This window comes from Actinokineospora bangkokensis (genome assembly GCF_001940455.1).
GTDB classification, from domain to species: domain Bacteria; phylum Actinomycetota; class Actinomycetes; order Mycobacteriales; family Pseudonocardiaceae; genus Actinokineospora; species Actinokineospora bangkokensis.
Genome location: NZ_MKQR01000021.1, coordinates 1 through 56,970, shown reverse-complemented (window position 1 = coordinate 56,970; position 56,970 = coordinate 1). Strand labels below are relative to the sequence as shown.

Annotated in this window: 54 protein-coding genes and 2 pseudogenes (1 of these 56 only partly in view); 40 read left to right on the top strand and 16 right to left on the bottom strand. The window is 74.4% G+C overall.

Going from position 1 to position 56,970, the window contains the following annotated elements; all coding sequences use genetic code 11:
* The 17 genes and pseudogenes from BJP25_RS20525 to BJP25_RS20445 form a co-directional block, all read left to right on the top strand.
* Positions 1 to 946 carry the 3' portion of an ammonium transporter gene (locus tag BJP25_RS20525; protein ID WP_084794266.1) on the top strand. The gene continues 464 nt to the left of window position 1, outside the view, so only the last 946 of its 1,410 coding nucleotides appear in the window; its start codon lies off the left edge, out of view; the stop codon is at positions 944 to 946.
* Between the two features lie 5 nt (positions 947 to 951).
* Positions 952 to 1,290: a P-II family nitrogen regulator gene (locus tag BJP25_RS20520; protein ID WP_075976617.1), complete on the top strand. Its 339-nt coding sequence runs from the start codon at positions 952 to 954 to the stop codon at positions 1,288 to 1,290.
* A 2-nt stretch (positions 1,291 to 1,292) separates the two neighbouring features.
* Positions 1,293 to 3,680: a [protein-PII] uridylyltransferase gene (locus BJP25_RS20515; RefSeq protein WP_084794264.1), complete on the top strand. Its 2,388-nt coding sequence runs from the start codon at positions 1,293 to 1,295 to the stop codon at positions 3,678 to 3,680.
* 325 nt (positions 3,681 to 4,005) lie between these two features.
* Positions 4,006 to 5,544, top strand: a complete 1,539-nt coding sequence (ffh, locus tag BJP25_RS20510) for a signal recognition particle protein (protein ID WP_075976616.1) — start codon at positions 4,006 to 4,008, stop codon at positions 5,542 to 5,544.
* Between the two features lie 12 nt (positions 5,545 to 5,556).
* Positions 5,557 to 6,630, top strand: a complete 1,074-nt coding sequence (locus tag BJP25_RS20505) for an amidohydrolase family protein (protein WP_075976615.1) — start codon at positions 5,557 to 5,559, stop codon at positions 6,628 to 6,630.
* Positions 6,631 to 6,714: 84 nt separating this feature from the next.
* Entirely contained in the window at positions 6,715 to 7,467 is a 753-nt protein-coding gene (locus BJP25_RS20500) for a CPBP family intramembrane glutamic endopeptidase (RefSeq protein ID WP_075976614.1), read from the top strand.
* The gene (locus tag BJP25_RS20495) at positions 7,464 to 8,213 is read left to right on the top strand and encodes a LamB/YcsF family protein (RefSeq protein WP_075976613.1); all 750 of its coding nucleotides are present in this window, start codon (positions 7,464 to 7,466) and stop codon (positions 8,211 to 8,213) included. The genes BJP25_RS20500 and BJP25_RS20495 overlap by 4 nt, the downstream gene beginning before the upstream one ends.
* Before the next feature lie 178 nt (positions 8,214 to 8,391).
* Complete coding sequence (rpsP, locus tag BJP25_RS20490; RefSeq protein WP_075976612.1) at positions 8,392 to 8,826, top strand: 30S ribosomal protein S16; 435 nt, start codon at positions 8,392 to 8,394, stop codon at positions 8,824 to 8,826.
* The gene (locus BJP25_RS20485; RefSeq protein WP_035280809.1) at positions 8,823 to 9,062 is read left to right on the top strand and encodes an RNA-binding protein; all 240 of its coding nucleotides are present in this window, start codon (positions 8,823 to 8,825) and stop codon (positions 9,060 to 9,062) included. Before rpsP ends, BJP25_RS20485 begins: the two co-directional genes overlap by 4 nt.
* A gap of 28 nt (positions 9,063 to 9,090) precedes the next feature.
* Positions 9,091 to 9,627, top strand: coding sequence for a ribosome maturation factor RimM (rimM, locus tag BJP25_RS20480; RefSeq protein ID WP_075976611.1), 537 nt, complete (start codon positions 9,091 to 9,093; stop codon positions 9,625 to 9,627).
* Between the two features lie 3 nt (positions 9,628 to 9,630).
* Positions 9,631 to 10,401, top strand: a complete 771-nt coding sequence (gene trmD, locus BJP25_RS20475) for a tRNA (guanosine(37)-N1)-methyltransferase TrmD (protein ID WP_075976610.1) — start codon at positions 9,631 to 9,633, stop codon at positions 10,399 to 10,401.
* A gap of 138 nt (positions 10,402 to 10,539) precedes the next feature.
* On the top strand, positions 10,540 to 10,899 hold the full coding sequence (gene rplS / locus BJP25_RS20470; RefSeq protein ID WP_075976609.1) for a 50S ribosomal protein L19: 360 nt from the start codon (positions 10,540 to 10,542) through the stop codon (positions 10,897 to 10,899).
* 3,678 nt (positions 10,900 to 14,577) lie between these two features.
* A pseudogene (lepB, locus tag BJP25_RS35735) lies at positions 14,578 to 15,486 on the top strand (signal peptidase I); the annotation flags it as partial.
* A complete protein-coding gene (gene lepB, locus BJP25_RS20460; RefSeq protein WP_084794262.1) occupies positions 15,487 to 16,416 on the top strand; it encodes a signal peptidase I in 930 nt (309 codons plus the stop codon).
* A 6-nt stretch (positions 16,417 to 16,422) separates the two neighbouring features.
* A complete protein-coding gene (gene lepB, locus BJP25_RS20455; RefSeq protein WP_075976608.1) occupies positions 16,423 to 17,304 on the top strand; it encodes a signal peptidase I in 882 nt (293 codons plus the stop codon).
* Positions 17,301 to 18,086, top strand: a complete 786-nt coding sequence (locus BJP25_RS20450; RefSeq protein WP_075976607.1) for a ribonuclease HII — start codon at positions 17,301 to 17,303, stop codon at positions 18,084 to 18,086. Before lepB (BJP25_RS20455) ends, BJP25_RS20450 begins: the two co-directional genes overlap by 4 nt.
* Positions 18,083 to 18,406, top strand: a complete 324-nt coding sequence (locus tag BJP25_RS20445) for a DUF2469 domain-containing protein (protein ID WP_075976606.1) — start codon at positions 18,083 to 18,085, stop codon at positions 18,404 to 18,406. Before BJP25_RS20450 ends, BJP25_RS20445 begins: the two co-directional genes overlap by 4 nt.
* Here BJP25_RS20445 and dprA read toward each other — a convergent pair.
* From dprA to BJP25_RS20430, 3 genes are all read right to left on the bottom strand, one after another.
* Entirely contained in the window at positions 18,403 to 19,548 is a 1,146-nt protein-coding gene (dprA, locus tag BJP25_RS20440) for a DNA-processing protein DprA (protein ID WP_075976605.1), read from the bottom strand. The genes BJP25_RS20445 and dprA overlap by 4 nt on opposite strands.
* A 196-nt stretch (positions 19,549 to 19,744) precedes the next feature.
* Complete coding sequence (locus tag BJP25_RS20435; RefSeq protein WP_075976604.1) at positions 19,745 to 21,265, bottom strand: YifB family Mg chelatase-like AAA ATPase; 1,521 nt, start codon at positions 21,263 to 21,265, stop codon at positions 19,745 to 19,747.
* Complete coding sequence (locus BJP25_RS20430; protein ID WP_075976603.1) at positions 21,265 to 21,624, bottom strand: YraN family protein; 360 nt, start codon at positions 21,622 to 21,624, stop codon at positions 21,265 to 21,267. Before BJP25_RS20430 ends, BJP25_RS20435 begins: the two co-directional genes overlap by 1 nt.
* A 220-nt stretch (positions 21,625 to 21,844) precedes the next feature.
* Here BJP25_RS20430 and BJP25_RS20425 point away from each other — a divergent pair, with 220 nt between their 5' ends.
* Positions 21,845 to 22,903: a tyrosine recombinase XerC gene (locus BJP25_RS20425; protein WP_075976734.1), complete on the top strand. Its 1,059-nt coding sequence runs from the start codon at positions 21,845 to 21,847 to the stop codon at positions 22,901 to 22,903.
* A complete protein-coding gene (locus BJP25_RS20420) occupies positions 22,875 to 23,786 on the top strand; it encodes a FliA/WhiG family RNA polymerase sigma factor (RefSeq protein WP_408607170.1) in 912 nt (303 codons plus the stop codon). The genes BJP25_RS20425 and BJP25_RS20420 overlap by 29 nt, the downstream gene beginning before the upstream one ends.
* A gap of 57 nt (positions 23,787 to 23,843) precedes the next feature.
* Here the strand turns inward: BJP25_RS20420 and BJP25_RS20415 are convergent.
* A pseudogene (locus BJP25_RS20415) lies at positions 23,844 to 24,293 on the bottom strand (M23 family metallopeptidase); the annotation flags it as partial.
* 400 nt (positions 24,294 to 24,693) lie between these two features.
* Between BJP25_RS20415 and rpsB the strand changes: the two are divergent.
* The 5 genes from rpsB (at position 24,694) to BJP25_RS20390 (ending at position 28,728) form a co-directional block, all read left to right on the top strand.
* Positions 24,694 to 25,545 carry a 30S ribosomal protein S2 gene (rpsB, locus tag BJP25_RS20410; RefSeq protein WP_075976601.1) on the top strand — a complete coding sequence of 284 codons (852 nt, stop codon included), beginning with the start codon at positions 24,694 to 24,696 and terminating at the stop codon, positions 25,543 to 25,545.
* A 42-nt stretch (positions 25,546 to 25,587) separates the two neighbouring features.
* Positions 25,588 to 26,403, top strand: a complete 816-nt coding sequence (gene tsf, locus BJP25_RS20405) for a translation elongation factor Ts (RefSeq protein ID WP_075976600.1) — start codon at positions 25,588 to 25,590, stop codon at positions 26,401 to 26,403.
* 98 nt (positions 26,404 to 26,501) lie between these two features.
* The gene (gene pyrH, locus BJP25_RS20400; RefSeq protein WP_075976599.1) at positions 26,502 to 27,233 is read left to right on the top strand and encodes a UMP kinase; all 732 of its coding nucleotides are present in this window, start codon (positions 26,502 to 26,504) and stop codon (positions 27,231 to 27,233) included.
* Between the two features lie 16 nt (positions 27,234 to 27,249).
* Positions 27,250 to 27,807, top strand: a complete 558-nt coding sequence (gene frr, locus BJP25_RS20395; protein ID WP_075976598.1) for a ribosome recycling factor — start codon at positions 27,250 to 27,252, stop codon at positions 27,805 to 27,807.
* 75 nt (positions 27,808 to 27,882) lie between these two features.
* On the top strand, positions 27,883 to 28,728 hold the full coding sequence (locus BJP25_RS20390) for a phosphatidate cytidylyltransferase (protein WP_233158180.1): 846 nt from the start codon (positions 27,883 to 27,885) through the stop codon (positions 28,726 to 28,728).
* A gap of 9 nt (positions 28,729 to 28,737) precedes the next feature.
* On the opposite strand, the gene BJP25_RS20385 is transcribed toward BJP25_RS20390, so the two are convergent.
* Positions 28,738 to 29,658 carry a VOC family protein gene (locus BJP25_RS20385; RefSeq protein ID WP_233158179.1) on the bottom strand — a complete coding sequence of 307 codons (921 nt, stop codon included), beginning with the start codon at positions 29,656 to 29,658 and terminating at the stop codon, positions 28,738 to 28,740.
* Between the two features lie 89 nt (positions 29,659 to 29,747).
* On the opposite strand from BJP25_RS20385, the gene BJP25_RS20380 reads away from it, so the two are divergent.
* Positions 29,748 to 30,491, top strand: coding sequence for a class I SAM-dependent methyltransferase (locus BJP25_RS20380; protein WP_075976597.1), 744 nt, complete (start codon positions 29,748 to 29,750; stop codon positions 30,489 to 30,491).
* Positions 30,492 to 30,531: 40 nt separating this feature from the next.
* On the opposite strand, the gene BJP25_RS20375 is transcribed toward BJP25_RS20380, so the two are convergent.
* Positions 30,532 to 31,245 (bottom strand): PadR family transcriptional regulator, encoded by a 714-nt coding sequence (locus tag BJP25_RS20375; protein WP_233158178.1) that lies wholly within the window; start codon positions 31,243 to 31,245, stop codon positions 30,532 to 30,534.
* A 145-nt stretch (positions 31,246 to 31,390) separates the two neighbouring features.
* Here BJP25_RS20375 and BJP25_RS20370 point away from each other — a divergent pair, with 145 nt between their 5' ends.
* The 3 genes from BJP25_RS20370 to BJP25_RS20360 are packed head-to-tail and all read left to right on the top strand — an operon-like array spanning position 31,391 to position 35,271.
* Complete coding sequence (locus BJP25_RS20370) at positions 31,391 to 32,005, top strand: hypothetical protein (RefSeq protein ID WP_075976596.1); 615 nt, start codon at positions 31,391 to 31,393, stop codon at positions 32,003 to 32,005.
* Between the two features lie 35 nt (positions 32,006 to 32,040).
* Positions 32,041 to 33,144, top strand: coding sequence for a 23S rRNA (adenine(2503)-C(2))-methyltransferase RlmN (gene rlmN, locus BJP25_RS20365; RefSeq protein WP_075976595.1), 1,104 nt, complete (start codon positions 32,041 to 32,043; stop codon positions 33,142 to 33,144).
* A gap of 33 nt (positions 33,145 to 33,177) precedes the next feature.
* Entirely contained in the window at positions 33,178 to 35,271 is a 2,094-nt protein-coding gene (locus tag BJP25_RS20360; protein WP_075976594.1) for a GmrSD restriction endonuclease domain-containing protein, read from the top strand.
* A gap of 19 nt (positions 35,272 to 35,290) precedes the next feature.
* Here BJP25_RS20360 and BJP25_RS20355 read toward each other — a convergent pair whose 3' ends face one another.
* The 3 genes from BJP25_RS20355 to BJP25_RS20345 form a co-directional block, all read right to left on the bottom strand.
* Positions 35,291 to 35,779 carry a beta-class carbonic anhydrase gene (locus BJP25_RS20355; protein ID WP_075976593.1) on the bottom strand — a complete coding sequence of 163 codons (489 nt, stop codon included), beginning with the start codon at positions 35,777 to 35,779 and terminating at the stop codon, positions 35,291 to 35,293.
* A 158-nt stretch (positions 35,780 to 35,937) separates the two neighbouring features.
* Positions 35,938 to 36,210, bottom strand: a complete 273-nt coding sequence (locus BJP25_RS20350) for a DUF2631 domain-containing protein (RefSeq protein WP_075976592.1) — start codon at positions 36,208 to 36,210, stop codon at positions 35,938 to 35,940.
* A gap of 117 nt (positions 36,211 to 36,327) precedes the next feature.
* Positions 36,328 to 36,594, bottom strand: a complete 267-nt coding sequence (locus BJP25_RS20345) for a GlsB/YeaQ/YmgE family stress response membrane protein (RefSeq protein WP_075976591.1) — start codon at positions 36,592 to 36,594, stop codon at positions 36,328 to 36,330.
* Positions 36,595 to 36,794: 200 nt separating this feature from the next.
* Here BJP25_RS20345 and dxr point away from each other — a divergent pair, with 200 nt between their 5' ends.
* The 6 genes from dxr (at position 36,795) to map (ending at position 44,235) form a co-directional block, all read left to right on the top strand.
* Complete coding sequence (gene dxr, locus BJP25_RS20340; protein ID WP_075976590.1) at positions 36,795 to 38,000, top strand: 1-deoxy-D-xylulose-5-phosphate reductoisomerase; 1,206 nt, start codon at positions 36,795 to 36,797, stop codon at positions 37,998 to 38,000.
* A 2-nt stretch (positions 38,001 to 38,002) separates the two neighbouring features.
* Positions 38,003 to 39,226, top strand: a complete 1,224-nt coding sequence (locus BJP25_RS20335) for a M50 family metallopeptidase (RefSeq protein WP_075976589.1) — start codon at positions 38,003 to 38,005, stop codon at positions 39,224 to 39,226.
* A 35-nt stretch (positions 39,227 to 39,261) separates the two neighbouring features.
* Positions 39,262 to 40,422 (top strand): flavodoxin-dependent (E)-4-hydroxy-3-methylbut-2-enyl-diphosphate synthase, encoded by a 1,161-nt coding sequence (ispG, locus tag BJP25_RS20330; RefSeq protein WP_075976588.1) that lies wholly within the window; start codon positions 39,262 to 39,264, stop codon positions 40,420 to 40,422.
* Between the two features lie 131 nt (positions 40,423 to 40,553).
* On the top strand, positions 40,554 to 41,411 hold the full coding sequence (locus tag BJP25_RS20325) for a GNAT family N-acetyltransferase (protein ID WP_075976587.1): 858 nt from the start codon (positions 40,554 to 40,556) through the stop codon (positions 41,409 to 41,411).
* A 128-nt stretch (positions 41,412 to 41,539) separates the two neighbouring features.
* Complete coding sequence (locus BJP25_RS20320) at positions 41,540 to 43,342, top strand: penicillin-binding transpeptidase domain-containing protein (protein ID WP_143219221.1); 1,803 nt, start codon at positions 41,540 to 41,542, stop codon at positions 43,340 to 43,342.
* Between the two features lie 35 nt (positions 43,343 to 43,377).
* Positions 43,378 to 44,235 carry a type I methionyl aminopeptidase gene (map, locus tag BJP25_RS20315; protein WP_075976728.1) on the top strand — a complete coding sequence of 286 codons (858 nt, stop codon included), beginning with the start codon at positions 43,378 to 43,380 and terminating at the stop codon, positions 44,233 to 44,235.
* Here the strand turns inward: map and BJP25_RS20310 are convergent.
* Positions 44,222 to 44,893, bottom strand: coding sequence for a hypothetical protein (locus tag BJP25_RS20310; RefSeq protein ID WP_075976729.1), 672 nt, complete (start codon positions 44,891 to 44,893; stop codon positions 44,222 to 44,224). The genes map and BJP25_RS20310 overlap by 14 nt on opposite strands.
* Before the next feature lie 49 nt (positions 44,894 to 44,942).
* Between BJP25_RS20310 and BJP25_RS20305 the strand changes: the two genes are divergently transcribed.
* Positions 44,943 to 46,463, top strand: coding sequence for a cobyric acid synthase (locus BJP25_RS20305; RefSeq protein ID WP_075976586.1), 1,521 nt, complete (start codon positions 44,943 to 44,945; stop codon positions 46,461 to 46,463).
* Positions 46,464 to 46,494: 31 nt separating this feature from the next.
* Here the strand turns inward: BJP25_RS20305 and BJP25_RS20300 are convergent, their stop codons facing one another.
* The gene (locus BJP25_RS20300; protein WP_075976585.1) at positions 46,495 to 47,220 is read right to left on the bottom strand and encodes a FadR/GntR family transcriptional regulator; all 726 of its coding nucleotides are present in this window, start codon (positions 47,218 to 47,220) and stop codon (positions 46,495 to 46,497) included.
* A gap of 165 nt (positions 47,221 to 47,385) precedes the next feature.
* Between BJP25_RS20300 and BJP25_RS20295 the strand changes: the two genes are divergently transcribed.
* Positions 47,386 to 48,531: an MFS transporter gene (locus BJP25_RS20295; RefSeq protein ID WP_233158177.1), complete on the top strand. Its 1,146-nt coding sequence runs from the start codon at positions 47,386 to 47,388 to the stop codon at positions 48,529 to 48,531.
* 27 nt (positions 48,532 to 48,558) lie between these two features.
* Here the strand turns inward: BJP25_RS20295 and BJP25_RS20290 are convergent, their stop codons facing one another.
* Positions 48,559 to 49,941: a mycothione reductase gene (locus BJP25_RS20290; protein ID WP_233158176.1), complete on the bottom strand. Its 1,383-nt coding sequence runs from the start codon at positions 49,939 to 49,941 to the stop codon at positions 48,559 to 48,561.
* A gap of 58 nt (positions 49,942 to 49,999) precedes the next feature.
* Complete coding sequence (locus BJP25_RS20285) at positions 50,000 to 50,536, bottom strand: YbhB/YbcL family Raf kinase inhibitor-like protein (RefSeq protein ID WP_075976582.1); 537 nt, start codon at positions 50,534 to 50,536, stop codon at positions 50,000 to 50,002.
* Positions 50,537 to 50,719: 183 nt separating this feature from the next.
* Here BJP25_RS20285 and BJP25_RS20280 point away from each other — a divergent pair, with 183 nt between their 5' ends.
* A complete protein-coding gene (locus tag BJP25_RS20280) occupies positions 50,720 to 51,781 on the top strand; it encodes a M48 family metallopeptidase (RefSeq protein WP_075976581.1) in 1,062 nt (353 codons plus the stop codon).
* Between the two features lie 19 nt (positions 51,782 to 51,800).
* Here the strand turns inward: BJP25_RS20280 and BJP25_RS20275 are convergent, their stop codons facing one another.
* Entirely contained in the window at positions 51,801 to 52,700 is a 900-nt protein-coding gene (locus tag BJP25_RS20275) for a M15 family metallopeptidase (RefSeq protein WP_233158175.1), read from the bottom strand.
* 125 nt (positions 52,701 to 52,825) lie between these two features.
* On the opposite strand from BJP25_RS20275, the gene BJP25_RS20270 reads away from it, so the two are divergent.
* On the top strand, positions 52,826 to 53,617 hold the full coding sequence (locus tag BJP25_RS20270; protein ID WP_075976580.1) for a S1 family peptidase: 792 nt from the start codon (positions 52,826 to 52,828) through the stop codon (positions 53,615 to 53,617).
* 28 nt (positions 53,618 to 53,645) lie between these two features.
* Positions 53,646 to 54,083, top strand: a complete 438-nt coding sequence (locus BJP25_RS20265) for a GNAT family N-acetyltransferase (protein ID WP_075976579.1) — start codon at positions 53,646 to 53,648, stop codon at positions 54,081 to 54,083.
* Here BJP25_RS20265 and BJP25_RS20260 read toward each other — a convergent pair.
* Positions 54,073 to 54,927 carry a class I SAM-dependent methyltransferase gene (locus BJP25_RS20260; protein WP_456318648.1) on the bottom strand — a complete coding sequence of 285 codons (855 nt, stop codon included), beginning with the start codon at positions 54,925 to 54,927 and terminating at the stop codon, positions 54,073 to 54,075. The two genes, BJP25_RS20265 and BJP25_RS20260, sit on opposite strands and share 11 nt — an antisense overlap.
* Positions 54,928 to 54,975: 48 nt before the next feature.
* Entirely contained in the window at positions 54,976 to 56,136 is a 1,161-nt protein-coding gene (locus tag BJP25_RS20255) for an 8-amino-7-oxononanoate synthase (RefSeq protein ID WP_075976577.1), read from the bottom strand.
* A 63-nt stretch (positions 56,137 to 56,199) separates the two neighbouring features.
* Between BJP25_RS20255 and BJP25_RS20250 the strand changes: the two genes are divergently transcribed.
* Positions 56,200 to 56,970: cobalt-precorrin-4/precorrin-4 C(11)-methyltransferase (locus tag BJP25_RS20250; RefSeq protein ID WP_075976576.1), on the top strand; the 771-nt coding region annotated here is incomplete at its 3' end.

Genomic DNA, 56,970 nt, shown 5'->3' with positions numbered 1-56,970 from the left:
CGTCTGGGTCACCCTGGTCTACTTCCCGGTCGCGCACTGGGTGTTCAACTTCAACGGCTTCACCGGCACCGACTTCGTCGGCGGCTGGATCGCGACCAAGCTGCAGGCGCTGGACTTCGCCGGTGGCACCGCGGTGCACATCAACGCCGGTGCCGCGGGCCTGGCGCTGGCCCTGGTGCTGGGCAAGCGCAAGGGCTGGCCGCGCGAGTCGATGCGCCCGCACAACCTCCCGTTCGTCATGCTGGGCGCGGGCCTGCTGTGGTTCGGCTGGTACGGCTTCAACGCCGGGTCCGCCCTGGGCGCCGGTGACCTCGCCGGTGTCGCCTTCCTCACCACCACCGTGGCCACCGCCGCCGCCGTCATCGGCTGGCTGATCGTCGAGCAGTTCCGCGACGGCAAGCCCACCACCCTCGGCGCCGCCTCCGGCGCGGTCGCGGGCCTGGTCGCCATCACCCCGGCCGCGGGCTTCGTCAACCCGATGGGCGCGCTGGCCATCGGCTTCATCGCGGGCATCGTCTGCGCCCTGGCCGTGAGCCTGAAGTACAAGCTGGGCTTCGACGACTCGCTCGACGTCGTCGGCGTGCACCTCGTCGGCGGCATCGTCGGCACCCTGCTCATCGGGTTCTTCGCGACCACCTCGGTGAACTCCGCCGGCCAGGACGGCCTGTTCGCGGGCGGCGGCCTCGCCCTGCTGGGCAAGCAGGCCACCGCGGCGGGCGTGGTGCTGGTGTACTCGTTCGTGCTGACCTTCATCATCGGCTGGGTCATCAACAAGACCATCGGCTTCCGGGCCTCCCAGGAGGACGAGGTCGCGGGCATCGACGAGGCCGAGCACGCCGAGAGCGCCTACGAGTTCTCCACCCTGCGCAGCGGCGGCTCGTCGATCACCAGGAACGCCGACGCGCTGGCCACGAAGGTCGCCGCCGGCTCGGGCAAGGAAGGCTGAGCGCCATGAAGCTGATCACCGCGATCGTCAAGCCGTTCACCCTCGACGACGTCAAGGCCGCCCTGGAGCAGATCGGCGTGCTGGGCATGACCGTCAGCGAGGTCCAGGGCTTCGGCCGCCAGAAGGGCCACACCGAGGTCTACCGCGGTGCGGAGTACTCGGTCGACTTCGTGCCGAAGGTGCGCGTCGAGGTGCTGGTCGACGACCCGACGGCGGAGAAGGTCGTCGAGGCCATCACCGGCGCCGCGCACACCGGCAAGATCGGCGACGGCAAGATCTGGGTGACGCCGGTGGAGACCGTGGTCCGGGTCCGCACCGGGGAGCGCGGGACGGACGCGATCTAGCAGTGGCACAGGGGGAGCGCGGCGCGGCCGCGAGCACCACCCCGACGGCGGCGGACCTGGTCCTCGCCCGCGACCGGCTCCTCGGCGCGGGCGGGACCAGGTCCGCCGGTCCGTCGGGACACCGCCTCGGCCCCGCCGCCCTGCGCGAGGCCCTCGCCGACCTGCACGAGTTCTGGCTGACCGCGCACGCCGCGCAGGCCGGGGTCGGCGGCCGCGGCGGGGGCGTCGCGCTGCTGGCGGTCGGCGGGCTCGGCAGGCGGGAGCTGGTCCCGTTCTCCGACCTGGACCTGGTGCTCGCCCACGACGGCCGCAAGCCGGTGGACGCCGTGGCCGAGCGGCTGTGGTACCCGCTGTGGAACTCCGGGGTCGGCCTGGACCACTCGGTGCGCACGGTCGGGGAGGCGCTGGACGTGGCCGCCAACGACCTGCGCACCGCCCTGGGCCTGCTCGACGCCCGGCACATGGCGGGCGACGCGGAGGTCACCGTGCGGCTGGCCACCGCCGCCCGCGAGCAGTGGCGCACCGGCGTGCGCAAGCGCCTCGGTGAGCTGATCGAGTCGGTGCGCAAGCGCTGGCACCGCGCGGGCGAGGTCGCGCACTGGGTCGAGCCCGACCTCAAGCACGGCCGCGGCGGCCTGCGCGACCTGGCCATCCTCGACGCCCTGGCGCTGGCCCAGCTCATCGACCGCCCCGGGCAGGACGTGGCCGCCGCGCACACCCTGCTGCTGGACACCCGCACCGAGCTGCGCCGGGTCGCGGGCCGTGCGCGCGACGTGCTGCGCCCGCAGGACGGCGACGAGGTCGCGGGCGCGCTCGGCATGGCCGACCGCTTCGCCCTGGCCAGGGCGCTGTCCGGGGCGGGGCGCACGGTCGCCTACGCCCTCGACGTCGCCCTGCGCTCCACCGGTGCCACCGGCCCCACCCGCAAGGTGCTGGGCCTGGTGCGCCGCCAGCCCGAGCGCCGCCCGCTGGACGAGGGCGTGGTGCTGCACGGCACCGAGGTCGCCCTGGCCCGCGACGCCGACCCGGGCAAGGACCCCGGCCTGCTGCTGCGGGTGGCCGCCGCCGCGGGCCGCACCGGCCACCCCGTCGCCCCGATCGCGCTGAGCAGGCTCGGTGAGTCCGCCCCGGAGCCGCGCGCCCCCTGGCCCGCCGAGGTGCGCCAGGACCTGGTGGCGCTGCTGGGCTCCGGCGAGGGCCTGACCGACGTGGTGGAGGCGCTGGACCGCACCGGCCTGTGGGCGCGGCTGTTCCCCGAGTGGGGCGCGGTGCGCGACCTGCCCCCGCGCGACGCCGCGCACGTCTGGACCGTCGACCGGCACCTGGTGCAGACCACCGTCAACGCCTCCCGGCTGGTGACCTCCGTCTCGCGCCCGGACCTGCTGCTCATCGGCGCGCTGCTGCACGACATCGGCAAGGGCCGCGGCCAGGACCACTCCGTCGTCGGCGCCGCGCTGGCCACCCAGGTCGGCGGGCGGCTGGGCCTGCCCGCCGCGGACGTGGCCGTGCTCTCCGCGATGGTGCGCCACCACCTGCTGCTGCCGCACACCGCCACCCGCCGCGACGTGCAGGACGACGCCACCGTCGAGCGCGTGGTGCAGACCCTGGGCGGCGACCCGGTGCTGCTGGAGCTGCTGCACGCGCTCACCGAGGCCGACTCGCTGGCCACCGGCCCCGGGGTGTGGACCGACTGGAAGGCCCGGCTCACCGCCGAGCTGGTCGACCGGGCCAGGGCGGCCATGGCGGGCACCCCGCTGCCCGCCGAGGAACCCCTCGACGACGCGCAGAAGGCGCTGGCCGAGGCCGTGGCCCGCTCCGGCAGGCCGGACATCCTCGTCGACACCGTCGACCGGCTGTCGACGATCACGCTGGTGGCCAAGGACTTCCCCGGCGTGCTCTCGCGCGCGGCCGGGGTGCTGGCGCTGAACTCCCTGGAGGTGCACGCGGCCACCGCGGGCAGCCACGGCGGGGCGGCGATCAGCGCGTTCTCGGTGACGCCCCGGTTCGGCTCGCTGCCCGACCCGGCGCTGCTGCGCGAGCAGTTCGCCCGCGCGGTCGGCGGGTCGCTGGACCTGCCGGAGAAGCTGGCCGCCAAGGAGCGCGACTACGGCGGCCGCGCCGAGGACGCCCCCGAGCCCAAGGTGCTGTGGTTCGACAACGAGGCGGGCGGCCCGGAGTCCGCCGCGGTGGTGCTGGAGCTGCGCGCGGCCGACCGCATCGGCCTGCTGCACGCGGTGGCCGACGCCCTTGAGCGCAGCGGCGTCGACGTGCTCTGGGCCCGCGTCGCCACCCTGGGCGGCTCGGCGGTCGACTCGTTCAGCTTCGCCGCGGGCACCACCCCCGGCTGGCGCCGGGCCATCGAGGTCGCCGTGCTCAAGGCCGCCCGCTGACCCCACCGGGTTGAGTAGTCCTACTCAGGTACAGGTGGGTGCCTTCGCGCTGGGGTGACCCGCCCGGCGGCGGAAGACTTGCGCTCGTCCAACAGGGGCGCGGACCACTGGCCGGGGAGGGTCGGCGGGCCGCGCCGCAGGGGGACTCCGGGCGGGGCCCTCGCGAGGGGTGGGGCCCCTCCCGGGCACCTCCGCGCGGGCACGGGCTCGGCTCGGGGTCCGGTGGGACTACCCTGGGGGGACAGCCGCCGTCGACCCGCGCCCGATGTCCTCCTGACAGGCCCCTGACCGACCTGCCTCCCTGACCGACCTGGAGTGCCGCTCCGTGTTCGACACCCTCTCCGACCGCCTGACATCCGTCCTGCAGAACCTGCGGGGCAAGGGCAGGCTCACCGACGCCGACATCGACGCCACCGCGCGGGAGATCCGCATCGCGCTGCTGGAGGCCGACGTCGCGCTGCCGGTCGTGCGCACGTTCATCTCCCGGGTCAAGGACCGGGCCAAGGGCGCCGAGGTCTCCGCCGCGCTCAACCCCGCGCAGCAGGTCGTCAAGATCGTCAACGAGGAGCTCGTCGCCATCCTCGGCGGGGAGACCCGGCGGCTCAACCTGGCCAAGAACCCGCCCACGGTGATCATGCTCGCTGGTCTGCAGGGCGCCGGTAAGACCACGCTGGCAGGCAAGCTCGCCAAGTGGCTCAAGGGGCAGAACCACACCCCGCTGCTGGTGGCCTGCGACCTCCAGCGCCCCAACGCGGTCAACCAGCTCCAGGTCGTCGGCTCGCGGGCCGAGGTCGACGTGTTCGCCCCCGAGCCGGGCAACGGCGTCGGGGACCCGGTCGACGTCGCCCGCCGCGCCATCGACGAGGCCCGCCGCACCCAGCACGACATCGTCATCGTCGACACCGCGGGCCGCCTCGGCGTCGACGAGGAGCTGATGCGCCAGGCCGCGGACATCAAGGTCGCCGTCGGCGCCGACGAGGTCCTCTTCGTCGTCGACGCCATGATCGGCCAGGACGCGGTGTCCACCGCCGAGGCCTTCCGCGACGGCGTCGGCTTCACCGGCGTGGTGCTGACCAAGCTCGACGGCGACGCCCGCGGTGGTGCCGCGTTGTCGGTCCGCGAGGTCACCGGCGCGCCCATCATGTTCGCCTCCAACGGCGAGGGCCTCGGCGACTTCGACGCCTTCCACCCCGACCGGATGGCCTCGCGCATCCTCGGCATGGGCGACGTGCTCACCCTCATCGAGCAGGCCGAGCAGCACTTCGACCAGGCGCAGGCCGAGCAGGCCGCGGCCAAGATCGGCAAGGGCGAGCTGACGCTGGAGGACTTCCTCGAGCAGATGCTGGCCGTGCGCAAGATGGGCCCGATCGCCAACCTGCTGGGCATGCTGCCCGGCGCCGGGCAGATGAAGGACGCCCTGGCCCAGGTCGACGAGAAGCACATCGACCGGCTGCAGGCGATCATCCGCGGCATGACCCCGGCCGAGCGGCAGGACCCGAAGATCATCAACGCCTCCCGGCGGCTGCGCATCGCCAAGGGCTCCGGCGTCGAGGTCCGCGAGGTCAACGACCTGGTCAACCGGTTCTACGACGCCCGCAAGATGATGCAGCAGATGGCGGGCCGCTTCGGCATGCCCGGCGCGGGCGGGCGCGCGGCCAACCGCAAGGGCAAGAAGGGCAAGAAGGGCAAGGGCCGCGGCCCCACACCGCCCAAGGTGCGCGGCGGGATGCCCGGGTTCCCCGGTGGGTTCCCCGGCGGCGGCTTCCCCGCGGGCATGCCCGACATCTCCGGCATGCCGCCCGGCCTGAACGAGCTGCCCCCGGGCTTCGACCCGTCGCGGCTGAAGTTCCCCAAGGGCAAGTAGCCGGGGGACGCCATGACCGCGCTGCACCTGCGTGGCGTCGTGCTGCCCGGGCACGACGAGCAGGACCTCTGGGTCGTCAACGGCCGCGTGCGCACCGCGCCGGTGCCCGGCGCCCAGACCGTCGTCGACGGCGGGTTCCTGCTGCCCGGGCTGGTCGACGCGCACTGCCACGTCGGCATCGGCCCCGACGGCCCCGTCGACCTGGAGACCGCCGCCCGCCAGGCCGAGACCGACCGGGACGCGGGCACCCTGCTCATCCGCGACTGCGGCGCCCCGATCGACACCCGGCCGCTCCAGGAGCGCCTGGATCTGCCCCGCATCATCCGCGCGGGCAGGCACCTGGTGCGCCCCAAGCGCTACATCCGCGCCCTGGGCGTCGACGTCGAGGACCCCGCCGACCTGCCCGCCAGGGTGGCCGAGCAGGCCGAGTACGGCGACGGCTGGGTCAAGCTCGTCGGGGACTGGATCGACCGCGACACCGGCGACCTGGCCCCGCTGTGGTCCGACGACGTGCTGCGCGCCGCCATCGACGCCGCCCACGCCGCGGGCGCGAAGGTCACCGCGCACGTCTTCGGCGAGGACGCGCTGCCCGGCCTGGTCGGCGCGGGCATCGACTGCATCGAGCACGGCACCGGCCTGACCAGCGACGTCATCGCGGACATGGCCGCGCGCGGCACCGCCCTGGTGCCCACGCTGATCAACGTCGAGAACTTCCCCGACATCGCCGCGAAGGCGTCGAAGTTCCCCGCCTACGCCCGGCACATGCGCGACCTGCACGCCCGCGCGGGCGCCATGGTCGCGGAGGCCGTCGAGGCGGGTGTCACCGTCTACGCGGGCACCGACGCGGGCGGCGGCATCCGGCACGGGCGCATCGTCGACGAGATCACCGCCCTGCACGCCGCGGGCATGACCACCGAGCAGGCCCTGGCCGCCGGGTCCTGGGCCGCGCGCTCCTGGCTGGGCTTCTCCGGGCTGTCCGAGGGGTCGCCCGCCGACCTGCTGGCCTTCGACACCGACCCGCGCGCGGACCTGTCGGTGCTGCGCTCGCCCACCCGGGTCGTCCTGCGCGGGCGCGTCCTGGCCTGACCGGCGCGCTCGCCCCGGCCGCGGGGTAGGTCGCTCAGGCTAGGGTGGGTCCACCGCAGGAGCTTCGAGCCGGGGGAGGGACGGTTGGCCGCACCGCTGCCCCGCGAGCCGCAGGAGGTCCCCGAGGTCGACCCCGTGCCGCAGCACCGCTGGGGCTTCGGCGCGTTCCTCCTGGTGATGGCCGTGTTCCTGCTCTCGGCGGTGGTCATCGACGCGGTGTTCCAGTCCTCCGGCGGCACGCCCGACCCGGTGACGGTGATCCTGGTCGGCACCATCGTGCCCACCTTCCTCGCCACCCTGCTCACGCTGCTGATCACCAAGGTGCGCGGCAACGGGCCCAAGGTCGACCTGCGGTTCTCCTACAACCGCGACGACCTGCGCACGGGGCTGAAGTTCGGGCTCATCGGCCTGGTGTGCACCACCGTCGCGGCGGCCATCTGGTCCAGCGCCGTGGGCAAGGGCAACGCCACCTCCGCGCTGGGCGCCCTGGTGGACAGCCAGACCATGCCCGCCGTCGCCGCGGTCGTGCTGTTCGTCTACGTGTGGCTGGTTGGCCCGCTGTTCGAGGAGATCCTGTACCGCGGCCTGCTCTGGGGCGCCCTGGAGCGGCTGCGCTGGGGCCAGTGGGCGGTGTTCTGCCTCACCACCGTGATCTTCGCGATCAGCCACCTCGAACCGCTGCGGACCTCGCTGCTGCTGGTCATCGGCATCCCGATCGGCCTGGCCAGGCTGGTCACCGGCAGGCTCGGCGCCAGCGTGGCCGCGCACCAGATCAACAACTTCCTGCCCGCCCTGGCCACGCTGCTGATCAGCCTGGGGGTGGTCCCCGCGTCATGACCCCGCTCGACCTCAACGCCGACCTGGGGGAGGGCTTCGGCGCCTGGCGGCTGACCGACGACGAGGCCCTGCTGGAGGTCGTCACCTCCGCGAACGTGGCCTGCGGCTTCCACGCCGGGGACGCCACGACGATGCGCGCGGTGTGCGCCACGGCCGCCCGCCGGGGGGTGGTCGTCGGCGCCCAGGTCTCCTACCGCGACCTCGCGGGCTTCGGCCGCCGGTTCATTGACGTCGACCCGGCCCAGCTCGCGGACGAGGTGCTGTACCAGATCGGCGCCCTGGAGGCGTGCGCCCGCGCGGCGGGCACCCGGGTCGGCTACGTCAAACCGCACGGTGCCCTCTACAACGCCACCGCCCACCACCGGGCCCAGGCCCGCGCCGTCGTCGAGGGGGTGCGCGCCTTCGCGGACCTGCCCGTGCTCGGCCTGCCCGGCTCCGAGCTGCTGGCCGCCGCCGGGGACGCGGGCGTCGCGGAGGCCTTCGCCGACCGCGGCTACACCCCCGGGGGCACCCTCGTCCCCCGCCGCGAGCCCGGCGCCCTGCTCGCGGGCGTGGACGCCGTCGTCGCGCGGGCGCTGCGGCTGGCCGAGCGCGGCGAGATCGAGGCGGTCGACGGCACCGTGCTGCGCACCGGCGCGCGCTCGCTGTGCCTGCACGGCGACACCCCCGGCGCGGTGGACAACGCCAGGGCGGTCCGGGCCGCGCTCACCGGGGTGGGCGTGGCCATCGGCGCCTTCGCGGGCTGAGACCCCGCCCGGTTGGGACCCGCGCGGGCCGTCTGGCACAATTGGCTGCTGTCCGTCGAGGCCGGACCCTCTCACCGCGCCCCGATGCCGAATCCTTCGGCCGCCGCACCCGGATCCCCACTCGGGACGCGACGTCCACACCGTCTCCACCCGAGAGCTTTGAGGAGTACCCGCTACCGTGGCTGTCAAGATCAAGCTGCAGCGCCTGGGCAAGATCCGTGCGCCGTTCTACCGCATCATCGTGGCCGACGCGCGCACCCGCCGCGACGGCAAGGCCATCGAGACCATCGGCCGCTACAACCCCAAGCAGGAGCCCAGCCTCATCGAGGTCGACTCCGAGCGGGCCCAGCACTGGCTGGGCGTGGGCGCGCAGCCGACCGACCCGGTGCTGGCCCTGCTGAAGATCACCGGTGACTGGCAGAAGTTCAAGGGCCTGCCCGGTGCCGAGGGCACCCTGCGCGTGGCCGAGGCCAAGCCGACCAAGCAGGAGCTGTTCGAGGCCGCGCTCAAGGCCGCGGGCGAGGAGCCCTCGACCGAGGCGACGACCCCGAAGAAGAAGTCGGCGCCGAAGAAGGACGACAAGCCCGCCGAGGCCGAGGCCGCGGCCGAGTGAGTGCCCTCGCCGACGCCCTCGAGCACCTGGTGCGCGGCATCGTCGACAACCCGGACGACGTGCAGGTCGAGCTGGTGACCAACCGGCGCGGCCGCACCCTCGAGGTGCACGTCAACCCCGAGGACCTGGGCAAGGTGATCGGCCGGGGCGGGCGCACCGCCACCGCGCTGCGCACCGTGATGGCCGGGGTCGGCGGGCGCGGCATCCGCGTCGACGTCGTCGACACCGACCACTGACCGCCCAGCGACGCCCCGGGATCGACGCATGACCGAGCAGGACCTGGTCGTCATCGGCCGGGTGGCCAAGGCGCACGGCATCCGCGGCGAGCTCGCCGTGGAGCCGCGCACCGACAACCCCGAGCAGCGCTTCGCGCTCGGGCGCGTCATGACCGCCCGGCCGAGGGGCGCCCCGGCGCGCACCCTGACCCTCTCCGCCGTCCGCGAGCACACCGGCAGGCTGCTGGTGCGCTTCGAGGAGGTCCCGGACCGCACCGCCGCCGAGGAGCTGCGCGGCGCGCTGCTGCTCGCGGGCACCGGCGAGCTGGCCCCCACCGGCGACCCGGACGAGTTCTACGACCACGAGCTCGAGGGCCTGGCCGCCGAGCTGGCCGACGGCACCCGGGTCGGCACCGTCCGCGAGGTCACCCACGGCCCCGGCGGCGACCTGCTGGTGCTCGACGCCGACGGCCGCGAGCTGCTGGTGCCGTTCGTGCGCCAGATCGTGCCCACCGTCGACGTGGCGGGCGGGCGCGTCGTGCTCGACCCCCCCGAGGGCCTGCTCGACCCCGGGGCAGCGGGCTGACCCGTGCGCATCGACGTCGTCACGATCTTCCCCGAGTACCTCGAACCCCTGCGCGCGGCGCTGCTCGGCCGCGCCATCGAGCGCGGCTTGGTCCAGCTGGCCGTGCACGACCTGCGGGCCTGGACCCACGACGTGCACAAGGCCGTGGACGACAGCCCCTACGGCGGCGGCCCCGGCATGGTGATGAAGCCCCAGGTCTGGGGCGACGCGCTCGACGAGGTGTGCGCGGGCGACCCGCCCCCGCGCCTGGTGGTGCCCACCCCCGCGGGCCGCCCGTTCACCCAGGCGCTCGCCCACGAGTACGCCGCCGAGCCCCGGCTGGCCTTCGCCTGCGGCCGCTACGAGGGCATCGACCAGCGCGTCGTCGACGACGCGGCCACCCGGATGAGCGTGGACGAGGTCTCCATCGGCGACTACGTGCTCGTCGGCGGCGAGGTGGCGGTGCTCACCATCGTCGAGGCCGTGGTCCGGCTGCTGCCCGGCGTGCTCGGCAACCCCGCCTCCCACCAGCAGGACTCGTTCTCCGACGGGCTGCTGGAGGGTCCCAGCTACACCCGCCCGGAGGTGTGGCGCGGCCGCCCGGTGCCGGACGTGCTGCGCTCGGGCAACCACGCGGGCATCGCCCGCTGGCGCCGCGACCAGGCGCTCACCCGCACCGCCGAGCGCAGGCCGGACCTGCTGGCCGCCCTGCCCGACGGCGCGCTGGACAAGCGCGACCGGGCGCTGCTGGCCGAGCTCGCGGGGGCCGATTTCGCCCCCGGCGACCCGGCATGACATACTTTCGAGGTTGACGCGCCCGGCGGTGCCGGGATGCGCGCACCCAAGCCCCCTTCCAGGCTGGTTCTCCAACGGCGTCGCGCCGTCCCCGGCCGGGAGGAACGAAGACATCTCCAAGGACGAGGACGGACTCCGATGAACACCCTGGATGCCCTGGACGCCAAGTCGCTGCGTTCCGACATCCCGGCCTTTCGCCCGGGCGACACGCTGAAGGTGCACGTGCGGGTCATCGAGGGCACCCGGTCCCGCGTCCAGGTCTTCCAGGGCGTCGTCATCCGCCGCCAGGGCGGTGGCATCCGGGAGACCTTCACCGTGCGCAAGGTGTCCTTCGGCGTGGGCGTGGAGCGCACCTTCCCGGTGCACTCGCCCAACATCGCCGAGATCGAGGTCGCCAAGCGCGGCGACGTGCGCCGGGCCAAGCTGTACTACCTCCGCGAGCTGCGCGGCAAGGCCGCCAAGATCAAGGAGAAGCGCGAGCCGCTGCCCGTCTCCTGACACGGGTAGCACATCGGCTCACGTACCCTGACATGCGTGGTCGACCGTCCTCAACGCAGCGCGCACCCGGATCCCGCAACCGATCCGGTGCAGCGCCGTCCCGGGGCGGTCGACCACGAGTCGTCTCGGGGTAGTTCCCCCCGGACCACCCCCGCCGACGAGCCCCCGGCCCCTGCCAGGCACAGCTCCGGGTCCTCCCGGGCCAACGGTCACCACGACCGCGCCGGCGCCCACACCGCAGGCGGCCCGGCGAGCACCGGTCGCGCCACCAACGGCGCCTCCGGCGGCGGCAGTCACGCCGCCCACGGCACCCACTCGAACGGCTCCGGCGCACACGTCCCCAGCGCGGGCAACGGCCACGCCGCGAACCGCTCCCACTCGAACGGCTCCGGTGCGCATGGCTCAGCTACGGGCAGCGGTCACGCCGTGAACGGTTCCCCCTCGAAGGCCCCCGGTGCCGCAGGCACGGGCAGCGGCCCGGCCGCACGCTCCGACGACCCTGCCCGCCCTGCCGACCCCGCGTCGCGCGCGGCGTACGTCCCGGAGGTCCCCGACCTCCCGCAGCTGGAACCCCTCGAACCCGAGTTCTGGTTCGGCGCCCCCCTCGACGAGGACAGCACCACCCCGAACGGCGACTGGCCCTCCATCCCGGCCGACGACCGCACCCCCCTCGGCCCCGACAAGCCGATCCAGCCCTCGGAGTGGTTCCCGGCCAGCGCCGCCGAGTCCGCCGAAGCGGCCCGCCGCGCAGCCGAGGACGAGCCCGCACCCGCCGACGAGCCCCCGTCGGACGCATCCCGGCGCTCCCCGGACCTGACCGCCCCCAGCCTCGGCACCCCCCGCCCCACCCGCGCGGCCCGTCGAGCAGCCGAGGAACAGCAGTCCCGGATGCCCACCGGCCCCATCTCCCGCAGGCCGAGCCCGAACACCGCGAACGACGACGAGGCGAACCCCACCGCCACCCCCGAGTCGTCCCGCCGCACCACCTCCGACGCCCCGAGCCCCCAAGCCCCCGGCAGCGCCGACCACGCGCCCGCGGGAACCCGCTCCAGCGCAGAGCCCCAGCTGACAACCCAGCTGTCCCGCCGCGCGGCCACGGATTCACCGCGCTCCCAAGCCACCGACAGCGCGGAGCACGCTTCCCCGCGCATTCGCCCCGGCGCTGAGCCGCAGCCGACAACGGAGTTGTCCCGCCGCGCGGCCCCCGGCTCGACGGGCGCCCAGGATGCCGACAGCGCTGAGCAGGCGTCCGGCGAGGCTGGGCAGACTTCCCAGCGGGTTGGCCGTGGCGCCGATCCGCAGCTGACGACGGAGTTGTCCCGCCGCGCGGCCCCCGGCTCGACGGGTGCCCAGGGTGCCGACATCGCTGACCAGGGCAATGCAGAGCAGGGCAGTGCCGAGCAGGGCAGTGCCGAGGCGCAGCACACCACCCAGCTCTCCCGCCGCACTGGCGAGCAGGAGACCCCCGCGCCGACCACCCGCGCCGCCCGCCGCGCCGCGGAGGAAGCGGCCGCGGCCTACCGGGGTGGTTCCGCCGACCAGGCCGCGCAGCCGACCGAGGTGCGCCGGTCCACGCCGGAACCCACCACGGAGATCGCCCGCGACCCGGACGCGGGCTCCCGCTCGCGCAAGCCGCTGCCCCCGGCGTTCTTCGACTCCTCCTTCAACTCCCAGCTGCGCCCGGACGTCGCCTCCAGCCCCGGGATGCGGCCGGTCCCGCCCCCGGCCGCGGACCCGCGGGACCGCTCGGCCGTCCAGCACACCGAGCCCGTCTCCCGCCGTTCCGCCGAGCGCGGTGCCGACACCCCCGCCGAGCCGGACGAGCACTCGACCAAGGCCTCGGAGCAGCAGCGCCCGGAGGCGTCGCGGCACGCCAGCACCACGCCCGCGAACACCTCCAATCCTTCGAGCACCTCCGAGCCCGCGAACACCGCCGAGTCCTCGAACACCTCCACGAGCCGCGCCGCCACCCGTCCCAGCCCCGCCGACTCCACGCGCGCAGCCAGGACCACCGCGTCCGGCAGCCCGGACGCCGAGGCGCGTCGCACCCCGCCCAGCCACCTCGCCGGGACCGACGGCGAAGCCCGGCCCGACGCCGCAGCGAGCAGCACCTCGACTGCCCGCGCGGAGTCCACCCGGACAGGTGAGTCCGCTCAGCAGCGCGGCGAAGCGGGCCACGCGTCGTCCAGCCACTCCGCGGAGTCCACGCGGGGAGCGCGGGCGGCTTCCTCCCTCAGCCGCGCCTCCCAGTCCGCTCAGGCGAGCACGCGATCGGACGCCTCCGCCGCCGATGCGGCCGAGAACACCGCCTCCCGCAACGGTTCCGGCGAGTCCGGGTCGGCTGTCGGGACGCACCGCTCGCGGTCCACCGCCGACGCCGAGTCCACCGACCCAGCGGGGAACACCTCCTCTCACAACGGGTTCGCTGATTCCGCCGGTGCCTCGGGCACCACGCCGTCCCACAGCCGGTCGAGCGAGCCCGACCGGTCCGCGGGCCGCGCCTCCGGCACCGGCCGCCCCGGGCACGCCAGGTCCACCGCGGGCCCGGCCGAGCCCGAGCCCTCCCACAGCCGCGGCGCGGCCGACCAGGGCACCGGTGCGACGCGGGGGCGGCGCGCGGCCGCGGGAACCGAGCCGGGCAAGCCCGCCGAGAACCCCGGGACCAGGGCCGCCCACGCCGCAGGCGCCGAAGGCCGCGCCGCCGACGCGGCCCGCATCGGGGACGCGCTGCCGAAGCGGTCCCGGCGCGCGGGCCAGTCCGCCGACACCCGCCCGGGGCAGTCGACCGCGGCGGGCGCGACCGGACGGGACGGCGCCACCGCCGACCGGCGCCGCGCCCAGCAGGACGCGACCACCCCGCCCCCGCACCGCAACGAGGTCACCACGGCCGCCACCACCTCGGCCGTCACCACCAACGCGGGCACGACCAACGCCATCCCGACCATCCCGGCGGACGCCGAGTCCCTCGACGACGTGCCCATGTCGCGGCCGCGCCGGGTCACCCCGCCCAGCGGGCGGATCGAGGTCGACCCCTCCCGGCACCTGACCCAGCCGGTCCCGCGCCGCAAGCGGCCACTGCCCCCCGAGAGCGACGCCGAGAGCACGATCCTGCTGCCCAAGGTCCCCAAGGACGACGGCACCCGGCGCCCGGACGCCCGCAACGCGAGCCCCGGCACCGCGCCCGCCCGCCGCCCGGAGCGGACCCAGCCGCCCGCGCGCCGCAGCGAGCAGCCCGCCGAGGGCACGGCACCCGCCCGGCGCGAGCCGGTCCAGGACAGCACCGGTCAGGACAGCACCGGTCAGGACACCGCAGGCCGAACCGGCGGCGCGCGCGCCATCGGGCCCGCCGCGCCCCCGAACGCTGAGCGCCCCGACGCCGCGCCGCGAGCCCTCGCCCCGTCGACCGCGGAGGCCGAGCAGCCCGAGCAGGCCGATGGCGACAAGCCCGGGCGCCGCCCCGCCGCCACCGGCACGCACCGCGCGGTCAAGCCCGCCGAGGCGGGCGCGCCCACCGGCAGCCACCGGGCGGTCAAGCCCGCCGAGCGCCGCGACCGCACCACCGGCAGCCAGCGCGTCGTCCGCGACGCCGCCACCACCGAGGCGCCCGCGCGCACCCGCCCGCCCGGCGAGCGCACCGGCCGCCGCGCCCGGGGCGACCTCGACGCGCCCACCGAGCAGGTCGCCCCGGTCCGCAGGCGGCGGGCCCGCCCGCGGCCCGACCCGGAACCGGAGGAGCAGCGCCCGAACGGCAAGCGCGGCAAGCACCGCCGGGCCCCGCGCAGGCAGCCGCTGTGGCGGGAGATCCTGGTGCTGGTCGGCGTCGCGCTGCTGCTGACCTTCCTCATCCAGCACTTCATCGGCCGCGTCTACTCGATCCCCTCCGGGTCGATGGAGCAGACCCTGCACGGCTGCCCCGGCTGCACCGGCGACCGGGTGTTCGTCGACAAGGTCGTCTACAACTTCCACGACCCGCGCCCCGGCGACGTGGTGGTGTTCGAGGGCCCCAACACCTGGACCGAGAACGACGTCGAGACCGAGGAGCCGTCCAACGGCTTCGTCAAGGCGCTGCGCTGGACCGGGTCGTTCATCGGCATCGCCCCGCCCGACGAGCGCGACTTCGTCAAGCGCGTCGTCGCCGTCGGCGGGCAGACCGTGGAGTGCTGCGACAGCGAGAACCGGGTGATGGTCGACGGCAAGGCGCTCGACGAGCCCTACATCTACTGGGAGTTCGGCGGCCCCGACGAGCGCCAGAAGTTCAGCCGGGTTACCGTGCCCGAGGGCACACTGTGGGTGATGGGGGACAACCGGGGGAACTCCTCGGACTCCCGCTTCCAGGGTGGCGGCGGCGTCCGGGGGGTCGTCCCGCTCGGCAAGGTCATCGGCAAGGTGCGCTACATCGTGCTCCCGCCGTCGCGCTGGCGCGGCGTGGGCGACCACAACCCGCAGGCGGGCCCTGAGCTGTCTGCGGCCGAGTGGCAGCAGCGGCTCCCGCTGGGGATCGGGTTCGCCGCGGCGTGGCCGGTCCTGCTGCTGACCAGGCGGGCGCGCGCCGCCCTGCTGCCGCGCATAGTGAGGAAGGCTGAATAGTTGTCCGACGACAGCGGTGCCGTGCCGGGGGATCGACGCGGTGCCGGGGAGACCGGCGCCGAGCCGGGCGGGAAAGACAAGCAGGCCAAGAAGAAACGCCCGTTCTGGGTCGAACTGCCCATCCTGGTCGTCATCGCCCTCGGGCTCACCGTGGTGATCCAGTCGTTCATCGCCAGGGTCTTCGTCATCCCGTCGGAGTCGATGGAGAAGACGCTGCACGGCTGCGCGGGCTGCACCGGTGACCGGGTGCTGGTCGACCGGGTCGTGTACTACTTCCGCGACCCGCAGCCCGGGGACGTCGTGGTGTTCAAGCGCCCCGACACCTGGGACCGGACCGGCCTGGGCGAGGAGAACCCCAACCCGGTGCTGGCCTGGTTCCAGGACCTCGCCGCGCAGTTCGGGGTGGGCACGCCCAGCGAGGAGGACGTGGTCAAGCGCGTCATCGCCGTCGGCGGGCAGACCGTGGAGTGCTGCGACGAGCAGGACCGGGTGCTGGTGGACGGCAAGCCGCTCGACGAGCCCTACCGCAACCACATCTTCCCCGACGACAAGCAGGACGGCTTCCCGAAGATCACCGTGCCGCAGGGCAAGCTGTTCGTCCTGGGCGACAACCGCAACAACTCCCGGGACTCGCGCTCGCAGGGCGGCGGCGGGGAGAACGGGTTCGTCCCGGTCGACGACGTCATCGGCAAGGCGCGCGCGGTGATCCTGCCGCCGTCGCGCTGGCAGGGCGTCGGCGACCACGACCCGCAGGCGTCGGCGCTGTCGGCCCCGGCGTGGTCGGCGGCGATCCCCCTCGGCGCCGGGCTCGCCGGTGCCTGGCCGGTGCTCTGGCTCGGCCGCCGCACCCGCGACCGGCTGCGCCCGGTCCCCGGTCCGCGCCCCGACGAGCCCCGCCCCGACACCGAGCCGGGCCGCGGCACCGAGTAGGCGGGCGTGGCCGAGGAACCGCAGGGGCCACAGGGCCCGCAGGACCCGCAGGACCCTGGCGGCGCGGAGGGCGAACCGCGCCGCCCGGCCGCGCGGAAGAAGCGGTCGTTCTGGGTGGAACTGCCCATCCTGGTTGTCATCGCGCTGGTGCTGACGTTCCTGCTCCAGTCCTTCGTCGTGCGGGTGTTCGTCATCCCCTCGGAGTCGATGGAGGCGACCCTGCACGGCTGCCCCGGCTGCACCGGCGACCGCGTGCTGGTCGACCGGGTCGTCTACTACTTCCGCGACCCGGCGCCCGGTGACGTGGTGGTGTTCTCCCGCCCCGGCACCTGGAACCGCTCGGAGTTCACCGCCGACCGGTCGGCCAACCCGGTCGTGCGCGGGTTGCAGGAGGTCGGGTCGGTGTTCGGCCTGGCCACCCCCGACGAGGACGACGTGGTCAAGCGCGTCATCGCCGTCGGCGGGCAGACCGTGCGGTGCTGCGACGAGCGCAACCGGGTGACGGTGGACGGCACCCCGCTCGACGAGCCCTACGTCCACCACGAGGCCGACACCGGCACCACCCAGGAGCCGTTCGCGGACGTGCCGGTGCCGCAGGGCATGCTGTTCGTGATGGGCGACAACCGCAACAACTCCGGAGACTCCCGCACCCAGGGCGGCGGCGGGGCGAACGGCCTGGTCCCGGTCGACAACGTGATCGGCAAGGCGCGCGCGGTGATCCTGCCGCCGTCGCGCTGGCAGGGCGTCGGCGACCACGACCCGCAGGCCCTCTCGGCCCCCGCCTGGCAGGCGGGCGTCCCGGCGGGCGTCGGGCTCGCCGCCGCGTGGCCGGTGCTGTGGACCGGCAGGCGGTTGCGCGACCGGCTCGGCGCGGTGGTGCGCCGGTGACGGCCGAGCTGATCCGCCCGCCGCGCGCGGTGGTGCGCCGCGACTCGGGCACGTGGAGCCTGCAGACGGCCCTGCACCGCCGGGGGCTGGGCCCGGTGGCCGGGGTCGACGAGGCGGGCCGGGGTGCGTGCGCCGGTCCACTGGTGATCGCCTCCTGCGTGCTGCGGCCCGGCGACGCGGTGCGCCTCGACGGGCTGACGGACTCCAAGCTGATGACGGCCGCGGCTCGCGACCGGATGTACGACCTCGTGCTGGCCAGGGCGCTCGACCACGCGGTCGTCGTGGTGCCCACCGCCGAGGTCGACCTCAAGGGCGTGCACGTGGCCAACATCGAGGGCATGCGCCGGGCCGTGGCCCGGCTGGCCACCCACCCCGGGTACGTGCTGACCGACGGCTTCCGGGTGCCCGGGCTGACCGCCCCGAGCATGCCGGTGGTCAAGGGCGACCAGGCCGCGGCCTGCGTGGCGGCGGCGTCGGTGCTGGCCAAGGTCACCAGGGACCGGGTCATGGCCGGGCTGCACGAGCAGCTGCCCGAGTACCGCTTCGACGTGCACAAGGGCTACTGCACGGGCCTGCACTCGCGCGCGCTGGCCGAGCACGGGCCCAGCCACGAGCACCGCTGGTCCTACGCGAACGTCGCCGCGGCCGGGCTGCGGCACGGCCTGCGCGCGCCGCACCGGGTGGCGCTGAGTGTGGCGGCGGCCGCCGTGGTCCAGAATGGGGGCTCCCCGCCGGTCGACGGGGACCGCGGACCACGACCAGGAGGGGCGCGCAGGGGATGAGCGCGGAGGATCTCGAGAAGTACGAGACCGAGATGGAGCTGCAGCTCTACCGGGAGTACCGCGACATCGTGGGCCAGTTCGCCTACGTCGTGGAGACGGAGCGCAGGTTCTACCTGGCCAACGGCGTGGACGTGCAGGTCCGCGACGCCGACGGCGAGGTCTACTTCGAGGTCCGCATGTCGGACGCGTGGGTGTGGGACATGTACCGCCCGGCGCGCTTCGTCAAGAACGTCCGGGTGATCACGTTCAAGGACGTCAACGTCGAGGAGCTGGACAAGCCCGACCTGCGGCTGCCCGAGGACGGTCCGTTCGGCGGCTAGCACGGCGCGCCCCCGGTGGCCCTGCGCCACCCGTGCTCACCCGCGCGGGCGAGTCCGGTCAGCTCCAGTTCGGTGAGCAGCGCCCGCACCCGCTCCAGCGGCACGCCCGCGGCCGCCGCCACCTCCTGCGGGGAGCTGCCGCCGCCGCGGGGCAGCGCCTCGTGCACGCGCAGCGCCTGGTCACCGAGCCCGTCGGTGGCCCGCGCCGGGCTGTCCGGCCGCGCCGCCAGCTCACCGATGTGCCCGGTCGCCTCCAGCACCTCGCTGACGCTGGTCACCAGCTCGGCGGTGCGGCCCCGCAGCAGCTCGTGGCAGCCCTGCGACTTCGCCGAGGTGATCGGGCCGGGCACCACGCACAGCGGTTTGCCGAGCTGGGCGGTGGTGGTCGCGGTGTTGCGGGCGCCGCTGCGCACCCCCGCCTCCACCACCACCGTGCCCGCCGCCAGCCCCGCGACCAGCCGGTTGCGGACCAGGAAGCGGTGCTTGGCCGGTGGCGTACCCGGCGGGTACTCGCTGACCACCGCCCCGGACCCGGTGATGGCCTTGAGCAGCCGGGCGTGCTGGGCGGGGTAGGCGCGTTCCACGCCGCAGGCCAGCACGGCCACCGTCCGGCCGCCGCGGTTGAGCGCGCCGCGGTGCGCGGCCCCATCGATGCCGTAGGCGGCACCGGACACCACGGTCACCCCCGCGTCGCCTGCGAGCCCGTACCCGAACTCGGCGGCCACGTGCTCGCCGTAGGAGGTGGCCGACCGGGACCCCACGACCGCGACCGCCCGCTGCACCAGCTCGTCCAGCGGCAGCCCGCGCACCCACAGGGCCAGCGGCGGGGCCGCCCACCGCAAGCCCCGGCGGAAGGCGTTGGCCAGCGGCAGCAGGGCCCAGCCCGGCCACTCGTCGTCCTCGGGCACCACCAGGCGGGCGCCGATCGCGGCGCCGTCGGCCAGGTCCTGCGCGGCGAGGTCGAGCGCCCGCCGCCCGGAGGTCTCCTCGTCGACCACCCCCGCGACCTCGCCGGAGCGCACCGCCTCGGCGGCGGCGACCGGCCCGACCCGCTCGACGAGCGCGTGCAGGGCTCCGGCCGGGGGTTCCGCGACGCGCAGCAGGTACGCGCGTGCTCGTCGCACCTCGTCCCGGTCAGCCACGGCGCACCGCCGCTGACCGGGTGGGGCGTGTCGGCGGGGGTGGCGCCGTTCGTGGACAGGGTGGTCGGCGCACGGTGGCGGCGAGGGGCAGCGCCTTGGGCAGCAGGGCGGACATCGGGCGGGGCAGTGCGGTGTTCACGGGCAGTGCGGTGTTCACGGCATCTCCTCGGTCGTCGGGGCTGGGTCGTCCGGTGGGTCAGGGCAGGGGTGCGTGGTGGCCGCGGAAGTGCAGCGCGGACGCCACGTGGTCGGGGGTCGGCGCGGGGGCGCGGGCCAGGTCGGCGAGGGTCCAGGCGACCCGGGCGCACCGGTCGACGCCGCGGGCGCTGATCAGGCCCCGGGTGAGGCAGGTGTCCAGCAGCTCCATCGACTCCCGGGGCAGCGGGTGGTGGCGGTGCAGCTCCGGCCCCGGCACCTCGGCGTTGGTGTGCCAGCCGTGCCCGGCCCACCGGTGCTCGGCGCGGTCGCGCGCCTGCACGACCCGCTCGCGCACCACCGCCGTCGCCTCCGGCGGGGTGGTGTCCGCACGGGCCGCCGCGGAGCTGGCCCGCATCCGCACCCGCAGGTCCACCCGGTCCAGGACCGGGCCGGACAACCGCGCCAGGTACCGGCGGCGGGCCTGCGGGGTGCAGGTGCAGTCGGCCTCCTGCGGCGGCGCGCACGGGCAGGTGTTGGTGGCCAGCACCAGCTGGAACCGGGCCGGGTAGCGCACCACCCCGTCGCGGCGGGCCAGCCGGATCTCGCCCTCCTCCAGCGCCGTGCGCAGCGCCTCCAGCCGGTTCGCCGGGAACTCGCAGGCCTCGTCGAGGAACAGCACGCCGCGGTGGGCGCGGCTGATGGCGCCCGGCTTGGCCTGGCCGACGCCGCCGCCGACCAGGGCCGCGACGCTGGCGCTGTGGTGCGGGGCGAGGAACGGCGGCACCGTGACCAGCGGCGAGTCCGCCAGCAGCGCACCGGCGACCGAGTGGATGGCGGTGACCTCCAGGGCCTGGTCGCGGGCCAGCGGGGGCAGCAGGCCGGGCAGCCGCTTGGCCAGCATCGTCTTGCCGGTGCCCGGCGGGCCGGACATCAGCAGGTGGTGGCCGCCCGCCGCGGCGACCTCCAGCGCCCAGCGGGCGTCGGGCTGGCCCACCACGTCCACCAGGTCCGGCGGCGGTCCGCCGGTGTGCGGGGGAGCCGGGTCGGGGCGGACCAGGGCGTCGGGGGTGCCGGTCGCCCAGGCGATCACGTCGGTGAGGCGGTCGGCGCCCAGCACCTCCAGGCCGTCGACCAGCGACGCCTCCCGCAGGGCCGGGGTGGGCACGATCGCCCGGGTGCACCCGCCGCGGCGGGCGGTGAGCAGCAGGGGCAGCACGCCGCGCACCGGGCGCAGCCTGCCGTCGAGGGCGAGTTCGCCGAGCAGGACCGTGCCGTCGAAGGGCGGGGCGGGCAGCTTGCCGTCGGCCTGCAGCACCGCCACCGCCAGCGGCAGGTCGTAGCCCGAGCCGGACTTGTGCAGGTCCGCGGGGGACAGCGACAGCGTGACCAGCTGGTCGGGCCAGCGCAGCCCGCTGTTGCGCACCGCGGCGCGCACCCGGTCGCGCGCCTCGTTGAGCGCGGCGTCGGGCAGCCCGACGATGTGCGTGCCCGGCTTGCCGCCACCGATGTCGGCCTCGACCTCGACCGGGCAGCCGTCGACCCCGTGCAGGGCGGCGGAGAAGACCTTCGCCAGGACCATCAGAACGCACCCCGCAGGTGGCGGACCTTGGCCGGGCCGTCCGGGGGCAGCAGCACCGCGACGATGTCGAAGCGCACCCGGCACGGCCGGACGCCGTGGTCGGTCCGCCAGCGCTCGGCCAGCGCCCGGACCCGCTCGGCCTTGGCGTCGTCGACGGCCTCGGCCGGGGTGCCGAACCCGGTGCCGGACCGGGTCTTGACCTCGACGACCACCAGGCCGCCGCCGTCGGCGCAGACCAGGTCCAGCTCGCCCAGCGGGCAGCGCCAGTTGCGCGCCAGCACCACCAGTCCGGTGTCCCGCAGGTAGCGGGCGGCCACGGACTCGCCGCGCCTGCCCAGGGTGATGTGCGGTGCCCCCATCGGTTGCTCCTCGTCGGTTCTGATCCGCTGCGGATCGCTCACCACCGACGATCGCGGCTGGTGGGGGCCCGTGCCAGGGTCGCCGCCCGCCTGTGGATGGTTCGAGGGGCTGTGGATGGGCGCGGCCCCCGCCGCCGGGGCTGGGTCGGGCGTGGCGGTGCTTGACCCCCGCCGCGGGCCGGGTCAGGGTTTCCCGGTGGCGGGCGCGGGGCGGGTGGACGTGGGCCGGGTGCGGGCGGGGCTGCCCGCGCCGGTGCGGCAGGTCCTGGACCAGTACGAACGGCACCTGGCGAAGGAGCGCGACCTGTCCGCGCACACCGTCCGGGCCTACCTGGGGGATGTCGTGTCCCTGCTGGGGTTCACTCTGGGTGCACTCGGACCGGATTTAGCGCCCACGTCACCCCGAATGGGTGAAATCTTGTCATCGGACGATGAGGGTGCACCGCAGGAAAGCGGCACCGCTGAATCGAATGACCAAGATCGACAACCGGCCGCGGGCGACCTCGCCGCGGCGGGCCTCGACCTCGCCGCGCTGCGGGCGTGGCTGGCCGCGCAGCGGGCGGCGGGCGCCGGGCGGACGACCCTCGCGCGGCGCGCCGCCGCGGTCCGCACCTTCACCGCGTGGGCCCACCGGCGGGGTCTGCTCGACCCCGACCCGGGCGTCCGGTTGGTGGCCCCGAAGCGCCACCGGACGCTGCCGACCGTGCTCCGGGCGGACCAGGCGGAGGGGGTGATGGCGGCCGCCGCCGCGGGCGCGCGCGAGCTTGATCCGGTGGCGGTGCGTGATCACGCGATCGTGGAACTGCTGTACGCGACGGGTGTGCGGGTGTCGGAGCTGTGCGGGCTCGACGTCGACGACGTCGACCTGGGCAGCAGGCTGGCGCGCGTGCTGGGCAAGGGCGGCAGGGAGCGGGTGGTGCCCTTCGGCGCCCCCGCCGCGGACGCGCTCGGGACGTGGCTGGATGTGGGACGTCCGTCCCTGGCGCGTCCCACCTCGCCCCCGGCACTGTGGTTGGGGGCGAGGGGCGGGCGGTTCGGGGCGACCTCCGTACGGCGTATCGTGCACCTCGCCGCGGCGGCCGCGCCGGGCGCCGCGGACGTGGCACCGCACGGGCTTCGTCACTCTGCGGCAACACACCTGCTCGAAGGAGGTGCTGACCTTCGTAGCGTCCAGGAGCTACTCGGTCACGCTACGCTCGCAACGACCCAGCTCTACACCCACGTGACCGTCGAACGGCTGAAGGCGATCCATGACCGAACCCACCCCCGCTCCCGCTGAGGGGGCCGGGCCCGCGACCCCCGGGCGCCCCCCGGTGGCTGCGCAGGGCCAGGTGAACGGCCATGCCTTCTTCGGGGAAGGCAGCTCGGGCGTGCTGCCCGGGGACAACCGCACCGCCGACGACGTCGAGGCGGGCATCGTCGCGCTCTGGCGCGCCTACGGCGACCGCCGCGACCAGGGCCTGCGCGACCGGCTGGTGCTGCACTACGCGCCGCTGGTCAAGTACGTCGCGGGCCGCGTCGGCACCGGGCTGCCCTCGCACGTCGAGGTCTCCGACCTGATCCAGTCCGGCATCTTCGGCCTGGTCGACGCGATCGAGAAGTTCGAGCCCGAGCGCGGGCTGAAGTTCGAGACCTACGCCATGCAGCGCATCCGCGGCGCCATCCTCGACGACCTGCGCGCCCAGGACTGGGTGCCGCGCACCGTGCGCGGCCGGGCCCGCGAGGTCGAGCGCGGCATCGAGCGCCTGGGCGCCAAGCTCCAGCGCACCCCCACCGACGCCGAGCTGGCCGACGAGCTCGGCCTCGGCGTCGACGAGCTGCGCGAGGTCTACGCCCAGCTCCAGCTGACCAGCGTGGTCGCGCTCGACGAGCTGGCCGCGGCCGGGCGGGGCGCGAACTCGCTGGCCGACATCCTCGAGGACGAGACCGCCGACGACCCGGTGGCGCTGCTGGTCGACCAGGACAACCGGCGCGCCCTCGCCGAGGCCATCGGCCTGCTCGTCGAGCGCGACCGGGTCGTGGTGACCCTCTACTACTTCGAGAACCTGACCCTGGCCGAGATCGGCCGCGTCCTCGGCGTCACCGAGTCCCGGGTCTGCCAGCTGCACACCAGGGCGGTGCTGCGGCTGCGGGCCAAGCTGATGGAGACCGCCGACGCCTGACGCGGCGGGCAGCAGGCGCACCCGGGCCGGGCGCACCAGCCGCAGCGGGTCCAGGTACTCCTCGCCGCGCCGCAGGCCCCAGTGCAGGCACGCCGCCACCGGGCAGCCCGGGTGCCCCGCCACCAGCGACCCCAGCGGGTCGCCCCGGCGCACCGTGGTCCCGACGACCGCGGACGGCACGACGGGTTCGTAGGTCGTGCGCAACCCGCCCTGGTGCCGCACCGACACCACCCCGCGCTCGACGACCGGCCCGGCGAACACCACCACCCCGTCGCCCGCCGCCAGCACGGGCTCGCCCGGCGCTCCCGCCAGGTCGACGCCCCGGTGCCCCGGTCCGTACGGGGACGCGGGCGGCTCGAACGGCCGGGCTACCGCGCGCGGGGGAGACAGCGGCCAGCCGAACCGGGTGGGCGGCGGGCCGGGCGCGGTCGCACCCGCCCCGGCGGGCGTGGACAGCAGCACCCACACTGCCACGAGCGCGGCGCAGATGCGCAGGTCAGACCTCATGGACCCAGGATCGCGAGCGCGGGGGGAAGAGCGCAGCACCGGACCTCCGCCTGTGGACAACCCAGGGGGCTGTGGACAGCCGAAGGGCAGCGCGGAGGGCAGCGCGGAGGACAACAGTGCCTCCGATTCCCGCCCCCGGGAGGTGGCGGCGTATGCTTTCCCCCGCACCCGGTGCGAGCGCCGGGTGACTTCGCGTGCCAGTGCTCCCGCGGTCGTTCGCAGCGACCGCGACCCAGGACGCCCGGCGGTCCCGACCGCACCCGCAGACCAGCGTGTGCGCAGGGTCCGGCCGTCCGCACGGCACCAGGGCCGAGGACCACCGGTTCCCGGCGACAACCGAGCAGGCGCTGCGGGCTGTTGTGGCCCGCCGCGCCCGGAGAAGAAGAGGGCGATCCAGGCCATGGCCGTCGTCACCATGAAGCAGTTGCTCGACTCCGGCGTGCACTTCGGGCACCAGACCCGCCGCTGGAACCCGAAGATGAAGCGGTACATCCTCACCGACCGCAACGGCATCTACATCATCGACCTGCGCCAGACGCTGACCTACATCGACCGCGCGTACGAGTTCGTCAAGGAGACCGTCGCCCACGGCGGTCACATCCTGTTCGTCGGCACCAAGAAGCAGGCGCAGGAGGCCATCGCCAACGAGGCGCAGCGCGTCGGCATGCCCTTCGTCAACCAGCGCTGGCTGGGCGGCATGCTCACCAACTTCACCACCGTGCACAAGCGCCTCCAGCGCCTCAAGGAGCTGGAGTCGATGGAGCAGACCGGTGGCTTCCAGGGTCTCACCAAGAAGGAGATCCTGATGCTCACCCGCGAGAAGGACAAGCTGGAGCGCACCCTGGGCGGCATCCGCGACATGGCGAAGGTCCCCTCCGCCATCTGGATCGTGGACACCAAGAAGGAGCACATCGCCGTCGGCGAGGCGCGCAAGCTCAACATCCCGATCGTGGCGATCCTCGACACCAACTGCGACCCGGACGAGGTCGACTACCCGATCCCGGGCAACGACGACGCGATCCGCTCCGCGGCGCTGCTGACCAAGGTCGTCGCCGAGGCCGCGGCCGCCGGTCTGATCGCCCGCTCGGGCGCGCGCGGCGGCGGCTCGGACAAGCCGGAGGTCGGCGCGTCCGAGGAGCCGCTCGCCGAGTGGGAGAAGGAGCTGCTGGTGGGCGCCGAGACCGCCGCCGCCGACGGCGAGCAGGCCGCGGCCGCGGTGGAGACCGCGACCGAGACCCCCAGCGAGTCCTGATCCCCCGCGCCAACCGAACTCACGAGGACGGATAAGTACGCGATGTCGAACTTCACCGCGGCCGACGTCAAGAAGCTCCGGGACCTGACCGGTGCCGGGATGATGGACTGCAAGAAGGCGCTGACCGAGACGGACGGCGACTTCGACAAGGCCATCGAGATCCTGCGGATCAAGGGCGCCAAGGACGTGGGCAAGCGCGCCGAGCGCGCCACCGCCCAGGGCCTCGTCGCCGCCGCCGACGGCGTCATGGTCGAGCTGAACTGCGAGACCGACTTCGTCGCCAAGAACGACGAGTTCATCCAGCTGGCGGACAAGGTCGTCGCCGCGGCCAAGGCCGCCGGTGCCGCCGACCTGGAGGCCGTCAAGGCCGCCCAGCTCGACGGGCAGACCGCCGAGGAGGCCGTGCAGGCCCTGTCGGCCAAGATCGGCGAGAAGCTGGAGCTGCGCCGCGCGGTGGCCTACACCGGCACGGTCAGCACCTACCTGCACCGCCGCTCCTCCGACCTGCCCCCCGCCGTGGGCGTGCTGGTCGAGTACACCGGCGACAACGAGGAGGCCGCCCGCGCGGCCGCCATGCAGATCGCGGCGATGCGCCCCCGCTACGTCACCCGCGACGAGGTCCCCGAGGACGTCGTGGCCAACGAGCGCCGCATCGCCGAGGAGACCGCGCGCGAGGAGGGCAAGCCCGAGGCCGCCCTGCCGAAGATCACCGAGGGCCGGGTCAACGGCTTCTTCAAGGACGTCGTGCTCCTGGAGCAGTCCTCGGTGCTGGACTCGAAGAAGACCGTCAAGGCGGTGCTGGACGAGGCGGGCGTGACCGTCACCGGCTTCGCCCGGTTCGAGGTCGGCCAGTCCTGACCGAGGACCTCGACGTGACCGGCGCTCTGCCCCGCCCCCGCACCCCCGGGGGCGGGGCAGAGCCGCGAGTAGGGCGACCAGCGGGAAGGGTTGATGGCGTGGGTGCTGTGCGCGAGGGCGGCTTCAAGCGGGTGCTGCTCAAGCTCGGCGGCGAGATGTTCGGCGGGGGCGGCATCGGCGTCGACCCCGACGTGGTGCTGACCGTCGCCCAGCAGATCGCGGACGTCGTCCGCGGCGGCGTGGAGTGCTCGGTGGTCATCGGCGGCGGCAACTTCTTCCGCGGCGCCGAGCTCAGCCAGCGCGGCATGGACCGCGACCGGGCCGACTACATGGCCATGCTCGGCACCGTGATGAACTGCCTGGCCCTCCAGGACTTCCTGGAGAAGGAGGGCATCGACACCCGCGTGCAGACCGCCATCACCATGGGCCAGGTCGCCGAGCCCTACATCCCGCGCCGCGCCGAGCGGCACCTGGAGAAGGGGCGCGTGGTCATCTTCGGCTCCGGGGTGGGCATGCCCTACTTCTCCACCGACACCGCCGCCGCCCAGCGCGCGCTGGAGATCGGCTGCGAGGCGGTGCTGATGGCCAAGGCCGTCGACGGGGTGTTCGACTCCGACCCGCGCACCAACCCGGACGCGACGATGTTCAGCGAGATCACCCACCGCGAGGTGCTCGAGCGCGGCCTCAAGGTCGCCGACGCCACCGCGTTCAGCCTGTGCATGGACAACAACATGCCGATCATCGTGTTCAACCTCCTGACGGAGGGGAACATCGCCCGCGCGGTGCGTGGTGAGAGGATCGGCACGCTGGTCAGTACGCCCACCGCGTGAGCAACTAGGAGCTGCCTTGATCGACGACACCCTCCTCGAGGCCGAGGAGAAGATGGAAGGCTCGGTCACCAGGGCCAAGAACGACATGGCCTCGATCCGCACCGGCCGGGCCAACCCCAACATGTTCGCCCGCATCACGGTCGAGTACTACGGCGCCCCGACCCCGCTGAACCAGGTGGCCAGCATCAGCATCCCCGAGGCCAGGATGGCGCTGATCAAGCCGTTCGACGCCTCCTCGCTGGGCGCGGTCGAGAAGGCCATCCGCGAGTCCGACCTCGGCGTGAACCCGTCCAACGACGGCAACGTCATCCGCGTGGTGTTCCCGCAGCTGACCGAGGAGCGCAGGCGCGAGTTCGTCAAGGTCGCCAAGGGCAAGGGCGAGGACGCCAAGGTGGCCATCCGCAACGTCCGCCGCAAGGCCAAGGAGGAGCTCGACCGCCTGGTCAAGGACGGCGAGTCCGGCGAGGACGAGGTCGTGCGCGCGGAGAAGGAGCTGCAGAACCTGACCGACAAGTACGTCGGGCAGGTCGACGAGCTCGTCAAGCACAAGGAGGCCGAGCTGCTGGAGGTGTGAGCCTCCCGCGGTGAGGGGAACACGATGGCCGGACCGGTGGGAGAGCTGGAGCATGGTGCACGGGGAGGGGTCGCGGTGACCTCGGCGGCGGCCGGGGGACCGCCGAAGACCTCGCGCGCGGGGCGCAACCTGCCCGCGGCGATCGCGGTCGGGGTGGTGCTCGGCGCCGCGGTGCTGCTCTCGCTGTTCCTGGTCCGGCACGTGTTCCTCGGGATCGTGGCGCTGGCCGTGGCCGTGGCGACCTGGGAGCTGGCGGACGCGCTCAAGCGCGGCGCGGGCATCGAGGTCGCCCGCTGGCCGGTGCTGGTGGGCGGGCAGGCGATGGTGTGGCTGGCCTGGCCGTTCGAGCGGGCCGGGGTGATGGGCGCGTTCACCGTGACCGTGCTGGTCTGCCTGCTCTGGCGGCTGCGCGGCGGGGTCGACGGGTACCTGCGCGACGCCAGCGCCTCGGTGTTCGCCGCGGCCTACGTGCCGATGTTCGCCTCGTTCGCGGCCATGCTGGTGCTGCCCGAGGACGGTGCCCACCGGGTCCTGTCCTTCCTCATCCTCGTGGTCAGCTCGGACACCGGCGGCTACATCGCGGGCGTGCTGTTCGGCAAGCACCCGATGGCACCGGTGATCAGCCCGAAGAAGTCCTGGGAGGGCTTCGCCGGGTCGCTGGTCGCGGGCGTGGTGGCGGGCGGGCTGGTGCTGCCCCTGCTGCTGGGCGGCCAGTGGTGGCAGGGCGTGGTCTTCGGCGTCGCGCTGGTCGCCACGGCCACCCTGGGCGACCTGGTGGAGTCGGTGATCAAGCGCGACCTGGGCGTCAAGGACATGGGCACGCTGCTGCCCGGCCACGGCGGCCTGATGGACCGGATGGACTCGCTGCTGCCCTCGGCCGTGGTGTCCTGGCTGCTGCTGCGCCTGTTCCTGCCCGGCTGAGCGCCGGGCTCAGTCGTCGAACGGGTCGTCGTTGTTGCTGCCGACCTCGTCCTCGAACACCGGCAGCGCGTCGCTGCGGTCGAGCACGGTGAACTCCGCGCCGGTCGGGTCCGCGACCACCGCGGCCCGGCCGAAGGGGGAGTCGAACGGCGCCACGGTGACCCGGCCGCCGAGCCGCACCGCCCGCTGCGCCACCCTGTCGGTGCCCACCTCGGGGTCGACCTCGAAGAACACCATCCAGTGCGGCGGTGTGCCGGGGTCGAACTCGCCGCCCATCCGCAGCCTGCCCAGCACCTCCTCGCCGTTGACCGTCCAGCTGGTGTAGTCGAACGCCTCGCCGTCGCCCATCTGGGCGATGTCGAAGCCGAACAGGGCGGCGAAGAAGGTGTCCGCGGCCGCGCCGTCCCAGGTGTTGAGCTCGGCCCAGGTGAACGCGCCGGGGAAGCCCGTGCCCAGCCGCCAGTCCCGGTCCTGGCGCCAGAACCCGATCGCCGCGCCGCTGGGGTCGGCGGCCACCAGCAGCCCGCCCTGCCCGGGCACCTCCGTCGGCTCGGCCAGCACGTGCCCGCCGAGGTCGCGGACCCGCTCGGCGGTGTTGAGCGTGTCGCCGACGGTCAGGTACAGCGTCCAGGCGGGCGGCTGGTCGCCCTGGGGGGTGTGCAGGCCCGCGACCGGCTGGTCATCGACGGTCGCCAGGACGTAGCCGTCCTCCCCGACCTTGAACGACCAGCCGAGCAGCCCGGCGTAGAACGTCGAGCACGTGCGCGGGTCGGTGGTGGCGAGCTCCACCCAGCAGGGTCTGCCGGGCATGCCCGCGGGGATCTCGTCGAGGGAGCTGATCGGCACCGGGACCTGCAGGACCGGCAGCGGGTCGGTCGGCACGTCCGTCGTCAGGTCGGTCACAGCGGGGTGGGACTGGTCGATCGCCATGTTGAGGAATACCTCATCGGGCGGCGAAGGTAACTCGGTCGAGTGGTTCGGTCCGCGGGCGCTCGCACCGCGTGTGGTTCGCTGGGGGCATGGGTCTGGTGTCTCGGTTCGTCTCGTCGCTGCGCGCGGGGGCGGTGCTGCCGAGCCCGAACATCTGGCAGTGGCCGGAGGTCTACGAGGCCGAGAACCGGGCGCAGGACGTCGACGGGGCCGTGTGGGCGGCCCTGGAACCGCTCGCCGACTGGACCGGCGACGTGCTCGACGTGGGCTGCGGCGACGGGTTCCACCTGCCGCGCTTCGCGGCGCGGGCCCGGTCCGTGCTGGGCGTGGAACCGCACCCGCCGCTGGTGGGGCGGGCCGCGGCCCGGGTGGCGGACCTGCCAGGGGTGTCGGTGCTGCCCGGGTCGGCGCAGGACCTGCCGGTGGCGGACTCGTCGGTGGACGTGGTGCACGCCCGCACCGCCTACTTCTTCGGCCCGGGGTGCCAACCGGGGCTGCGCGAGGCCGACCGGGTGCTGCGCCCGGGCGGCGCGCTGGTCGTGGTGGACCTCGACGGGCGCCACGAGCCCTACGGCCGGTGGCTGCGCGCGGACCTGCCGTCCTACCGCCCGGCCGAGGTCGACCGGTTCTTCGAGATCGAGGGCTTCTCCCGCACGCGGGTGACGACCACCTGGCGGTTCCCCGACCGCCCGACCCTGGAGGCGGTGCTGCGGATCGAGTTCTCCCGCGCCGTGGCCGAACGGGCCGCCGCGGAGGTGGCCGGGCTGGCGTTCCCCGTCGGCTACCGGGTGCTGTCCCGGCGCAAGCCGCGCGGGCTGGTGGTCGGCCGCTGACCCGGCCCCGGCGGCGCGCCGGGACCGGGCCGCCCGCGGCTCACTCCGCCGCGGGGGTGCCGGGCTCCCGCTCGCCGAGCAGGGCGTAGAGGTCGCGGCGGGCGCCGTCGAGGATGTCGGCCGCGCGCTGCTGCTGGGCGGGCGAGCCCGCCTGGGAGACGGCGTTGGCCGCGCCCATCAGCTGCCCCAGCGCGTCGCGCAGGGTGTGCTCGGCGGGGTCGACGCCGCGGGTGGCCTGCTCCCACGGCGGGGTCGCGTCCAGCGCCTCGGCGGCGGCGGTGCCGTCCTCGGTCAGCTCGAACAGCCGCTTGCCGCCCTCGCCGTCCACGCCGCGGACGAGGCCCTCGTCGGCCAGCAGTTGCAGCGTCGGGTACACCGAGCCGGGGCTGGGCTTCCAGATGCCGCCGCTGCGCGCGGCGATCTCCTGGATCATCTCGTAGCCGTGCATGGGCCGCTCGGTCAGCAGCGCCAGCAGGGCGGCGCGGACGTCACCGCGCCCGCGCCGGTGCCCGCGGTGCCCGCCGGGGCCGCGCCGGTGGCCGCGGCCGAAGGGGCCGCCGGGGAACGGGCCGCCGGGGAACGGGGGGGTGGGCGGGAACGGGGGGAAGGGCGGGGTCATCTCGTCGGCCTCCGGGTCGAAGTCGTGGCCGCGGTCGGCGAAGCGGTGCGCGAAGCGGCGGGCGTGGGGGTGCTGGTCGGCGTGGTCGGGTCGGTGGTGGCGGCGCCAGGGGCCGCGCTGGTGCTCGGTGCGCATTGTCGTCTCCTGCTGGTGTCTCCTCGCGGCGGGGATCGCTCGCGATAGGTCAACGATATATCGGAAGCTATCGCGATGCAACGATGAGTGTCGGTGAGCCCGGTCATGTCGGAACCAGGGGGTGGGGCACGACGTCAGAGCCTGCATGCGCACGGTGAACGCGGTGGGGGCTGCGGTGCTGTGCGCCGCCCTGGGGTTGGCGGGCTGCGCCCGGTCGACGAGCGGTACGGCGGTCGGCGTCGAGGGGCGCACCGCCGCGACGAGCACGTCGGCGGCTCCGGAGGTCGACGCGGACGACGTGCGCTGGATGGACCGGTTCTGCGGGGCGGGGAAGGTGCTCGTCACCGCCGCCGAGACGATGGGGGCGCCCAGCACGTCCAGCGACCCGGCCGTGCTCCGGACGGAGTTCCTGGACCTCGCGAACCGGTTCGTCGGGGTCCTCGACACCGCCCTGGGCGACCTGCGCGGGCTGCTCCCGTCGCCCGCGCCCGAGGTCGACCCCGACCTCGAAGGGCTCGTCGACGGCCTCGACCAAGCCCGCGCCGCCATCGCCTCGGCCCGCGACGACGTCCAGGCCGCCGACCCGCTGACCGTCGAGGTCTACCGCTCCGCCGTCGACCGGTTCGGCACCGGGCTGCGGGGCCTGAACTCCGCGCTCACCGCCCAGGACGGCCTCGACCTGCCCGACCGGCTCGTCGAGGCGGGGGCGCGGGCCAAGAACTGCTCAGCCGCCGCGAGCCCGCCGACGACGACCCGGTAGGAGCACCCCCGCGGGCGTGGGAGAATGGGGTGGTTATGACTGCACTCCCGCTCGTCTTCGACGCCCCCAAGCGCGGCCTGCCGCCGCGCCACCTCGCCGACCTGTCCACCGAGCAGCGCCGGGCCGCGGTCGCGGAGCTGGGCGAGAAGGCGTTCCGGGCCACCCAGCTGTCCACCCACTACTTCGGCAGGCTCACCGCCGACCGTGAGGCGATGACCGACATCCCGGCCGCCGCCCGAGACCGGCTCGCCGACGGCCTGCTGCCCCGGCTGCTCACCCCCGTCCGCCACGTCACCTGCGACGACGGCGACACCCGCAAGACCCTGTGGAAGGCCCACGACGGCACGCTCCTGGAGAGCGTCCTCATGCGCTACCACGACCGCACCACGCTGTGCGTGTCCAGCCAGGCGGGCTGCGGCATGGCCTGCCCGTTCTGCGCCACCGGCCAGGGCGGCCTGCAGCGCAACCTGTCCACCGCCGAGATCGTCGACCAGGTCCGCGCCGCCGCCGCGGCCATGCGCGACGGCGAGCTGGGCGAGCCCGGCAGGCTGTCCAACATCGTCTTCATGGGCATGGGCGAACCGCTGGCCAACTACAAGCGCGTGGTCGACGCCGTGCACCGCATCTGCGACCCGGCCCCGGCGGGCCTGGGCATCTCCCAGCGCTCGGTCACCGTCTCCACCGTCGGCCTCGTCCCGGCCATCCGCAAGCTGGCCGAGGAGGGCCTGTCGGTCCGCCTCGCCGTCTCCCTGCACACCCCCGACGACGAGCTGCGCGACACCCTGGTCCCGGTCAACACCCGCTGGAAGGTCGCCGAGGTCCTCGACGCCGCCCGCCTCTACGCCGACCGCACCGGCCGCCGCGTCTCCATCGAGTACGCCCTCATCCGCGACGTCAACGACCACCCCTGGCGCGCCGACCTGCTCGGCAAGCTCCTGCGCAAGCACCTCGGCCCACTCGCCCACGTCAACGTCATCCCGCTCAACCCCACCCCCGGCTCCCAGTGGGACGCCAGCCCCAAGCCCGTCGAGCGCGAGTTCGTCCGCCGCGTCAACGCCGCAGGCGTCTCCTGCACCGTCCGCGACACCCGCGGCCAGGAGATCGCCGCCGCGTGCGGCCAACTCGCCGCCGAAGGCTGACCCCGACCCGCCACCCCGGCATAGTGGTGCACCGTGGACACCGCCGTGCTGACCCCGCTGCAGGTCTTCAACCTCCCCCAGCACCTGGTCATCCCGCGCTTCCAACGCCGCTACGTCTGGGACGAGGAGCGGCAGTGGCGGCCGCTGTGGGACGACGTGCGGCGGGTGGCCGACGCGCGCCTGGCTGACCCGCTCGGCCAAGCGGTGCACTTCCTCGGGGCGATCGTCGTGCAATCCGTGCCCAACGCCGTGGGTGCGGTGCAGGTGCGGCAGGTGATCGACGGCCAGCAGCGGTTGACGACCTTGCAACTGCTCATGGACGCCATCGCCGGGGTGTTGGAGGGGCGCGGGCTGGACAACCTCGCCAAGCAGCTCGACGGGCTCACCCACAACGCCGAGCACTTCGTGGCGAGCGCCGAGGACCGGCTCAAGCTGCGCCAGACCAACGACGACCGCGACGCCTACGGCGAGGTGATGAGGGCCGACCCGCCGGTGGACTACGCGGCGTTGGCGCACGGCGGCAGCAAGCCCGCGCGGGCGCACCGGTTCTTCTCCGAGCGGGTCGAGGAGTGGCTGGGAGATGAAGACGACGCCGGGCGGGCGCAGGCGTTGGCGTTGGCGGTCACCCAGGCCCTGCAGCTGGTGGTGATCGACCTCAAGGCGGACGAGAACTCGCAGGAGATCTTCGAGACCCTCAACGACCGGGGGCAGCCGCTCACCGCCGCCGACCTGGTCAAGAACTTCGTGTTCCAGCAGCTCGCGGTCGAGGGCGCGGACGTGGACGCGGCCTACGAGCGGGACTGGCCGTTCGACGCGCCGTTCTGGGAGCAGGACGTGGCCTCGGGCGGGTACCCGCTCAGCCGGGGGTCGCTGTTCATCAACCAGTGGCTGACCTCGCGCACCGGGGAGGAGGTGTCCCCGCGGCAGACCTTCACCCGGTTCAAGGCGTTCGTCAACCACGGCGGGGTGTCCGTGGCCGAGCTGCTGCCGGTGCTGCGGGTGCAGGCCGAGCTGTACCAGCGGTGGGCGGTGCGGGCCGAGGACCCGACCGCTGACCTGGGGCCCGTCGAGCTGTCGGTGTACCGGACGCAGGTCAGCGGCATCGAGGTGACCAAGCCGCTGTTGATCTGGTTGCACGAGCCGGGGGCGGAGCGACCGCCCGCGGTGGTGGCGGGGGTCGTGCGGGCCGTGGAGAGCTGGGTGTTCCGGCGGTTGCTGCTGCGGCTGCCCGGGACGGACCTGGGGCGCGTCGTCGCGGAGCTGATCAGCAACCACCGGGGTACCGCGTCGGCGGAGCTGGAGCGGGCGGTCGTCGAGCACCTGGCGCGGTTGGCCGTGGTGAGCACCTACTGGCCGGGGGACGAGCAGGTGCGGCGGGCGATGGGCACCGAGTTCGCCTACACGCGGTTCCGGCGGGGAAGGCTGCGGATGTTCCTGGAGACCGCCGAGGACCACCTGCGGGGGTACACCAGCGCGAAGCCGCTGGCGGGGCACCGGGTGCCGCGCGGGCGGTACACCGTGGAGCACCTGCTGCCGCAGAGCTGGGACGAGCACTGGCCCGTCGACGGGGTGGCGGCGGCGGAGGAGCGCCGGGCGCACGTGCACCGGCTGGGCAACCTCACGCTGCTGACCGGTGCGCTCAACACCAAGGTGGCCAACGGGCCGTGGGCGCTGAAGCGGGCAGCCCTGCATGACCACGACGTGTTCCTGTTGAACAAGCGGGTGTGCGAGGCCTCGGTGGAAGGCTGGGACGAGGGGCGCATCGACCGGCGGACCGGGGAGCTGGTCGACGCGCTGCTGGCGACCTGGCCGGTGCCCGAGGGGCACGTGGGCGAGGTGCGCGACCCGCTGCCCGCCGCGCTGCCCTGGGTCGGGGTGCGCCACCTCGTCGGGGCGGGCCTGCTGGTGCCCGGGGACCGGCTGCTGAGCAGGCCCGGCACCTGGGGCGAGCGGGTGGCGGTGGTGCGGGCGGACGGAGACCTGGACGTGGACGGGCGGGTGTTCGACACGCCGTCTGCGGCGGGGAAGTTCGCCAAGGGGGATGGCGGCAGCACGAACGGGTGGAAGTTCTGGCGGCTGGCCGACGGGCGCAGCCTGGCCGACCTGCGGGCCGCCTACCAGGGGTAGCGGCCCGCGGGGCGCGGGGTCAGGAGACCTCGGTGAGCTTGCCGGTCGCGACGTCGAAGACGAAGCCGCGGACCTGGTCGGTGTGCGGGATGAAGGGGCTGGCCTTGATGCGGGCGATGGACTGGCGGACGTCGGCGTCGAGGTCGGGGAAGGCCTCGGCGGACCAGGCGGGGCGGATGCCGGTGTCCTGCTGGATGCCGTCGCGGAAGTCCTGGTCGGTGAAGGTGAGCATGCCGCAGTCGGTGTGGTGGATGAGGATGACCTCGCGGGTGCCCAGCAGGCGCTGGGAGATGGCCAGCGAGCGGATCTCGTCGTCGGTGACGACGCCGCCCGCGTTGCGGATGACGTGCGCCTCGCCCTCCTGCAGGCCGAGCACGCCGTAGACGTTGATCCGGGCGTCCATGCAGGCCACGACCGCCACGCCCTTGGCGGGCGGCAGGGGCAGCGGCCCGGTGAAGTTCTCCGCGTAGCTGGCGTTGTTGGCGAGCAGCTCGTCCGTGACGGACATGGTCGTGCCTCCGAGGCAGGTCGACGCCGGGTGGTGGGGTCGACACAACTGCGCTCATGCGCATGCCGCAACGCGCGCCCAGCAGATGGACCAAGGGCGTCGACCGGTGGCCGGTCGACGCCCTCAGCGGTACAACAGGGGGTCGCGCCCCCGGCGGCTCAGCGCCGCCAGGAGGTGCGGGCCTTGTGGGCCTTCCAGCCGATGCCCGCCAGCATCACGACGCCGATGCCGATGAGCCACAGGTCCTCGGTGCGGGTCTCGTGGTTGCCGATCAGCATCGCGAACATCGCCAGGGCGCAGAACACGCCCGCGATCACCGTGCCCCGGGGGAACCCGCCGTGCCAGCCCCACTCGGCCGACGGCTCGTCCGCCGGGCTGACCGCGTGCGCGGCGTCCGTCGTCTGCCGCTTCTCCAGCTCCGTGCCAGCCACGTCCGTCCTCCTGCGATGCGCGTCCAACCAGCGGTGCCATGCTCCCACACCCGGACGCGGCGAGGGGCGCCGCGGTACCCCGCGGCGCCCCTCGTGTGACCGGTCTCCCAGCCGCTGTTACGCGTGCGACCGACCGCGGGTCACCAGGCGGTAGACGGCCAGCAGGATGATCGAGCCGACAATCGCGAGGACCCACGTGGTGAGGGAGAAGAAGTTCTGCAGGCCCTCACCCGCGATGGCGTTTCCGAGGAATCCGCCGAGCAGCGCGCCGACGATGCCGATGAGGATCGTGACGATGATGCCGCCCGGGTCCTTACCAGGCATGATGGCCTTCGCGATGAGGCCGGCGACCAGTCCGAGAACAATCCAGCCGATGATGCCCATCGGTGCTCCTTCCGCATGACCTCGGGCATTTCCGCCGAAGTCTTTCCGTGCTGCTCCAGACATTCCCCGCCCCCGTTCGGTTGATGCCTCTTGGGCGGAACTTTTTTCGGGATTGCGCCGAACGGACCACCTGCCGCGGGCGGGTGGCCGCGCCCGCCCGCGGCACCGCGCGTGGGGTGCGCGTGTCGGCGTCGGGAACAATGGCGGTGATGACACCTCCAGCCCGCGCGGACCACGACCCGCGCTCCGTGCTCGTGCTCGGGTCCACCGGGTCCATCGGCACCCAGGCCCTCGACGTCGTCGCGGCCAACCCCGACCGGTTCACCGTCGCCGGGCTGGCCGCGGGCGGCTCGGACCCCGAGCTGATCGCGGCCCAGGTCGAGGCGCACCGCGTCCCCGCCGTGGCGGTCACCGACCCGGCGGCGGCCGCGCGCGTGCGCGAGCTGACCGCCCGGCACGGCACCACCGTGCACGCGGGCCCCGACGCCCTCGTCGAGCTGATCGCCGACCGCCCGGCCGACGTCGTGCTCAACGGCGTGACCGGCTCGCGCGGCCTCACCCCCACGCTCGCGGCGCTGGCCACCGGCGCGCGGCTGGCGCTGGCCAACAAGGAGTCGCTGATCGCGGGCGGGGCCCTGGTGCTCGCCGCCGCGGGGCCGGGCCAGCTCGTCCCGGTCGACTCCGAGCACTCCGCGATGGCCCAGGCGCTGCGCGGCGGCCGGGCCGAGGAGGTCGACCGGCTGGTCCTCACCGCGTCCGGCGGCCCGTTCCGCGGTCGCAAGCGCGCGGAGCTGGAGCACGTCACCGCCCAGGACGCCCTCGCGCACCCCACCTGGGCGATGGGCCCGGTGATCACCGTGAACTCCGCGACCCTGGTGAACAAGGCGCTGGAGCTGATCGAGGCGCACCTGCTGTTCGACGTGCCCTACGACCGCATCGACGTGGTGGTCCACCCGCAGTCGGTCGTGCACTCCATGGCGACCTTCACCGACGGGTCCACCCTGGCCCAGGCCAGCCCGCCGGACATGCGCCTGCCCATCGCGCTGGCCCTGGCCTGGCCGGACCGGGTGCCGGGGGCGACCAGGGCGTGCGACTGGTCCACCGCGGCCCAGTGGACGTTCGAGCCGCTGGACGACGAGACCTTCCCGGCCGTGCGCATCGCCAGGGGGGTCGGCGCGGCGGGCGGGTGCCTCCCGGCGGTGTTCAACGCCGCGAACGAGGAGGCCGTGGACGCCTTCCTGCGAGGTGACACGACCTTCACCGAAATCGTGGACACTGTGTCCAGGGTGCTCGACGACGCCTCGGACTGGACCGCGGCACCGCGCGACGTCGAGGAGGTGCTCGCGGCCGAGCACTGGGCCCGCGCCAGGGCGGGCGAACTCCTCGCCGCGACCGGAAGGGACTGACCGTGGTTGTGTGGCTGCTGGGCCTGGTGCTGTTCGCGCTGGGCATCGGGCTGTCGGTGGCGCTGCACGAGGCGGGTCACATGCTCACCGCCAAGGCCTTCGGGATGAAGGTGCGGCGCTACTTCATCGGCTTCGGGCCGAAGGTGTTCTCCTTCCGCCGGGGGGAGACCGAGTACGGCCTCAAGGTCATCCCCGGCGGCGGGTTCTGCGACATCGCGGGCATGACCGCGCTGGACCCGGTGACCCCGGAGGAGGCGCCCAGGGCCATGTGGCGCTTCGCCACGTGGAAGCGCGTGGTGGTGATGTCGGCGGGCTCGATCACCCACTTCGTCCTCGGCTTCGTCATCCTGTACCTGATGGCCGTCACCATGGGCCTGCCCAACCAGGAGTACAAGCCGATCGTCGGCGGCACCTCCTGCGCGGCGCCCACCCAGGACCGGGTGCAGCTGACCCTGCCCGAGTGCGGCCCCGGCGACCCCTCGCCCGCCGTCGCCGCGGGCATCCGGGAGGGCGACGAGATCGTCGCCATCAACGGCACCCCCGTCGCGACCTGGCCGGACATGGTCAACCGGGTGCGCGACCTGCGCGGCCCGGCCCAGTTCGAGGTGCTGCGCGACGGCGAGCGGCTGGACCTGACGGTCGACATCGCCACCGTGCAGCGCGCGGCGCCGGGCGCGACCAAGGGAAACGAGGGCAACACCCTGGTCGAGGCGGGCGCGGTCGGCGTCTCGTGGGGCGACAGCATCCACTACGGCGCGCTCGACGGCCTCGGCGGCACCCTGGTCTTCACCGGCGAGATGTTCGCCAAGACCTGGGAAGGCCTGATGAAGTTCCCGGAGAAGATCCCCGCGGTCATCCGGGCCATCGGCGGCGAGCAGAACGACCCTGAGCGCCCGGTCAGCGTGGTCGGCGCCAGCGTCATCGGCGCCGACGCCGCCGAGGCGGGCATCTGGTCGATCTTCGTGCTGATGCTGGCCGCGCTGAACTTCTTCGTCGGCGTGTTCAACCTGCTGCCGCTGCTGCCGCTCGACGGCGGCCACATCGCCGTGGTGCTCTACGAGCGCGTCCGCGACTTCCTGCGCAAGCTGCGCGGGAAGGCGCCCGCGGGCCCCGTCGACTACAACAAGCTGGCGGGCATCACCATGGTGCTCGTCGTGCTCGGCGGCGCGGTCGTGCTGCTCACGGTGACCGCCGACGTCGTCAACCCGATCCGACTGACCCAGTAGCAGTGCTCCCACCGGAGCAGAGAGGTCCACACACCATGTCCGACGTCATGCTCGGCATGCCGCAGCTCCCGCCGCCGACCCTGTCCGAGCGCCGCAAGACCCGGCAGCTCATGGTGGGGTCGGTCGGGGTGGGCAGTGACCACCCGATCTCCGTGCAGTCGATGACGACCACCCTCACCGCCGACGTCAACGCCACCCTGCAGCAGATCGCGGAGCTGACCGCGGCGGGCTGCGACATCGTCCGGGTGGCCTGCCCGTCGGCCGACGACGCCGCCGCGCTGCCCGCCATCGCGGCCAAGTCGCAGATCCCGGTGATCGCCGACATCCACTTCCAGCCCAAGTACGTCTTCGCCGCGATCGAGGCCGGGTGCGCGGGGGTGCGGGTCAACCCCGGCAACATCCGCAAGTTCGACGACCAGGTCAAGGAGATCGCCCAGGCGGCCAAGGACCACGGCACCCCCATCCGGATCGGGGTCAACGCGGGCTCGCTGGACCCCCGGCTGCTCAGCAAGCACGGCAAGGCCACCCCGGAGGCGCTGGCGGAGTCGGCGCTGTGGGAGGCGTCGCTGTTCGCCGAGCACGACTTCCACGACCTGAAGATCTCGGTCAAGCACAACGACCCGGTCGTGATGGTGCGCGCCTACGAGATCCTGGCCGAGCAGTGCGACTACCCGCTGCACCTCGGCGTCACCGAGGCGGGCCCGGCGTTCCAGGGCACGATCAAGTCCGCGGTCGCCTTCGGCGCGCTGCTGCGCCAGGGCATCGGGGACACGATCCGGGTCTCGCTGTCGGCCCCGCCGGTGGAGGAGGTCAAGGTCGGCGCGCAGATCCTGCAGTCGCTGAACCTGCGCCCGCGCAAGCTGGAGATCGTCTCCTGCCCGTCCTGCGGGCGCGCCCAGGTCGACGTCTACACCCTGGCCGAGCAGGTCACCGCGGGCCTGGAGGGCATGTCGGTGCCGCTGCGGGTGGCCGTCATGGGCTGCGTGGTCAACGGGCCCGGCGAGGCCCGCGAGGCCGACCTGGGCGTGGCCTCGGGCAACGGCAAGGGGCAGATCTTCGTCAAGGGCGAGGTCATCAAGACCGTGCCCGAGCACCAGATCGTCGAGACGCTGATCGAGGAGGCGCTGCGCATCGCCGAGGAGATGGGCGAGCCCGTCGACGGCGACACCGGCGCCCCGGTCGTCACCGTCAGCTGAGCGGGACCCGACGCCGCCCACCCCCGCCGGGGTGGGCGGCGTCGGTCGTCCCCGGGCAGGTGACCGGGTCGACCGGGGCGGGCGCGCACCGCCGGATGTCGGTGCGCGCGTTCATCTGGCAATCTTGTGGGGTGTTGCGGCTGGCCGGAGCGAGGCTGCTCGACGAGCGGGACGGGCAGGCGGTGCGGGCCGTGTTCACGGCGGACCCCGTGGCCTCCTGCATGGTCGCCGCGCGCGTCGAGTCGGTGGGGTTGGACCCGTGGCGGCTCGGCGGCGAGGTGTGGGGCTGCGACCCGCGCGGGCTGCGCGGCGGCGGGCGGTTGGACGCGCTGTGCTTCGCCGGGCCCAACCTGATCCCGCTGCGCGGGAAGCGCTCGGCCCTGCGCGCCTTCGCCGACCGGGCGCTGCGCAGGCGGCGGATGTGCTCGTCGATGGTGGGTCCCGCCGAGCAGGTGCTCGGGCTGTGGGCCGAGCTGGGCGGGGAGTGGGGCCCGGCCCGCGAGGTGCGCGAGGACCAGCCGCTGATGGCCATCGCCGGGCCGCCCAGGGTCACCCCCGACCCGCTGGTGCGCGCGGTGCGCCCGGACGAGCTGGAGCGCTACCTGCCCGCCGCGGTCGCCATGTTCATCGAGGAGGTCGGCATCGACCCCCGGGCCGGTGACGGCGGGGCCGGGTACCGGGCCAGGGTCGCGGAGCTGATCGCCGCGGGCCGCGCGTTCGCCCGGTTCGAGGGCGGCGAGGTGGTGTTCAAGGCCGAGATCGGGGCGCTGTCCAGTTCGGTCGGGCAGATCCAGGGCGTGTGGGTGCACCCGGACCGCCGCGGCGAGGGGCTGGCCGGGATCGGCACGGCCGCGGTGGTGGAGCGCCTGGTCACGGGCATGGACCGCACGGCGAGCCTGTACGTCAACGCCTACAACTCGCCCGCCCGCGCCGTCTACGACCGGATCGGGTTCACCCAGGTCGGGCAGTACGCCACGGTCCTGTTCTAGGCGGTACCCCGCCACCCCCGCGTCCCCACCCGGCACCGTCCCCGACCTGCCACCACGGCCGCCTGTCCCGACCCGGGGCACCCGCGGGCCTGACCGGGGCCAGACGGACAAACGGGCATACTGCGACCGTGCGCGCCTCACTCCGCCGCCCAGTGGCCCTGCTCGCCGCGCTGGTGGCCGTGCTCCCGCTGTCCGCCTGCGGCCTCTTCGGCTCCGACCCCGGGCCCGACCAGGCCGCGGCGCAGTTCCTGGCCGCCTTCGCCGGGGGCGACGCGACCACGGCCGCCCAGCAGACCGACTCGCCGGACTCGGCCAAGGCGCTGATGGAGAAGGTGCGCACCGCGCTCAAGCCCTCGACGGTGATGGCCGAGGTCACCAAGGTCGACACCCGCGAGGGCGCGGCCACGGCCGCCTTCCGGATCACCTGGGACCTGGGCCGCAACCGCAAGTGGAGCTACGACAGCTCGTTCGACCTGGTCAGCTCGGACGACACGTGGAAGGTGCGGTGGGCGCCCACCGTGCTGCACCCGCAGCTCGGCGCCCAGCAGACCCTCGCCGTGGAGGACAACGAGCCGTCGCTGGCCCCCGTCCTCGACCGCGACGGCACCGCCGTGCTGTCCCCGGAGCGGGTGGTGTCGGTGCTGTTCGAGAAGGCCAAGGCCGGCGACGCCGCCGCCACGGCGGCCACGCTGGGGCAGGCGCTCGGCGGCATCGACCCGTCCATCACCGCCCAGACCATCCTCGACGGCGCCGCCAAGGCTGGTGACCAGGCCTACCAGGTCGTCGCGCTGCGCGACGCGGACTACCAGAAGGTCAAGGCGCAGATCTACGACCTGCCCGGCGTCCGGTTCACCGCCGAGCTGCGGCTGCTCGCCGCCGACAAGAACCTCGCCCCCGCCCTCATGCCCTCGATCCGCAAGGCCATCGAGGACCAGGTGCAGGGCAAGGCGGGGTGGCGGGTCTACACCGTCGACAGCGCCGGTGGCGAAGGGCAGGTGCTCTTCGACAAGCCCGCCGAGAACGCGGGCGCGGTGACCCTGGCGCTGAGCACCCGGGTCCAGCAGGCCGCCCAGGCCGCGATCGCGGGCGAGGCCACGCCGTCGATGGTCGTGGCCATCCAGCCCTCCACCGGCGAGGTGCTGGCCGTGGCGCAGAACGCCCCCGCCGACGCCCAGGGCCAGCTCGCCCTCACCGGCCGCTACCCGCCCGGCTCCACCTTCAAGATCGTCACCGCGGCGCAGGTCCTGGACAGCGGGGTGGCCACCCCGGCGACCCCGGTGGGCTGCCCGGGGACCATCACCGTCAACGGCCGCGAGATCCCCAACAGCGGCAAGTTCGACAAGGGCACCATCCCGCTGTCGGCGGCGTTCGCCTTCTCCTGCAACACCACCTTCGCCGAGCTGGCCACCAAGATGGGCCCGTCCGACCTGACCACCATGGCCAAGCGGCTCGGCCTCGGCGTCGACTACGTGGTGCCGGGCGCGACCACCATCACCGGGTCGGTGCCCGCCGCGAGCGACGTCAACGAGCGCGCCGAGGACGGGTTCGGCCAGGGCAAGGACGTGGCGAGCCCGTTCGGCATGGCCGTGGTGACCGCCACCGTCGCCTCCGGGTCGGTGCCCAAGCCGGTGCTGATCCGCGGCGCGCAGACCAAGGTGGACCAGGAGCAGCAGCCGGTGCCCCTGGCCGTCCTCGACGGCGTGCGCGGGATGATGCGCGACGTGGTCGCCCAGGGCACCGCGGCCCCGCTGGCCGCCTACGGCGACGTGCGCGGCAAGACCGGTACCGCCCAGTTCGGCGACGGCACCCGCTCGCACGGCTGGTTCGTCGGCTACCGGGGCGACCTGGCCTTCGCCGTGCTGCTCACCGACGTGGGCCAGTCCGGCACCGCGGTCGCGGCCACCGGGCGGTTCCTGGCCGCCGTGGGGTGAACCCGGCGCGGGGGTGACGACGTAGTGTGGAGGGCATGTCCGTCCGCGCCCCGCTGACCCCGGGAGTCCAGTCACCCCGCCGCGCCGTGCCGTCCTCGATCGCCCGCCCGGAGTACGTGGACAAGCCCGCCCCCCGCAAGAACACCGACCCGCACGTGCAGCCGCCGGAGGTCGTCGAGGCGATGCGCGTCGCCGGGCGGATCGCGGCGCAGGCGCTGCAGGCCGGTGGCGAGGCCGTCAAGCCGGGCGCGACCACCGACGAGGTCGACGCGGTGGTGCACGAGTTCCTGCTCGACCACCGGGCCTACCCCTCGACGCTGGGCTACCGCGCCTTCCCCAAGTCGTGCTGCGTCTCGCTCAACGAGGTGATCTGCCACGGCATCCCGGACTCCACGGTCATCGACGACGGCGACATCGTCAACATCGACGTCACCGCGTTCATCGGCGGCGTGCACGGCGACACCAACGCCACCTTCCTCGCGGGCGAGGTGGCCGAGGACAAGCGGCTGCTCGTCGAGCGCACCCACGAGGCCACCATGCGCGCGATCAAGGCCGTGCGCCCCGGCCGCCAGTTCAACGTCATCGGCCGGGTGATCGAGTCCTACGCCCGGCGCTTCGGCTACGGGGTGGTGCGCGACTTCACCGGCCACGGCATCGGCCGCTCGTTCCACAGCGGGCTGGTGGTCCTGCACTACGAGGACACCACCGTGCGCACCGAGATCGAGACCGGGATGACCTTCACGATCGAGCCCATGATCACCCTGGGCGGCATCGAGTGGGACATGTGGGAGGACGGCTGGACCGTCACCACCCGGGACAAGACCTGGACCGCCCAGTTCGAGCACACGGTCCTGGTGACCGAGTCCGGCGCGGAGATCCTCACCCTGCCCTGAGCGCGGCCAGCACCCCCAGCAGGGCGTGCGCGACCGGCTCCGGGTGGGTCGCGCACGCCAGGTGGTGCAGCCCGAGGTCCCAGGCGGGCCACCCGAGCTCCCGCACCGCCGCCGCGACCCGCGGGGTGGACAGCGACAGGTAGGCCGCGGGTCCCGACCACAGCGCGGTGGGCCGGGCCTCCTTGAGGTAGGCGGGGGAGACCCCGGGCAGCTCGTCGAGGACCTCCTGGCGCAGCGGCCCCTCGGGCACCAGCGCGGCCAGCGCCTCGCCCCAGCGGCGCTCGTCGGCCTTGGCCGCGGCGTAGCGGGCCGGGTCCAGCTCGCGCACGCTGCGGCCCGGGGTGGGCAGCTCGGCGTCGAGGTAGACCAGCGCCCGGACCTCGAAGTCCTCCAGCTCCTCGGCGAAGGCGGGCAGCAGCGGCCCGGCCCCGCCGTGGCCCACGAGCACCAGCGGCCCGCCCAGGCCCGCGTCGGACACCGCGTCGGCGAACCCACCGATGAGCCGCTGGTGCACCGGCGGCTCGGCCACGCTGGGCAGCAGGTCCAGCAGCACCGGCGGGTGGCCGAGCCCGGTCAGCGCCGCGGCCAGCGGCCGCAGGGTCGCCGGGCCCAGCAGCGGGGAGTGCACCAGGACGGCGGTGACCGGGGCGACGGGCATGACCGGGATGATGGCAGCCCGGGCCGACACGAGGGGAGCTGATGCGCCGATGGCCGGATCGCTGCTGGTCGCGGGCACGACGTCGGACGCGGGCAAGAGCGTGCTCGTCGCGGGCATCTGCCGGTGGCTGGCCCGCCGGGGGGTGCGGGTGGCGCCGTTCAAGGCGCAGAACATGTCCAACAACTCCGCGGTCACCCCCGACGGGGGCGAGATCGGGCGGGCCCAGGCGCTGCAGGCGGCGGCGTGCGGGCTGGAGCCGTCGGTGCGGTTCAACCCGGTGCTGCTCAAGCCGGGCTCCGACCGCACCTCCCAGGTCGTCGTGCTCGGCAAGCCGGTGGGCGTCACCAGCGCGCTGTCCTACCGCGACCGCAAGGCCGAGCTGATGACGACCGTGCTCGACACCCTCGCGGGCCTGCGCGCCGACTACGAGGCCGTGGTCTGCGAGGGCGCGGGCTCGCCCACCGAGATCAACCTGCGCGCCACCGACATCGCCAACATGGGCCTGGCCAGGGCCGCCGGCCTGCCGGTGCTCGTCGTCGGCGACATCGACCGCGGCGGGGTGTTCGCGCACCTGTTCGGCACCCTGGCCCTGCTCGACGCCGCCGACCAGGCGCTGGTGGCCGGGTTCGTGGTGAACAAGTTCCGCGGCGACCCCGCCCTGCTCGACCCCGGCCTGCGCCAGCTGCGCGGGCTCACCGGCAGGCCGGTGCTCGGCGTGCTGCCCTGGCGCGAGGAGCTGTGGCTCGACGCGGAGGACTCGCTGTCCTACACCGCCGACGGGGTGGTGGGCAGGCCCGCGCCGCCGGTGGGGGAGCAGTGGCTGCGGGTGGCGGTGGTGCGGCTGCCGCGCATCTCCAACGCCACCGACGTCGAGGCGCTGGCCTGCGAGCCGGGGGTGTCGGTCCGGTTCGTCACCGAGCCGTCGCGGCTGTCCGACGCGGACCTGGTGGTGCTGCCCGGGTCCAAGTCCACCGTGGCCGACCTGGACTGGCTGCGCCGCACCGGGCTGGCCGACGCCGTGCTGGCGCACGCCCGCCGGGGGCTGCCCGTGCTGGGCGTCTGCGGCGGCTTCCAGATGCTCGCCCGGCGCATCGACGACGAGGTGGAGTCCGCCGCCGGTGCCGTCGACGGCCTGGGCCTGCTCGACGTGGACATCGAGTTCGGCGCGGAGAAGGTGCTCGCCCGGCCCACCGGGACGGTGTTCGGCGCCCCCGCCACCGGCTACGAGATCCACCACGGCCGCGTGGTGCGCAGCGGCGCCCCCGGCCTGGTCGAGCTGGCGGGCGGCGGCGCGGAGGGCGCGGTGGCCGGTGCCGTGCTCGGCACGCACTGGCACGGGCTGCTGGAGGGCGACGCCGTGCGCGCGGCGGTGCTGCGGTGGGCGGCCGAGCGCGCGGGCCGCGACGGGTTCACCGTCGCGGGCGGGGTGTCCTTCGCCGCGGCCAGGGCCGCTCAGCTGGACCTGCTGGGCGACCTGGTGGCCGACCACCTCGACACCGGCGCCCTGCTGCGCCTGCTCGACTCGGGCGCCGAGCCGGGCCTGCCGTTCGTGCCGCCCGGCGCCCCCTGACCGGCTGGTCGGTTGGTCGGTCGGCCCGCGCCTAGTCCTGCTCCACCGGCTGCGCGGACTGCGCGGGCGCGGTGTCCTGCGGGGTGTCCTCGCCCAAGCCTGCGATGAGCTCGTCGAGGAAGCCGCCCGCCTCGGCCGCGGCGCGGTCGGCGTCGCCGTCGCGGATGGCGTCGAGCAGGCCGCCGTGGTCGACCAGCTGCGCGGCCGGGTGGGTGTCGACCGTGCTGGCCACCGACGCGCGGACCACCTCGGTGAGCCCCTGGTAGAGCTCGGCGAGCAGGGCGTTGTGCGAGCAGCGGACGACGGCGATGTGGAACGCGGCGTCGTCGTCGACCCCGGCGGCCCAGTCCTTGGCCGACATGGTCCGGTCGCGGGTGGCCAGCAGCTCGGTCAGCTCGGCCAGGTCGGCCTCGGTGCGGTGCGCCGCGGCCATCCTGGCGCCCTCGACCTCCAGGATGCGGCGCACCCGCAGCACGTCGCGCAGCTCGGTGCCCGCGAGCCTGCGCACCGCCCCGGAGAACTCGCTGGTGGCGCGGACGAAGGTGCCGTCGCCCTGGCGCACCTCCAGCAGGCCCGCGTGCGCGAGCGCGCGCACCGCCTCGCGCACGGTGTTGCGGCCGACGCCGAGCGCGGCGACGAGCTCGGGTTCGGTCGGGATCCGACCGCCCACCCGCCACTCACCGCTGGAGATGGCCGAGCGCATCTGCTCGATCACCTGGTCGACGAGGCCGGAGCGGCGGGTAGTGGCCAACGGCACAGCGCCATCCTTCCGTTCAATCATCCCATGTTTGCCATACTGCGGCGGCGGGGGTCAGCGCTGCCCCGCGCGGACCACCGAGAGGTCAAGAGTGCCATGACCACCTTGTCGCAAAGCGGGCGATCAGTCCCCCGAACACGTGCCGAACGTCGCAACACCGCGTTGGTGGGCACTCCGCTGCTGGTCGTGGGGGTCGCGCTGGCCGCGGCGAACCTGCGCCCGGCGGTGACCAGCCTGGCCGCCGTGCTCGGGGAGGTGCGCGGGTCGCTGGGCGCGTCCCAGGCGTGGGCGAGCCTGCTCACCGCTGTCCCCTCGGTGTGCTTCGGCCTGGCCGGTGTCCTCGCGCCCCGGGTCAACCGCGGCCTGGGCATGGCCCGCGCGGTCGGCGCCGCCATGGCCGTGCTCACCGCGGGCCTGCTGCTGCGCGTGGTCGACGGGCCGGTCGTGGTGCTCGGCGGCACGCTCATCGCCTGCTCGGGCATCGCCCTGGGCAACGTGCTGCTGCCGGTGGTCATCAAGGCGGCGTTCCCGGACCGGGTCGGCCTGGTCACCGGCGTCTACACCGCCGCGCTGGCCGCGGGCGGCGGGCTCGGCGCGGCCGCCACCTCCCCGCTCGAGCGCTGGCTGGACTGGCGCGGCGCCCTGGCCGCGTGGGCGGTGCTCAGCGCCGCCGCCCTGCTGCTGTGGGCGGTGTCCGCGCGGCACGCCGAGGTGGGCGAGCAGGTGCGGCAGGTCGAACCCCGGCGCTCGCTGCTGCGCAGCAGGCTCGCGTGGGTGGTGACGGCGTTCTTCGGCTTGCAGGCGCTGGTCGCCTACACGGTCATGGGGTGGATGCCGCAGCTGTTCGTGGACGCGGGGCTGTCCCGGGACGCGGGCGGGGTGCTGCTCGCGATCACCAGCACGGTGGGTGTCCCGGTGAGCCTGCTCGTGCCGCCGATCGCCGCCCGGGCGAAGGACCAGTCCAGGTGGATCGGCGCGATGAGCGCCGTCGGGGGCCTCGGCGTGCTCGGGCTGTGGCTGGCGCCCGCCGCGGTCCCGCTGCTGTGGGCGGTGCTGGTCGGCGTCGGGATGAGCGTGTTCTCGCTGGCCGTGGTCGTGATCTCGCTGCGCACGGCCACCCCTGAGGACACCGCGGCCCTCTCGGCGATGGCGCAGAGCATCGGCTACCTCGTCGGCGCGCTCGGCCCGTTCGGATTCGGCTTCCTGCACGGCCTGACCGGCGGCTGGTCGGCCTCGCTGGTGTTCGTGCTCGTCATCATCGCGGGCCAGTTCACCTTCGGCGTCGCCGCGGGCCGCGACCGCACCGTGTAGCGACGCCCCCGGGCCGCGCGCGGGGGGTCAGTCCAGTTCGAGGCCCAGGAGCGCGTTCTCGATCAGCTCCGGCATGGCCGGGTGGATCCAGTACTGGCCGCGCGCCATCTCCCGCACGCCCAGGCCGAAGCTCATCGCCTGGATGATCGGCTGGAGCAGGGTGGGCGCCTGCGGGCCGATGATGTGCGCGCCGAGCAGCTGCCCGGTGGCCGGGTCGGCGATCAGCTTGGCGAACCCGGTCTGGTCCTCCATCGCCCAGCCGTAGGCGATGTCGCCGTAGGCCTGGGTCTTGGTGACGAACCGCAGCCCCCGCTCGGTGGCCTCGGCCTCGGTCAGCCCCACGCCCGCGATCTGCGGCGAGGTGAACACCGCGTGCGGCACGAACCGGTGGTCGGCGGCCACCAGGTCGTCCGGGTGCAGCAGGTTGTGCTGCACCACGCGGGCCTCGTGGTTGGCGACGTGCTTGAGCTCGTAGGGGGAGCAGACGTCGCCCAGCGCCCACACGCCCTCGGCCGTGGTGCGCTGGTACTCGTCGACCACGACGTACCCCTGCTCGTCGACCTCCACCCCGCCCGCGGCCGGGTCGAGCGTGTCGGAGTTGGGGGTGCGACCGGTGGCCAGCAGCAGCACGCCCGCGTCCAGCACCGACCCGTCGTCCAGGGTGACCTCGACGCCCGTGCCGGACTTGGCCACGCGCGCGACCGTGCGGCCGGTGCGCACGTCCCAGCGGTCCTTGGCCAGCTCGGTGAACCGGGCGCTGACGTCGGCGTCCTCCTTGCGCAGCAGGCGCTGGCCGCGGACGACGACGGTGACCTGCACGCCGTAGGCGGAGAAGACGTGGGCGAACTCGGCGGCGATGAACCCGCCGCCCACGATGACCATCCGCTCGGGCAGCTCCGGCAGCCGCATGACGGTGTCGCTGGTGTGGTACTCGACCTCGTCCAGGCCGGAGATCTCCGGCACCACCACGCGACCGCCGTTGGCCAGCACGACCCGCTCGGCGGTGATCGTCCGCGGCGCGGAGCCGTCGTTCGGGGTGACCTCCAGCGTGCGCTCGCCGGTGAACCGCGCGGTGCCCTGGAAGACGGTCACGTGCGCGTTGTCGGGGTGGTGGGTGCGGTACTCGCGCCCGCCCTCGGCGATCGGGTCGATCCGCCCGAACACGCGGTCGCGGATCTGCGGCCAGCGCACCCCGTCGAGGGTCTCGTCGACGCCGAGCCGCCCCGACGTGGCGGGCGTCCTGGCCAGGTCGGCGGTGTGCACGAACATCTTCGTCGGGATGCAGCCGACGTTGAGGCAGGTGCCGCCGAAGGTCCCCCGCTCGACGATCGCGACCCGCAGGCCCGCGAACCGCGGGTCGAGCAGCGAGTTGCCGGAGCCGGTACCGATGATCACCAGGTCGAATCGCACAGTCCCATCCAACCGCATCGGCAGGCCCCGGCATTCCCGCCGGGCCCGGCGGCCGGGCTCAGTGCCGGAACGTCGGGGTGAGGACCGCCCGGCCGAGGGTGTGGAACGCCAGGTTGAAGCTGACCACCGCGGGGCTGGTGCTCCCGTCGACCTCCAGCTCCTCGACGTCCACGGCGTGCACGACGAAGTAGTACCGGTGGTCCTGGTCGCCCTGCGGCGGCGCCGACCCGTCGTAGGCCTGCCTGCCCATGTCGTTGCGCACGTGGAACGCCCCGCCCGGCAGCGAGTCGTCGCCCGCCCCCGCGCCCGCGGGCAGCTCGGTGGTGCCCGCCGGGATGTTCACCGCGACCCAGTGCCAGAACCCGCCGGGGATCGGCGCGTCCGGGTCGAAGCAGGTCACGACGTAGCTCTTGGTGCCCTCCGGCGCCCCGCTCCAGGACAGCGCGGGGGAGGTGTTCTGCCCGCCCGCGGAGTCGTGGACGTGCTTGAGGTCGAGCTTCTCCCCGTCGCGGGCGTCGCCGGAGGTGACGGTGAACGACGCCGCGGCGGGCAGCAGCTCGTAGGGGTCGGGCGCGACCGGGCGGTCGAGGCTCATGGGGTGCCTTCCTGGTGGTGACGTGGTCCGAGCGCGAATCTAGTCGCGGGGCGGCATCCGCGCGTGATGGCCGCGCGCCCTGGGGACAACCCTGAGAAGACCCTGGGGTTGTGGACGGACGCCCCACGGCGTCGGCGGGCGCGCCTACTGTGGGCCGTGCGGAAACCGAGGGAGGACTGACCAGTGAGCGACAACGCCAGCGAGCGGGCCGACGGCGGGGACGAGGTCTCGCAGTCGTCGACGCGGGTGCGGTTCGCGCGGATCAGCCCGCGCGCCTACGAGCACCCGGCCGACCGCGGGGCCATGGCCGCGCTGCGGGCCGTGCCCGGGGTCGGTGAGGTGCTCAAGGGCGCCGCGGGCCTGTTCAGCGAGCGCGGGGAGCGGCTGATGGCCACCGCGTCGATGGTGCGGGTGGGTGAGAAGCAGTACCCCAAGATCGACCGGTTGCGCCACGAGGTCGCCGAGGTGCTCGACCTCGACGTCGTGCCCGCCGTGTACGTCCACCGCCAGCCGGAGGTGCAGGCGCTCACCGTCGGCATCGACGAGCCGTTCATCGTGCTCAGCACGGGCCTGGTGGAACTGCTCGACACCGAGGCGCTGCGGTTCGTCCTCGGGCACGAGATGGGCCACGTGCTGTCCGGGCACTCGGTCCTGCGCACCCTGCTCGACCGGCTGCTCAACCTGCAGAAGACGGTGTCGTTCATCCCGGCGGGCGTGCTCGGGCTGGCCGCGGTCATCGCCGCGCTGCGCGAGTGGTTCCGCAAGGCGGAGCTGACCGCGGACCGGGCGGGCCTGCTGGCCTCCCAGGACCCGGCCGCCGCGCTGCGCACCCACCTCTACCTGGCGGGCGCCACCGACCTCGGGCAGGTCGACATCCCGTCCTTCCTGGCCCAGGCGCGCGAGTACGAGGAGGTCGACGACGTCCGCGACAGCATCCACAAGCTGCGCAACGTCGTCTTCGCCAGCCACCCGTTCGCCGTGGTGCGCGCCAGCCAGCTCCAGCGCTGGGCCGCCTCCGAGGAGTACCGGGCCATCCTCACCGGCGACTACCCGCGCCGCGACGACGAGGCCCCCGCCGCGAGCTTCACCGACGACCTGCGCTCGGCGGCGAGGTCCTACAAGGAGTCCTTCGACTCCAGCGTGGACCCGCTGGTGAAGATCCTCAACAACGTCGGCGGCACCGTCTCCGGCGCGGCGGGCAGGGTCTTCCGCGGCTTCGGCGGCAAGGACGCGAGCGGCAACTAGGACCCCGGTACCCGCGGGCTCAGCGGCCCGTGGCGGTGAAGTGCTGGATGTCCTTGGGCGAGGACCAGTCCCCGCCCCACGACCACCCGATCGCGGCGAACGCCCGCACGGTCGCGTCGCCCGCGAGCACCATCCCGGGGCGGCGGTCGCGGCGGTCCACGTAGGCCGACGCCAGCTCGGGCAGCACCAGGTCGCCCTTGGTGTAGGGGTTGCAGAACGGGTTGACGTCCAGCGCGAGGCCGTAGGCGTGCGCCGACCAGCTCGACAGCTTCGTCCCCTTGCGGCAGACGAAGGCGCCGGTGTTGTTGCCGTCGCCGGTGGGCGCCGCGTCCAGCTCCGCCGCCGCGGTCACCCGCATCTCCTCAAGGGGGAACCGCTCGGCGAACAGCGTGCCGAACACCCGGGTGACGCCCTGGGCCGCGGTGGCGTTCACGATCATCTCGCCGGTGTGCGCCCGGCCGTCGAAGCCCCAGAACGACATCGTCAGGTACCGCAGCTGCGCGCGGGTGACCGGGCAGGCGGGCGTCCACGTGCTGCGGGCGATGACCGCGTCGGGCACCGGGTCGATCGTCGCGGCGTAGCGGTCGCCCACCGGCGGGGGCAGCAGGTCGCGGGTGGGCAGCGCCCGGTCGGCCAGCACCGCGGGCGTCGGCAGCACCTGCCCGAAGCCGTCCGGGCGCAGCGGCAGCGGGGTGGCGCCGACGACCCACGGCGTCGAGAACGGCCGGGTCGTCGGGGGCGCGGGCGTGGTCGGCGGGGTCGTGACCGGTGTGGTGGTCGTCGGAACGGGTGAAGCGGACGAAGCGGTCGCGCCGCCACCGGGTCCGGTCGTCGGCTGGGCCGCCCGCTGCTGCTCCGGGGTGGTGCAGGCGGCCAGCGGGAGCAGGGCGAGCAGGGCGGTGATCAGGCGGCGGCGCACGGCTCCAGGATGCACCACCGGCCAAGGACCACCCGGTCGAGCGACAACTGTGCGTAATGGATCAGTGGCTCAGCGGCATAGGGTGTCGCGGAAGGCAATCGTTTTCGCACGCACGGGAGTCAGTGATGAGCCCCACCACGCGCCGGGTCCTCGGCGCCGTCGCAGCCCTCGCGGTCCTCGTCGCCGCCATCGCCGCGCTGGTGTCGCCGTTCACCGCCGACGCCGCCCAGACCGGCGGCGCGACGGCGCGCGTGGTGGGTGGGCAGCGGGTGTCCATCGAGCAGCACCCGTACGTGGTGTTCCTCGCCTCCACTGACGGCTTCCAGTTCTGCGGCGGCACCCTCGTCGCCCCGAGCAAGGTGGTCACCGCCGCGCACTGCGCCGTCGCGTACCCCGCCGAGCAGGTGCGGGTCGTGTCCGGCCGCGAGGACAAGTACAGCCCGCGCGGCACGGTGTCCCGGATCGCCGCCGAGTGGGTCCACCCCGGCTACACCGACGTGTCGCAGGGCGACGACATCGCCGTGCTGACCCTCGACGAGCAGCTGCCCTACGCGCCGCTGCCGCTGGCCACCGACCCCGCGACCTACGCCCCGGGCACCCCCGCCACCGTCCTGGGCTGGGGCCGCACCACCGAGGGCGGCGAACCCTCCCGCTACCTGCTCGGCGCGCAGGTCCCGGTCGCCGCCGACGCGTCGTGCGCCCAGTCCTACGGCGAGTTCGCCCCCACCACGATGGTCTGCGCCGGACTCCCGCAGGGCGGCGTGGACACCTGCCAGGGCGACTCCGGCGGCCCGCTGGTGGTCGCCGGGCGCCTCGCGGGCGTGGCGTCCTGGGGCGAGGGGTGCGCGCAGCCGGGCAAGCCGGGCGTCTACACCCGCGTCACCGCCGTGGCGCCCCTGGTCGCGGCCCAGCTGTGACGGCCGCGCCTGTGGTATTCCTGCCCACGTGACGTTGCGCGTAGTACCCGGTCCGGAGCTGACCGGCCGCCAGGTCCACGACCTGCTCCGGCTGCGGTTCGAGGTGTTCGTCCTGGAGCAGCGGTGCTTCTACCCGGAGATCGACGGCCGCGACCTCGACGACGACGCCGTGCACGTGTGGTGGCAGCCCGCCGAGCGGGTGCTGGGCTGCCTGCGCGTGCTGGGCGCGCCCGGCGGCACCCGCCGCGTCACCCGGGTCTGCACCGCCGCCGACGCCCGCGGCACCGGCCTCGGCGGCATGCTCATGGCCGCGGCGGTCGACCTCGTCGGCGCCGACCCGAGCGTGCTGGACGCGCAGGTGCAGGCCAAGGGCCTCTACGCCCGCTTCGGCTACGAGACCGACGGCGAGCCGTTCGAGGAGGACGGCATCATGCACGTCCGCATGCGCAGGCCCGCTACGGCCTGACCGCCGCCGCGGTGAAGGTCAGCGGGATGCGGTCCCGCTCGTCCCGCAGCCGCCACTCGGGCACCGCCCCGCCCAGCACCGGCACGTCGTCGAGCACCATGTGCCCGGGCAGCGCCTCCCACGGCGCCGAGCGGTGCTCGACGAGCCGGGTGAGCTGGAACCCGCGGTCCAGCAGGGCCGTCACCGTCTCCCCGAGGCCGTGGTTCCAGCTGTGCGTGGTGGTGTGCTCGAAGCGGGAGTCGGCGTCGGCGTAGGTGCCCGCCTCCTCCCACACCAGCGGTTCCGCCCGCTCGAAGTAGGGGAAGCGGGGCGTCAGCGGCTCCCGCGTCTCGTCCAGCGAGTACAGCACCGGGTGCCCGTCGCGCACGAACAGCCGCCCGCCGGGCCGCAGCAGGCCCGCGACGACGTCCGCCCACCGCTCGATGGACGGCAGCCAGCACAGCGCGCCGACCCCGGTGTAGACGAGGTCGTAGCCGCCCGGCTCCAGCACGTCGAGCGCGGAGTAGACGTCGGACTCGTGGTAGTCGATGTCCGCCCCGGTCGACGCCGCCAGGGAGCGCGCCTCGGCCAGTGAGGCGGCGGAGAAGTCCAGCCCGCTCATCCGCGCGCCCAACCGGTGCAGCGACAGCGTGTCCGTGCCGATGTGGCACTGCAAGTGCACCCCGCGCAGCCCGCTGACGTCCCCGAGCAGCTCGCGGTCGAAGCGCACCACGTCGCTGAGGTGGTCGGGGTCCGCGCGGTAGCGCGCCACGCCATAGCTCTGCGCCTTGGCGTGCGCAGGCGCGCGCTCGTCCCAGTTGGCCCGGTTCACCGACAGGTAGTCGTCCACGGCTGGATTGTCCACGGCCGGATTGTCCCGGGGCGCCGGTCGGCGGGCACCCGGTTTTCCCGGTTACGGCGCGGTCTTGGTGATGACCTCGACCGCGCGGTCGATGTCGGCCTCGGACAGGTCCGCGCGCGCGGTCAACCGCAGGCGCGACACCGAGTCCGGCACCGACGGCGGGCGGAAGCAGCCCACCCACACCCCGGCGGAGCGGCAGTCCTCCGACCACGTCAGCGCCGCCTCGGCGCTGGGCGCCCGCACCGACACGACCGCCGACGCCGGTTCCCCGACCTGCAACCCCGCCTCACGCAGCCGCACCGACAGCGTCATCGCGTTGGTGAGCACCTTCTCCGCGCGCTCGGGCTCCTCCTTGAGGACGGTCAGCGCGCTCAGCGCCGCCGCCGCGCTGCCCGGCGCCAGGCCGGTGTCGAAGATGAAGCTGCGCGCGTTGTCCACCAGGTGCCGGATCACCTTGCGCGGCCCCAGCACCGCGCCGCCCTGGGCGCCCAGGGACTTCGACAGGGTCACCGTCGTGACCACGTCCGGCTCGCCCGCGAGCCCGGCCGCGTGCACCGCGCCGCGCCCCCCTTCGCCGAGCACGCCGAGGCCGTGCGCGTCGTCGACGATGAGCGCGGCGCCGTGCGCCCGGCACGCCGCGTGCAGCTCGGGCAGCGGGGCGATGTCGCCGTCCACGCTGAACACCGAGTCGGTGACGTAGACGGCCCGCTCGGTGCGCTTGCTCGCCAGCGCGCGGGTGGCGGCGGCGACGTCCTTGTGCGCCACCACGGCCAGCTCCGCGCGGGAGAGCCTGCACCCGTCGATGAGCGAGGCGTGGATGTTCGCGTCGGTGACGATGGAGCAGTTCCGCCCGGACAGCGCGGTCACGGCGGCGAGGTTGGCGGTGAAGCCGGAGGAGAACACCAGCGCCGCCTGCACCCCGCAGAACCGGGCCAGCTCGAACTCCAGCTCGCTGTGCAGCTCGGTGCTGCCGGTGACCAGCCGCGACCCGGTGGCCCCGGTGCCCCAGCGCAGGGTCGCGGCCGCGGCGGCGCCGCCGACCCGCTTGTCCCTGGCCAGCCCCAGGTAGTCGTTGCCCGCCAGGTCGAGCAGGTCGGACCCGGGCGCGCGCGGGCGCAGCTGCCTGGCCAGCCCCGCGCGCCTGCGCTCCTCGGCGTGCGCGTCGAGCCACGCCAGGGCCTGCTCGCCGGGGAGGGGTTCGTCGGGGTTCACGGCTGGGAGTCTGTCACCGGGCCGGTGCCCGGCGGGCACCCGGGCAGGCGATACGGTCAGCGCATGCGCGGTGTGGTGAGCTTCGTGGGAGCCGGGCCCGGTGCGGCCGACCTGATGACCCTGCGCGGCGCCGACCGCCTCGCCGCGGCGGACGTGGTCCTGTTCTCCCCGGTGCTGGTCGACCCGGTGTGGCTGCGCGCGCACACCCGCGACGACGCCGACCTGGTGGACCTGACCCGGTTGTCCGACGAGGAGCTGCTGGACCTGCACCGCCGCGTGGGCAGCCGCCTCGCCCGCGCCGTGCGCCTGGTGCCGGGCGACCCCGCCCTGTCGGCCGACCTGCGCGAGCAGCGCGAGACCTGCGAGCGGCTGGGCCTCGACGTCGAGGTCGTCCCCGGCGTCTCCCCGATCTCGGCCACCGCCGCCGCCGTCGGCGCCCCCCTGCTCGAACCCGGCGCCGACACCCTGTCCCTGGTCGAGGGCGTCGACGCCGCCCGCGCCGTCGCCACCCCCGGCCGCACCCTGGTCGTGCACGCCCCCGCCGCCCGCGCCGCCGACCTCGCCGAGGTCCTGCGCACCGCGGGCTTCCCCGAGGACGTCCCGGTGGCGGTGGCCTACAAGGTCACCTCCCCCGCCGAGACCCTCCTGCGCACGACCCTCGCCGACCTCACCACCGAGGTCAAGAAGGCCAACCTCTGGCGCCACGCCCACTTCATCATCGGCGACACCACCCGCCAGCCCACCCGCCCCACCACCGACCCCTCCCGCTGGACCGCCCGGGCCCGCCGTCCCAAGACCGACGGCGAACCCCGCCACACCTGGTCCCGCCCCACC

Coding starts and splice junctions, on each gene's coding strand:
- BJP25_RS20520 (WP_075976617.1), top strand. CDS start 952: ATGAAGCTGATCACCGCGATCGTCAAGCCGTTCACCCTCGACGACGTC.
- BJP25_RS20505 (WP_075976615.1), top strand. CDS start 5,557: ATGACCGCGCTGCACCTGCGTGGCGTCGTGCTGCCCGGGCACGACGAG.
- BJP25_RS20495 (WP_075976613.1), top strand. CDS start 7,464: ATGACCCCGCTCGACCTCAACGCCGACCTGGGGGAGGGCTTCGGCGCC.
- rimM (WP_075976611.1), top strand. CDS start 9,091: ATGACCGAGCAGGACCTGGTCGTCATCGGCCGGGTGGCCAAGGCGCAC.
- rplS (WP_075976609.1), top strand. CDS start 10,540: ATGAACACCCTGGATGCCCTGGACGCCAAGTCGCTGCGTTCCGACATC.
- BJP25_RS20445 (WP_075976606.1), top strand. CDS start 18,083: ATGAGCGCGGAGGATCTCGAGAAGTACGAGACCGAGATGGAGCTGCAG.
- BJP25_RS20435 (WP_075976604.1), bottom strand. CDS start 21,265: ATGGTCCTGGCGAAGGTCTTCTCCGCCGCCCTGCACGGGGTCGACGGC.
- BJP25_RS20430 (WP_075976603.1), bottom strand. CDS start 21,624: ATGGGGGCACCGCACATCACCCTGGGCAGGCGCGGCGAGTCCGTGGCC.
- BJP25_RS20420 (WP_408607170.1), top strand. CDS start 22,875: ATGACCGAACCCACCCCCGCTCCCGCTGAGGGGGCCGGGCCCGCGACC.
- rpsB (WP_075976601.1), top strand. CDS start 24,694: ATGGCCGTCGTCACCATGAAGCAGTTGCTCGACTCCGGCGTGCACTTC.
- tsf (WP_075976600.1), top strand. CDS start 25,588: ATGTCGAACTTCACCGCGGCCGACGTCAAGAAGCTCCGGGACCTGACC.
- BJP25_RS20385 (WP_233158179.1), bottom strand. CDS start 29,658: ATGGCGATCGACCAGTCCCACCCCGCTGTGACCGACCTGACGACGGAC.
- BJP25_RS20380 (WP_075976597.1), top strand. CDS start 29,748: ATGGGTCTGGTGTCTCGGTTCGTCTCGTCGCTGCGCGCGGGGGCGGTG.
- BJP25_RS20375 (WP_233158178.1), bottom strand. CDS start 31,245: ATGCGCACCGAGCACCAGCGCGGCCCCTGGCGCCGCCACCACCGACCC.
- BJP25_RS20370 (WP_075976596.1), top strand. CDS start 31,391: ATGCGCACGGTGAACGCGGTGGGGGCTGCGGTGCTGTGCGCCGCCCTG.
- rlmN (WP_075976595.1), top strand. CDS start 32,041: ATGACTGCACTCCCGCTCGTCTTCGACGCCCCCAAGCGCGGCCTGCCG.
- BJP25_RS20355 (WP_075976593.1), bottom strand. CDS start 35,779: ATGTCCGTCACGGACGAGCTGCTCGCCAACAACGCCAGCTACGCGGAG.
- BJP25_RS20345 (WP_075976591.1), bottom strand. CDS start 36,594: ATGGGCATCATCGGCTGGATTGTTCTCGGACTGGTCGCCGGCCTCATC.
- dxr (WP_075976590.1), top strand. CDS start 36,795: ATGGCGGTGATGACACCTCCAGCCCGCGCGGACCACGACCCGCGCTCC.
- ispG (WP_075976588.1), top strand. CDS start 39,262: ATGTCCGACGTCATGCTCGGCATGCCGCAGCTCCCGCCGCCGACCCTG.
- map (WP_075976728.1), top strand. CDS start 43,378: ATGTCCGTCCGCGCCCCGCTGACCCCGGGAGTCCAGTCACCCCGCCGC.
- BJP25_RS20310 (WP_075976729.1), bottom strand. CDS start 44,893: ATGCCCGTCGCCCCGGTCACCGCCGTCCTGGTGCACTCCCCGCTGCTG.
- BJP25_RS20305 (WP_075976586.1), top strand. CDS start 44,943: ATGGCCGGATCGCTGCTGGTCGCGGGCACGACGTCGGACGCGGGCAAG.
- BJP25_RS20285 (WP_075976582.1), bottom strand. CDS start 50,536: ATGAGCCTCGACCGCCCGGTCGCGCCCGACCCCTACGAGCTGCTGCCC.
- BJP25_RS20270 (WP_075976580.1), top strand. CDS start 52,826: ATGAGCCCCACCACGCGCCGGGTCCTCGGCGCCGTCGCAGCCCTCGCG.